At 30.6% G+C, this 56183-nt stretch carries 54 protein-coding genes, 1 tRNA gene and 1 other annotated feature; of the genes, 22 read left to right on the top strand and 33 right to left on the bottom strand.

Annotated elements, in window-relative coordinates:
- From PNO30_RS05250 to PNO30_RS05235, 4 genes are all read right to left on the bottom strand, one after another.
- Positions 1 to 3772, bottom strand: a 3772-nt coding sequence (locus PNO30_RS05250; RefSeq protein ID WP_271987411.1) for a DUF1542 domain-containing protein, incomplete at its 3' end; no start/stop codon positions are given.
- Positions 3773 to 4376: 604 nt separating this feature from the next.
- The gene (locus PNO30_RS05245; RefSeq protein ID WP_271987410.1) at positions 4377 to 5507 is read right to left on the bottom strand and encodes a nucleotidyltransferase family protein; all 1131 of its coding nucleotides are present in this window, start codon (positions 5505 to 5507) and stop codon (positions 4377 to 4379) included.
- A gap of 97 nt (positions 5508 to 5604) precedes the next feature.
- Positions 5605 to 6204: a sarcalumenin gene (locus PNO30_RS05240; protein ID WP_271965474.1), complete on the bottom strand. Its 600-nt coding sequence runs from the start codon at positions 6202 to 6204 to the stop codon at positions 5605 to 5607.
- A gap of 146 nt (positions 6205 to 6350) precedes the next feature.
- Positions 6351 to 6929 carry a hypothetical protein gene (locus tag PNO30_RS05235; protein WP_271987409.1) on the bottom strand — a complete coding sequence of 193 codons (579 nt, stop codon included), beginning with the start codon at positions 6927 to 6929 and terminating at the stop codon, positions 6351 to 6353.
- A 221-nt stretch (positions 6930 to 7150) separates the two neighbouring features.
- On the opposite strand from PNO30_RS05235, the gene PNO30_RS05230 reads away from it, so the two are divergent.
- From PNO30_RS05230 to PNO30_RS05220, 4 genes are read left to right on the top strand one after another with little or no spacing between them, the layout of a single operon-like run.
- Positions 7151 to 7345: a hypothetical protein gene (locus PNO30_RS05230; protein ID WP_271965472.1), complete on the top strand. Its 195-nt coding sequence runs from the start codon at positions 7151 to 7153 to the stop codon at positions 7343 to 7345.
- Between the two features lie 20 nt (positions 7346 to 7365).
- Positions 7366 to 7578: a DUF2922 domain-containing protein gene (locus PNO30_RS05225; RefSeq protein WP_271965470.1), complete on the top strand. Its 213-nt coding sequence runs from the start codon at positions 7366 to 7368 to the stop codon at positions 7576 to 7578.
- A 40-nt stretch (positions 7579 to 7618) separates the two neighbouring features.
- On the top strand, positions 7619 to 7780 hold the full coding sequence (locus PNO30_RS08985; protein ID WP_102169899.1) for a YvrJ family protein: 162 nt from the start codon (positions 7619 to 7621) through the stop codon (positions 7778 to 7780).
- Positions 7781 to 7803: 23 nt separating this feature from the next.
- On the top strand, positions 7804 to 8478 hold the full coding sequence (locus tag PNO30_RS05220; protein WP_271987407.1) for a CHAP domain-containing protein: 675 nt from the start codon (positions 7804 to 7806) through the stop codon (positions 8476 to 8478).
- Between the two features lie 159 nt (positions 8479 to 8637).
- Here the strand turns inward: PNO30_RS05220 and PNO30_RS05215 are convergent, their stop codons facing one another.
- Positions 8638 to 9813 carry a LysM peptidoglycan-binding domain-containing protein gene (locus PNO30_RS05215; RefSeq protein WP_271987406.1) on the bottom strand — a complete coding sequence of 392 codons (1176 nt, stop codon included), beginning with the start codon at positions 9811 to 9813 and terminating at the stop codon, positions 8638 to 8640.
- 339 nt (positions 9814 to 10152) lie between these two features.
- Here PNO30_RS05215 and PNO30_RS05210 point away from each other — a divergent pair, with 339 nt between their 5' ends.
- Positions 10153 to 10881, top strand: a complete 729-nt coding sequence (locus tag PNO30_RS05210; RefSeq protein WP_271987405.1) for a cytochrome c biogenesis CcdA family protein — start codon at positions 10153 to 10155, stop codon at positions 10879 to 10881.
- Positions 10882 to 10910: 29 nt separating this feature from the next.
- Positions 10911 to 11489, top strand: a complete 579-nt coding sequence (locus PNO30_RS05205) for a TlpA family protein disulfide reductase (protein WP_271965466.1) — start codon at positions 10911 to 10913, stop codon at positions 11487 to 11489.
- A gap of 113 nt (positions 11490 to 11602) precedes the next feature.
- Here the strand turns inward: PNO30_RS05205 and PNO30_RS05200 are convergent, their stop codons facing one another.
- The 4 genes from PNO30_RS05200 to manA all read right to left on the bottom strand — a co-directional run bounded on the left by PNO30_RS05200 (position 11603) and on the right by manA (position 16566).
- Entirely contained in the window at positions 11603 to 12415 is an 813-nt protein-coding gene (locus PNO30_RS05200) for an acetylxylan esterase (protein WP_271987404.1), read from the bottom strand.
- A 181-nt stretch (positions 12416 to 12596) separates the two neighbouring features.
- Positions 12597 to 14150 carry a sodium:solute symporter gene (locus PNO30_RS05195; RefSeq protein WP_271987403.1) on the bottom strand — a complete coding sequence of 518 codons (1554 nt, stop codon included), beginning with the start codon at positions 14148 to 14150 and terminating at the stop codon, positions 12597 to 12599.
- A 125-nt stretch (positions 14151 to 14275) separates the two neighbouring features.
- A complete protein-coding gene (locus PNO30_RS05190; protein ID WP_003147455.1) occupies positions 14276 to 15154 on the bottom strand; it encodes an N-acetylneuraminate lyase in 879 nt (292 codons plus the stop codon).
- A gap of 464 nt (positions 15155 to 15618) precedes the next feature.
- Positions 15619 to 16566 carry a mannose-6-phosphate isomerase, class I gene (manA, locus tag PNO30_RS05185; protein ID WP_271987401.1) on the bottom strand — a complete coding sequence of 316 codons (948 nt, stop codon included), beginning with the start codon at positions 16564 to 16566 and terminating at the stop codon, positions 15619 to 15621.
- Between the two features lie 197 nt (positions 16567 to 16763).
- Between manA and PNO30_RS05180 the strand changes: the two genes are divergently transcribed.
- From PNO30_RS05180 to PNO30_RS05160, 5 genes are all read left to right on the top strand, one after another.
- The gene (locus PNO30_RS05180; protein ID WP_271965461.1) at positions 16764 to 17627 is read left to right on the top strand and encodes an ROK family protein; all 864 of its coding nucleotides are present in this window, start codon (positions 16764 to 16766) and stop codon (positions 17625 to 17627) included.
- 117 nt (positions 17628 to 17744) lie between these two features.
- Positions 17745 to 17927, top strand: coding sequence for a hypothetical protein (locus PNO30_RS05175; protein WP_204641269.1), 183 nt, complete (start codon positions 17745 to 17747; stop codon positions 17925 to 17927).
- Positions 17920 to 18531, top strand: a complete 612-nt coding sequence (locus PNO30_RS05170) for a Fic/DOC family protein (RefSeq protein WP_204641270.1) — start codon at positions 17920 to 17922, stop codon at positions 18529 to 18531. Before PNO30_RS05175 ends, PNO30_RS05170 begins: the two co-directional genes overlap by 8 nt.
- A gap of 230 nt (positions 18532 to 18761) precedes the next feature.
- Entirely contained in the window at positions 18762 to 19466 is a 705-nt protein-coding gene (locus PNO30_RS05165) for a GntR family transcriptional regulator (protein WP_003147452.1), read from the top strand.
- A 19-nt stretch (positions 19467 to 19485) separates the two neighbouring features.
- Positions 19486 to 20184, top strand: a complete 699-nt coding sequence (locus PNO30_RS05160) for an N-acetylmannosamine-6-phosphate 2-epimerase (protein ID WP_271987398.1) — start codon at positions 19486 to 19488, stop codon at positions 20182 to 20184.
- A gap of 47 nt (positions 20185 to 20231) precedes the next feature.
- Here PNO30_RS05160 and PNO30_RS05155 read toward each other — a convergent pair whose 3' ends face one another.
- On the bottom strand, positions 20232 to 20522 hold the full coding sequence (locus tag PNO30_RS05155) for a PspC domain-containing protein (RefSeq protein WP_003147450.1): 291 nt from the start codon (positions 20520 to 20522) through the stop codon (positions 20232 to 20234).
- A 444-nt stretch (positions 20523 to 20966) separates the two neighbouring features.
- Here PNO30_RS05155 and PNO30_RS05150 point away from each other — a divergent pair, with 444 nt between their 5' ends.
- The 3 genes from PNO30_RS05150 to PNO30_RS05140 are packed head-to-tail and all read left to right on the top strand — an operon-like array spanning position 20967 to position 23425.
- Positions 20967 to 21683, top strand: coding sequence for an ABC transporter ATP-binding protein (locus PNO30_RS05150; protein WP_271987397.1), 717 nt, complete (start codon positions 20967 to 20969; stop codon positions 21681 to 21683).
- Between the two features lies 1 nt (position 21684).
- Positions 21685 to 22767 carry an ABC transporter permease gene (locus PNO30_RS05145; protein WP_271965456.1) on the top strand — a complete coding sequence of 361 codons (1083 nt, stop codon included), beginning with the start codon at positions 21685 to 21687 and terminating at the stop codon, positions 22765 to 22767.
- Positions 22768 to 22786: 19 nt separating this feature from the next.
- Positions 22787 to 23425 (top strand): TetR/AcrR family transcriptional regulator, encoded by a 639-nt coding sequence (locus tag PNO30_RS05140; protein ID WP_271987396.1) that lies wholly within the window; start codon positions 22787 to 22789, stop codon positions 23423 to 23425.
- Positions 23426 to 23620: 195 nt separating this feature from the next.
- Here the strand turns inward: PNO30_RS05140 and PNO30_RS05135 are convergent, their stop codons facing one another.
- The 5 genes from PNO30_RS05135 to PNO30_RS05115 all read right to left on the bottom strand — a co-directional run bounded on the left by PNO30_RS05135 (position 23621) and on the right by PNO30_RS05115 (position 29768).
- Positions 23621 to 25231 (bottom strand): ABC transporter ATP-binding protein, encoded by a 1611-nt coding sequence (locus PNO30_RS05135; RefSeq protein WP_271987395.1) that lies wholly within the window; start codon positions 25229 to 25231, stop codon positions 23621 to 23623.
- On the bottom strand, positions 25231 to 26952 hold the full coding sequence (locus PNO30_RS05130) for an ABC transporter ATP-binding protein/permease (protein WP_271987394.1): 1722 nt from the start codon (positions 26950 to 26952) through the stop codon (positions 25231 to 25233). The genes PNO30_RS05135 and PNO30_RS05130 overlap by 1 nt, the downstream gene beginning before the upstream one ends.
- 432 nt (positions 26953 to 27384) lie before the next feature.
- Positions 27385 to 27801, bottom strand: a complete 417-nt coding sequence (locus PNO30_RS05125) for a type II toxin-antitoxin system HicB family antitoxin (RefSeq protein ID WP_271987393.1) — start codon at positions 27799 to 27801, stop codon at positions 27385 to 27387.
- Between the two features lie 36 nt (positions 27802 to 27837).
- Positions 27838 to 28029 (bottom strand): type II toxin-antitoxin system HicA family toxin, encoded by a 192-nt coding sequence (locus PNO30_RS05120; protein ID WP_271987392.1) that lies wholly within the window; start codon positions 28027 to 28029, stop codon positions 27838 to 27840.
- Positions 28030 to 28196: 167 nt separating this feature from the next.
- The gene (locus PNO30_RS05115) at positions 28197 to 29768 is read right to left on the bottom strand and encodes an ATP-binding cassette domain-containing protein (protein ID WP_271987391.1); all 1572 of its coding nucleotides are present in this window, start codon (positions 29766 to 29768) and stop codon (positions 28197 to 28199) included.
- A 231-nt stretch (positions 29769 to 29999) separates the two neighbouring features.
- On the opposite strand from PNO30_RS05115, the gene PNO30_RS05110 reads away from it, so the two are divergent.
- Positions 30000 to 30875 (top strand): helix-turn-helix domain-containing protein, encoded by an 876-nt coding sequence (locus tag PNO30_RS05110; RefSeq protein WP_271965447.1) that lies wholly within the window; start codon positions 30000 to 30002, stop codon positions 30873 to 30875.
- A gap of 67 nt (positions 30876 to 30942) precedes the next feature.
- Here the strand turns inward: PNO30_RS05110 and PNO30_RS05105 are convergent, their stop codons facing one another.
- The 7 genes from PNO30_RS05105 to PNO30_RS05075 all read right to left on the bottom strand — a co-directional run bounded on the left by PNO30_RS05105 (position 30943) and on the right by PNO30_RS05075 (position 40179).
- Positions 30943 to 32955: an ABC transporter permease gene (locus tag PNO30_RS05105; protein ID WP_271965446.1), complete on the bottom strand. Its 2013-nt coding sequence runs from the start codon at positions 32953 to 32955 to the stop codon at positions 30943 to 30945.
- Between the two features lies 1 nt (position 32956).
- On the bottom strand, positions 32957 to 33709 hold the full coding sequence (locus tag PNO30_RS05100) for an ABC transporter ATP-binding protein (protein ID WP_003147441.1): 753 nt from the start codon (positions 33707 to 33709) through the stop codon (positions 32957 to 32959).
- Positions 33710 to 33925: 216 nt separating this feature from the next.
- Positions 33926 to 35533, bottom strand: coding sequence for an ATP-binding cassette domain-containing protein (locus PNO30_RS05095; protein ID WP_271965445.1), 1608 nt, complete (start codon positions 35531 to 35533; stop codon positions 33926 to 33928).
- Positions 35534 to 35897: 364 nt separating this feature from the next.
- Entirely contained in the window at positions 35898 to 36884 is a 987-nt protein-coding gene (locus PNO30_RS05090; RefSeq protein ID WP_271987390.1) for a sensor histidine kinase, read from the bottom strand.
- Positions 36884 to 37552 (bottom strand): response regulator transcription factor, encoded by a 669-nt coding sequence (locus PNO30_RS05085; protein ID WP_204641284.1) that lies wholly within the window; start codon positions 37550 to 37552, stop codon positions 36884 to 36886. The genes PNO30_RS05090 and PNO30_RS05085 overlap by 1 nt, the downstream gene beginning before the upstream one ends.
- Before the next feature lie 342 nt (positions 37553 to 37894).
- The gene (locus PNO30_RS05080; protein WP_271965442.1) at positions 37895 to 39172 is read right to left on the bottom strand and encodes an O-acetylhomoserine aminocarboxypropyltransferase/cysteine synthase family protein; all 1278 of its coding nucleotides are present in this window, start codon (positions 39170 to 39172) and stop codon (positions 37895 to 37897) included.
- A 79-nt stretch (positions 39173 to 39251) separates the two neighbouring features.
- Positions 39252 to 39489 (bottom strand) — a binding site (T-box leader).
- 423 nt (positions 39490 to 39912) lie between these two features.
- Complete coding sequence (locus tag PNO30_RS05075; RefSeq protein ID WP_271965441.1) at positions 39913 to 40179, bottom strand: PbsX family transcriptional regulator; 267 nt, start codon at positions 40177 to 40179, stop codon at positions 39913 to 39915.
- Positions 40180 to 40385: 206 nt separating this feature from the next.
- On the opposite strand from PNO30_RS05075, the gene PNO30_RS05070 reads away from it, so the two are divergent.
- Positions 40386 to 40667 carry a GNAT family N-acetyltransferase gene (locus tag PNO30_RS05070; protein WP_271965439.1) on the top strand — a complete coding sequence of 94 codons (282 nt, stop codon included), beginning with the start codon at positions 40386 to 40388 and terminating at the stop codon, positions 40665 to 40667.
- 140 nt (positions 40668 to 40807) lie between these two features.
- On the opposite strand, the gene PNO30_RS05065 is transcribed toward PNO30_RS05070, so the two are convergent.
- The 11 genes from PNO30_RS05065 to rpmH all read right to left on the bottom strand — a co-directional run bounded on the left by PNO30_RS05065 (position 40808) and on the right by rpmH (position 47694).
- Positions 40808 to 41440, bottom strand: a complete 633-nt coding sequence (locus tag PNO30_RS05065) for a DUF421 domain-containing protein (RefSeq protein ID WP_271965438.1) — start codon at positions 41438 to 41440, stop codon at positions 40808 to 40810.
- Complete coding sequence (locus tag PNO30_RS05060) at positions 41440 to 41901, bottom strand: DUF3290 family protein (protein ID WP_271965437.1); 462 nt, start codon at positions 41899 to 41901, stop codon at positions 41440 to 41442. Before PNO30_RS05060 ends, PNO30_RS05065 begins: the two co-directional genes overlap by 1 nt.
- A 69-nt stretch (positions 41902 to 41970) precedes the next feature.
- The gene (locus tag PNO30_RS05055) at positions 41971 to 42120 is read right to left on the bottom strand and encodes a hypothetical protein (protein ID WP_271987412.1); all 150 of its coding nucleotides are present in this window, start codon (positions 42118 to 42120) and stop codon (positions 41971 to 41973) included.
- A gap of 24 nt (positions 42121 to 42144) precedes the next feature.
- Positions 42145 to 42441, bottom strand: coding sequence for a hypothetical protein (locus tag PNO30_RS05050; protein ID WP_271987389.1), 297 nt, complete (start codon positions 42439 to 42441; stop codon positions 42145 to 42147).
- 8 nt (positions 42442 to 42449) lie between these two features.
- The gene (locus tag PNO30_RS05045) at positions 42450 to 42932 is read right to left on the bottom strand and encodes a hypothetical protein (protein ID WP_271965435.1); all 483 of its coding nucleotides are present in this window, start codon (positions 42930 to 42932) and stop codon (positions 42450 to 42452) included.
- Positions 42933 to 43279: 347 nt separating this feature from the next.
- Positions 43280 to 44044: an exodeoxyribonuclease III gene (locus PNO30_RS05040; protein WP_271987388.1), complete on the bottom strand. Its 765-nt coding sequence runs from the start codon at positions 44042 to 44044 to the stop codon at positions 43280 to 43282.
- A 39-nt stretch (positions 44045 to 44083) separates the two neighbouring features.
- Positions 44084 to 45466: a tRNA uridine-5-carboxymethylaminomethyl(34) synthesis GTPase MnmE gene (gene mnmE, locus PNO30_RS05035; RefSeq protein WP_271965433.1), complete on the bottom strand. Its 1383-nt coding sequence runs from the start codon at positions 45464 to 45466 to the stop codon at positions 44084 to 44086.
- A 368-nt stretch (positions 45467 to 45834) separates the two neighbouring features.
- Positions 45835 to 46209 carry a response regulator gene (locus tag PNO30_RS05030; RefSeq protein WP_271987387.1) on the bottom strand — a complete coding sequence of 125 codons (375 nt, stop codon included), beginning with the start codon at positions 46207 to 46209 and terminating at the stop codon, positions 45835 to 45837.
- Between the two features lie 8 nt (positions 46210 to 46217).
- On the bottom strand, positions 46218 to 47087 hold the full coding sequence (jag, locus tag PNO30_RS05025) for an RNA-binding cell elongation regulator Jag/EloR (RefSeq protein WP_271965430.1): 870 nt from the start codon (positions 47085 to 47087) through the stop codon (positions 46218 to 46220).
- Positions 47088 to 47089: 2 nt separating this feature from the next.
- On the bottom strand, positions 47090 to 47434 hold the full coding sequence (gene rnpA / locus PNO30_RS05020; protein ID WP_271987386.1) for a ribonuclease P protein component: 345 nt from the start codon (positions 47432 to 47434) through the stop codon (positions 47090 to 47092).
- Positions 47435 to 47559: 125 nt separating this feature from the next.
- Complete coding sequence (gene rpmH, locus PNO30_RS05015) at positions 47560 to 47694, bottom strand: 50S ribosomal protein L34 (RefSeq protein ID WP_003144116.1); 135 nt, start codon at positions 47692 to 47694, stop codon at positions 47560 to 47562.
- Positions 47695 to 48359: 665 nt separating this feature from the next.
- Between rpmH and dnaA the strand changes: the two genes are divergently transcribed.
- From dnaA to PNO30_RS04985, 6 genes are all read left to right on the top strand, one after another.
- Positions 48360 to 49844, top strand: a complete 1485-nt coding sequence (gene dnaA / locus PNO30_RS05010) for a chromosomal replication initiator protein DnaA (protein ID WP_204641296.1) — start codon at positions 48360 to 48362, stop codon at positions 49842 to 49844.
- A gap of 157 nt (positions 49845 to 50001) precedes the next feature.
- The gene (gene dnaN / locus PNO30_RS05005) at positions 50002 to 51141 is read left to right on the top strand and encodes a DNA polymerase III subunit beta (RefSeq protein ID WP_271965427.1); all 1140 of its coding nucleotides are present in this window, start codon (positions 50002 to 50004) and stop codon (positions 51139 to 51141) included.
- Positions 51142 to 51607: 466 nt separating this feature from the next.
- Positions 51608 to 52798 (top strand): CynX/NimT family MFS transporter, encoded by a 1191-nt coding sequence (locus PNO30_RS05000; RefSeq protein ID WP_271987385.1) that lies wholly within the window; start codon positions 51608 to 51610, stop codon positions 52796 to 52798.
- A 569-nt stretch (positions 52799 to 53367) separates the two neighbouring features.
- Entirely contained in the window at positions 53368 to 54321 is a 954-nt protein-coding gene (locus PNO30_RS04995) for an L-lactate dehydrogenase (RefSeq protein ID WP_271965425.1), read from the top strand.
- A 257-nt stretch (positions 54322 to 54578) separates the two neighbouring features.
- Positions 54579 to 55619: a LacI family DNA-binding transcriptional regulator gene (locus PNO30_RS04990; RefSeq protein ID WP_271987384.1), complete on the top strand. Its 1041-nt coding sequence runs from the start codon at positions 54579 to 54581 to the stop codon at positions 55617 to 55619.
- A gap of 348 nt (positions 55620 to 55967) precedes the next feature.
- Positions 55968 to 56041, top strand: a tRNA-Gly gene (locus PNO30_RS04985).
- Positions 56042 to 56183 lie beyond the last annotated feature (142 nt).

The following is a 56183-nucleotide window of genomic DNA, read 5'->3' as shown; positions in this document are numbered from 1 at the left end:
CTCCGTCATTTTTAGCTTGAGTTACTGCATCATTTGTTGTCACGTTATCTATCGCTTGTTTTGCTGCATCTGCTTTTGCTTTCGCATCAGCTTTCGCTGCAGTTTTCTCTTCATCTGTTAAGTCTGTACGGGCGTCAATTGCGTCGTTTTTAGCTTTAAGCGCATATTCTATTGCTTGCTTCGCTGCTGGTTTAGCTTGCGCTGTTGGATTTACATTGTTTACTGATGTTGCTCCATCAGCTTTAGCTTGTTCTACCGCTTCGTTTGTTGTCGCATTGTCGATTGCTGTTTTCGCTGCATCTGCTTTCGCTCTCGCATCTTCCTTAGCTTTTGCTTTCTCTTCCGCTGTTAAGTCGTTGTTTGCGTCGATTGTATCGTTCTTAGCCTTAAGTGCGTCTTCTATTGCTTGCTTCGCTGCTGGCTTAGCTTGCGCTGTTGGATTTACCGAATCCACTGATGTAGCTCCATCATTTTTAGCTTGAGTTACTGCATCATTTGTTGTTACATTATCGATTGCTGTTTTCGCTGCATCAGCTTTGGCTTTCGCGTCAGCTTTCGCTGCAGTTTTTTCTTCGTCTGTTAAGTCTGTACGTGCGTCTATCGCGTCATTTTTAGCTTTTAATGCATCATCTATTGCTTTCTTCGCTGCTGGCTTAGCTTGTGCTGTTGGATTTACTGAATCGACTGATGTTGCTCCGTTATTTTTAGCTTGAGTTACTGCATCGTTTGTTGTTGCTTTATCAATTGCTTGCTTCGCTGCATCGGCTTTGTCTTTTGCATCAGCTTTCGCCGCAGTTTTTTCTTCATCTGTTAAGTCTGCACGTGCATCGATTGCTGCTTCTTTTGCTTTTAACGCTTCATCAACTGCATTTTTTGCATCATTTTTCTTTTGACTTGCTTGTGGATTGACACTCTCCACATCAACAACACCTGATGTTTTAGCACTGTCTACAGTTGCATTTGTTGTCGCATTGTCGATTGCTGCTTTTGCTGCAGTTGCTCTTGCTTGTGCATCTGCTTTCGCTGCTTTTTTCTCTTCAGCTGTTAAGTCCGCACGAGCATCAAGTTGAGCTTCTTTCGCTTTAAGGGCTTCGTCGATTGCCTTTTTAGCCGCTGGTTTTGCCGTCGCTGTTGGTGTTACTGAACTTACACTCGTTGTTCCCGCCGTTTTAGCTGAGTCTACAGCTGCGTTTGTTGTTGCATTGTCGATTGCTGTTTTCGCTGCAGTGGATTTTGCCTGTGCATCTGCTTTTGCTGCATTCTTCTCTTCTGTCGTTAAATCATTATTCGCATCAATTGCCGCTTCTTTCTCTCTTAAAGCTGTGTCAATAGCTACTTTTGCTGTATCTTTCTTCATTGCTACAGGATTATCATTGCCAATCGCTATTGTTCCTGAGGTTTTCGCATTGTCTAATGCTGATTTTGTCGTTACCGAGTTATCGTTAATTGCTGTTAAAGCTTTCATCTTATCGGCATTAACTTTTTCGATTGCAGCCACTTTTTCTTCTGCAGTTGCGTTTGCATTTGAATTAATTTCCGCAATTTTATTGTCTGCAGCTGTATTAATTGCATCAATTGCAGGTTGTTTATTTAAACTTACATATTCTGATAAAGGTTTTGTGTCAGTTGAACCATCTTTATATGTCACAACAAGATTTCCACTAGCATCTTTTGTAATCGTAGAAATTCTTGTTGCCTGATTTTCTACAGCCTGCCCTCTCTTACTTGTAAGATTTGCATCATCATTAGTTTGAGAGTATTCGATTTTTACTTTTTCTTTAATTTTTTCAAATTCTTCTGCAGTTACATTCGTAGGGTCTACTACATTTACCTTACCTTCTGGTGCTTTAATATCATATTTTTTTGTTTGGTTTTTTACTACAAATTCAACATATCCCTCTATTTTTTGACGTTCAGCTGGATTAGTAGTTGCATTAATTCTTCCGTTGAAAGGTGCACTTTCTCCGTTGTTGTCGTCTTTTGCAACGATAATACTTGTCCATTTTTGACCATCTCTTAAGCTAGTAGTTCCAGTCATTTTAATCGTAGCAGTTTTCTTATTTTCAGAAACAGAACCTTCCCCACTAGTGACTGTACTATCAACGATATTCCCTACCGCTAAACCAAAACTAGTTGCATTATTGTAGTTTATATCACCAGGACCACGAAGTTTTAAGTCTTTAATCTTAGATTCATCTGTTGCAGTGAATGTTAGATCTGTTTCTTCTCCAGAATATATATAAATATTTCTATTCGCTTCGTTTGAATATGGCAGATTAACAGTCGGAGGAGTATTTTTTCTAACTATCTCTCCTACTGGTTTTGTCTTCGTAGAACCGTCTGTAAATGTAACAACGATATTATTCCCAACTATACTAACCGATTGGATAACATCCTCAGGATGTTCTACCAATGTTCCACGCTTATCAGCAAGCCTTGCATCTTCATTGTTTTGTGAATATTCTAATTGAATGCTATCTTTGATTTTCTTTAAATCTTCTGCTGTTGGATTTGTTAAACTACTTACAGAAATCTTTTCATCTGTAGGTTGAGATCTTAATGCATATTTTTTTGCTTGTGATTTTAACACTAAGTAGAAATACCCTGGATCCGTTATATCCGTACCTTTTTTAAGATTTTCTCTACCTTGATCATCTACTACTTGTATATAACGAGTACCAACATTTAATGTTTGGTTTTCTTGTTTTGTATACTGTGGCATATTTTTTAGTACATCATTTGGACGACCTGTAATGACGATTTTCGCAGGATTCTCCTTGCTAGCGTCTGAGGTAACTCCAGCTATTTCATCACGGTTTATTACTGTAGCAGTAAATCCAAACTGTATATCTAGCTGATCAGTAGTATCAGGAACATTAGCAAATTTATTTCTAGACCCTTGTTTTATCGTTGCATAACGAATCTTTCCTGTTTCAGAATACACTGGTATTTCTAAACGAAAATTTTCTTCGTTATATATATATATTTCTTTTTTTGAAGGAATCGAGAATGTGAAATCTACCTTTGGATCTTGATTAATAGCCGCACGGAATGCAGTATTCTTCGCTATCTCTTTTCCAGTACGTGGGTCTTTAGAACCTGTATTTTCAATTGAGTTAGTCTCTACTTTTTTCTCTGTATCTTCTACTTTTTTCCCTACAGTTTCATTCGAAGTTATAGACTTAACCGCTGGAGTTTCTTTTTTCTCGACTGGTTTGTTTCTCAATTTTGAGTTAACAGAAACCACTAATTTTTGATATGCTTTAGTTAATTCGTCTTGTGTTGTTGCACTTTCTAAAGTTGCTTTTGCCGAATTTAAGTCAACTATTAAATTAGCTACGCTCTCTTCTGTCTTATTTGCATACGCTCCACTTGAAATCTTTCCTTCAATTTCACTAATAAAGCTTGATAATTGTATTTTATCTAATGCTTTTGCAGGCTCTTTCTCGGCTTCTTTTTCAGTTTCCTTTACTCCTAATTTTGCCGCTACACCTGCCGCTACTTCCTCTTTTGTAGCTTCTTTTACAACTGGTTTAGCAACTACTTTTTCAGAGACAGCGCCACCTAATGTCGCATCCTCATTTTTTGAATTATCTGCTGTTGTGTTTTTTGAAACTTCTTCACCGGCTTGTGCCACTGCTCCAGCACCAAAAAAGATACTTGCACCTATCACTACTGATGCAGTACCTACTTTAAATTTTTTAATCGAGTAAGTTTCTACTTTTGTTCCTTCTTTTGTTTTCTTTAAATATTGGTTGTTTTTTCCTATCACCGATGCATCCCTCCTTAAAATTTTTTCTGCTTCGACTTAACTGACTTTTCCCTTTATTTAAAAGAATAATAAAGCATAGCCCAGTACGCACTACTATCCTATTTTATAATAATTATTCTATAACTAATATCTTATCAATTTCCAAAAATTTTTTCAAACTATAACCACTCATAAATAGTATAATATATATTAAATTATAAAATATATTTCCCGTTGTAAGAAAAACAAAATTATCCTTAACATTATTACTTTATATTCTTTATAAAAACCATCTTAAAAGAATCATAAAACCACATTTACTATAACTTCTTCATTTCTTATTTTTGTAACTTTTTTCTAGGAAATTCAACCTTTTCTTTACTTCTTACATACTTGTTTATATAAATCATATAATTCAAAAAATATTTCTCAATTATAGTTTTTCTAAAATAATCATTATTAATTCAATATAAAATATTATAATATAATCACATTAATTTTAGTTAAAGTTTATATGTAAACTAATGTTAATTTTTTGGAATTTACATAGATTAAACTTTAATTATCCATAACAAAAAAGGGATGACTTAACAAAATTAATTTTGTCAAGCCATCCCTTTAAAAATCAATCTATTATTTGTATATTTTCTCTAAAAATATCTTTCTTACTGAACAGCAATTCATATATTCTAGCTACTTTAATATCATGTTCAAAATTCATACTATTTTTACTATTCAGAAGTGGGTGAAGAATAATTTTACCCTCTCTATTAATTTCTCTAATAATCGCTGCTTTATTCTTTTTCACAGCTAGCACTCTAAAATTATTAGTAGAAAAATACTTTTTATAATCTTCTTTTGTAGTATTTGTTAGAATATGAAGTAAAGCCCTCTGAATTTTTTTATTGCTATACCTTTTTGTAGCTATTAAATTTACTAAATCACTATAATTCTCTACCTTAAGCGAAGCTTCATAAATTCTATTTTCTAATCCTTCACTAACATCATAAATCTTCTCTATTCCCACTTTACCTAGGGTTAAAATTTTGTATTTTAAATACGGAAATAACTCTGCTTCAGCTGCCATATTTTCTTTTCTCAAATCAGCAAACATTTCTTTTGAAAGATATTTTTCTATCTTTTCATCATTTATATTATTCCTTATAGCCGTCGCACTAAGATGCACTTGTTCAGAAACATCACCACTATTTAACCCTTGACCTTCTCTTTTTACAGGAATCAGTTTAATATCTAAATCCGCTTCTCTAATAGCTTTATAATAACTATACGCTAAACTAAAATTCGGATTATTATTTTCCAATCCAAATAATACACTATTGATTTTAGCATGATTAAGGCCAGTTTTTAATAATTTTTTATATTCTTCTCTATTTTTATTTTGCTGTTTTGTGTAAATTTCTTCAAACATACTTACATCTTCATTTTCAGTACCAAAGATTAAATGAGTTATCCCAGCACCAGACAATATCTCTATACTCTTTTTTGCAAAGTCGTCACCATATGCAACACTGCCTAGATAAGGTAGTGCAATAACCATATCACAACCACTTCTCACAGCCTCCTTAGCACGAGTATATCCGTCTACTATCGCAACTTCTCCCCTTTGAGTGAAAAATTCACTCATCACACAAATGACTTCTCCATTATTTTCATCAGCTATTTTTCTTGCACATTCTATTAAATATCTATGTCCACTATGCAATGGATTAAATTCTGCAACTATTCCAATTTTCATTTTTTCACCTCACTTTTTACTATCTTTGTGTAAATATAAAGATAGCGAGTTTTTCACTTAATACTTTAAAATACTAAGTAATTCCCTCGCTTTTTCACTATTCTTTATCTTTGTTTTTCTCAGTGTCCTCTGTTGGACTAGACACTATTTTCTCAACACTATTATCTTCAAATATATCTACAGTCCAACCTACCAAACTTCCATCTTTTGCAGTAACCTTACTTATAGAAAACTGTCTAGGTTTTTTATCTCCTTCTGTTAGTTTATTAACCTCTTGTTTCCCAAAATCTAAGGCTTCTTTTTGAGATTTAAAGACTTTACCCGTAGTTCCAACACCTTCTGAATCTGAAAGTTTTTTCCCGTTATAATCTTGGATCTTGGTGTTTCTTTGAGATTCATTACCACTGTTTCTTACTATATTTTTTTCTCTATTTTTTATGGTTTTATTATCATTATTATTAGATTCAGCATCTTTCGATTTAGAGTTTTCTTCTTTTTTCACCTCTGTAGATTGGTTATTACCTTCATTATATTTATTATCTTTTGTCTGTTCCACCTGTTCTTGTTTATTTTCACTTTGTGATGAATCCTTTTTCTGAACAGGTTCCTCCTTACCAAAATAACTGATTGTTAAAAAAATAATAATTGCAATAATACATGATAAAATGCTATATATCATAATCTTATTTTTTTTCATAATTTCCATATCCTCTTTTATACTTACCCTATATTATACCACTTATTATAATATTTTGCTAAAATAAACAGATATTTATTCTCTCTTTTTTACGCATAATAAAAGCACAGTCTTTAATATATTCCTAAAGACTGTGCTTTTAAATTCTAACCTTCTTTAATATTTACAACAAATTCACCTTTGTTATTTCTGTCTACAGTATAACTATAGTGTTTTTTATTTTCTTTTGCTAATCTAGCTATTTCATCATTAGCATATTTTTTAGCATCAGCTGAACTACCATATGTTCCTTGTGATGATGTATTACTAGAAGTTGAACTACTATTATTCTCTTTATTATCAGTGTTTACTTCTTCTTTCTTAGTAGTATTATTACTATTTGAAGCAGTATTGCTGTTGTTAGTTGGTCTATTACTTACAGATCCGTTATTGTCACTTGACTTGTTGCTTTCTGATTTAGGAGTACTTGAAGAAGATGAACTATTACCATCATTAGAATCTTTATTTTCTCTGTATTTCTCCTCATCACTTTTCTCTTTTGACTTAGATTTAGAATCCTCTTTATCTTTAGTTTTCGATGAAGATACATCTGTAGTATCATTATCCTTTTTCTTACTCGAACTATCTCCACCAGTGAAATAACTTATCCCTATGAACAGCGCACTACATAAGAATATAGCTAATACTATACCCCATAATACTTTCAACAATCTATTATCTTTCATTATATTCCCCTCCTTCGTTACTAATATATTATAATACTATTTCTAGTATATTTCCACTACTTTTTTATTATACTCTATTCAAATTAAATTGTACTTAAAACTTAAACTAAAACTAATATTTAGAAAATAAAATTATTTTTTGACAATTTATAGCTAGTTATTTCGGTAAGTATAATGTCAGAGGCCAAAGACAAATAACAAACAACAAAGGAGATTTCAAAATGAGTATATTAAAAAAAGTTTTACATTTAAACTATGGTGAAGAGAAAAACCAAAAACAAGTTATTAAAAGTTATAACTTTGAGGTTGCTCCAAACACTGAGGACAACATTTTAAAAGAGGTTGGGGAAGAATTAAAAAAACTTATCGATAAAAATATTGATACTATTACTACCAACACAAAAGAAGCACTATAATTTAGGAGGAAAAACACATTATGGAGAAAAAATTAAATATTTATTTCAATACAGAAAATAAAAAAACTTATCACATCGCTTTATCACATCCAAAAGAAAATTTAAGTAAAGCTACTGTTGAGGCTGTTGCTCAAAAAATTGTTGATACAAAAGTATTTAACAACGACAAACATACTCTAACAGGTTTTAAAAAAGCTACTTACGTTACACGTGAAGCAAGCGAACTTCAATAATAGAAGGGAGGGAGGTGCGGTTAATTCCGCACCTTTTTTTATGGATATATTAAATTTCATTAATACTGTAGGCTTTCCTATATTTGTTGCGGTATTCTTTTTATTAAAATTAGACAACACTCTACAAAACATAGGAAAAAATTTAAATGAACTTACTCGTATTATCGAAACAAAATTAAATCTAGATATTAATAACAAATAACACAAACAAGGGGAGTAAATATTATGACAAGTCAACAAACAATGGTAAATTGGGCTAAAGATAATGTATATAAATGGATTGACATGGATGGCATGTACGGAGCACAATGCGTCGATCTTACTATGGCCTACGTAAAAAACTTTGCAAACTTTCAAATATACGGCAACGCTATAGATTATCTAACTAACACTATACCTCCTAGTTGGAAAAGATATTATAAAGGGGATGCAGAAATAGCTCCTGGAGACATAGCAATCTGGCATTGGGGAGATTGGGATAAATATGGACATGTAGGAATAGTCATTGAGGTAAATGGTAGTACTATTACCTCTGTAGAACAAAATGTTGATGGTACTCCAGAACGTGGAGGTATCGCTCGTATCATGAGCCGTGATGATACTTATCTAGTTGGATTCATAAGACCTAGCTACGATTCTAGTGAAGAATGGACTAGAATCCCTGAAAATGGTTATTTCACCGTAGAAGTTCCTTCAATAAATGTTAGGGTTAAACCAAGTAAACTAGGGAAAATTGTTAATACATATTATAAGGGAGAACGAGTATACTATGATAGCTATGTAATAAAAGAAGGTTTTGTTTGGATTAGCTACATATCCTACTCAAAAGAGCGTCATTACTTAGCTACAGGAACTCATGATGGATCTAAAAGAACTAGTACCTGGGGAACTTTTGAATAATTATTTTTAAATTTATTTCTTACTTACAGATTTGAATAATTTAATCGGACTGATACTATCCATCGGTCCGATTTCTTAATGCATATATTTGAATAATCAGACTGTATAAAATAAAAAAGCGACTGGAAAATTCCAATCACTTTTCATTATATTTTCTAATTATTTAACGCGGATGTATACTGCTCCACCAGCTACGTTTGCAGAGTTAAGTACCGTTTGATTACCTAACCATCCACCGTGAACTGCTTGACCGTTACCAGCATAAACTGCGATGTGAGCCATTCCTAATCCACCATTTGCATAATAGATTAAATCTCCAGGTTGAGCTTGTGATGCTGGAACTACAGTCCCTAAACTCATGTATCCTATTGGCCAGTCGTGGAAGTTAATTCCTACTGCTTTAAGAGCGTTTGTTACTAGCATTGTACAGTCTTGATATCTACCTAATTGAGCTAATGCTGCTTGGTAAATTGCTGCTCCTTTGTTTGAAGAAGCCGCTTGAGTAGTTGCCGCTGCTGCTGGTGCTGCTGGTTTTGCTGCTACACTTGGTGCTGCTGTTGCTACTGTTGTTTCTTTCTTAACTTCTGCTTTTGGCGCTGCTGCTGGAGTTTCTTTCTTAACTTCTGCTTTTGGCGCTGCTGCTGGAGTTTCTTTTTTAACTTCTGCTTTTGGTGCCGCTGCTGGAGTTTCTTTTTTAACCTCTGCTTTTGGCGCTGCTGCTGGAGTTTCTTTTTTAACTTCTGTTTTTGGCGCTGCTGCTGGAGTTTCTTTTTTAACTTCTGCTTTTGGTGTAGCTACTGCTGTTACTGCTGGTTTAGCAGGTACAGTTTGAACTGGGTCTACTTTAGCTACTGTTTTTTCTGTAGTGTTTTCTACTACAGTTGCTTTAGCCACAGTGTTTTCAGCTTTAGCTACTGTTACTTCAGCTTTAGCTGCTGCGTTTTCACTTACTTTTAATACTGTTCCAACATAAATTAAGTTAGGATTGTCAATGTTGTTTAATTTAACAAGTTGATCTACTGAAACACCAAATCTATTAGAGATTTTTCCTAAAGTATCTCCTAATACTACTGTGTAGTAACCTTCTTCTTTAGCTTGAGCTACTTGAGCTACTGTTGTGTTGTAAGTTAATTTATCCCCAGGGAAAATTAATGAACTTGTTAAGTTGTTATCTTGCATAAGTTGATCAACAGTTGTTCCGTTGTTGATTGCGATATCCCAAAGAGTATCACCTTTTTTTACTGTATATGTATCTGCATCAGCGATTTGTGATAAACCAACACCTACTGTTGATACGATTGCCGTAGCGGCTACTAATTTTTGTAATTTACTCATCTATTCTAATCTCCTTAAAATTAAGTTCGAGTCAAGCGACTCATTTTCTACTAAGTTCTATTTAAATTTCTATTTTCTAATGTTTATGTCTAATTTCTAACGTCTAGATTTTCTTTCGAATCACTTCGATTGCTTTATAACTTCGACGTAATACCATTATATGTTGAATGTATCGTTTTTTCAATACTTGTAACAGTTTTGTAACAATAACGATAACTCTCTGTTACATTATATTATTATCGTAATATTAATTCTTTTATGAAGCAATTTAATTGCATTTGAAACGTTTTTATAATATAGTAAATCTGTAATTTTAAATTTTATTTTTAGGGAGGTTATATGACAGATTTTAATACAGCTAGTTCGGGCTTAAAGATGGGCCTTGTCTTTTTAGAAGGACTTTTATCTTTTCTTTCTCCTTGCGTAATACCTATATTGCCAATCTATATCGGTATTCTTGCCGGAAAAAAAGAAATGAATGAACACGGAGAACTAGTCTTTAATAAACGTAACACTATTACAAATACACTATCATTCGTTCTTGGTATTTGTTCAACTTTCTTCATCCTAGCTTTTGCAACTAGTTTTATCAGTATTTTCTTAAACGAAAACATTAAAACTTTACAAATTATTAGTGGTGTCTTAATTATTTTTATGGGACTATTACAACTAGGTGTCTTCAAAATAGGATTTTTAAAACAAGAATTTTCAATAAAAAATAAAGTTAAGAGAAAAGGAAATAAAACTACTCCTATTCTTGCTTTTCTAATGGGATTCACCTTTAGCTTTTCTTGGACTCCATGTATTGGACCAATCTTAGCTAGTGTTTTCTTATATGCATCTAGTCACACTGGAATAATGAGTGTTCTTCTAATTCTTGCTTATTGCTTAGGATTTATCTTACCATTCATCCTTGTAGCATTCTTCGCTTCAAAATTATTAGAACTATTCAAAAAACATACAAACATTCTAAAATACACACAAGTTATCTCAGGAATTATCCTTATTTTAATAGGTATTCTAATTCTAAGTGGATCATTTATCACTTTAACTAGATACTTTTCTTAAACTTGTAATTTGAATTGGAGGAAATTAATATGAAAAAATTGACAATACTTAGCGCAACTCTTCTTAGTAGTGCTCTTATTTTAAGTGCATGCTCAAGCTCTTCTGAAAAGAAAGAAGAGACAAATAAACAAACTTCTACATCTTCATCTAGTGAAACTAAAGCTACTCAAGCTTTTGATTTTACAGCAATGGATAAAGATGGAAAAACTGTAAAACTTAGTGATTTTAAAGGTAAAAAAGTCTATATTAACATGTGGGCAAGCTGGTGTGGACCTTGTATGAGAGAAATCCCAGAATTAGAAAAAGTTTATCAAAAATATAAAGATAATAAAGATATCGTCTTTCTATCAATGACTTCTCCTAATGATGCAGAATTTAAAAACCAAAGTCCTCAGGATAAAAGTAAAGATGTAATTCTTAAAAAAGCAAAAGAACTTGGTGCAACTTATCCTGTTCTTTTCGATGTTAACGACCGCTTCATCATAAACTACGCAATTCGTTCATTCCCTACTCACATTTTAATCAATAGTGATGGTACATTTGAAACTAGAATTGCTGGGGGCGTTACTGAAGAATCACTAACTAAAGAAATAGAAAAACTTAAATAATATAAATATCCGAATCTATTACGTTACAAACTATCTCAAGCCTAACCCTTGCGATTGTGTAACTATTAGATTCGGATTTTATTTTATATGTAGATCCATTATTAATTCATATCCTAGTTTATCATCCACCCTTCAATTAGTTTCTCATGAATATTTAAATCTTCATACTCAAAAACTGTAACTTTCTTTCGTTTAAATAAACTAGCTAACTTTTTATGAATAACAATATTTCGCTCATCATCTAAACTCGAATAACCAAAATAAATCTCCGCTTCAACATCCTCTGCATAATTTAACACATCAATTTTTTCTAACATCTCTAATAAGTAGTCCTCTTTTTCAGGATAATTACGATTATATTCTCGAATACCATCATAAACTCCTACATCAAGATTATTATCAAAAATAAATTTGAAATCTGTATTTTGCACATTAGAAATAAATAAATTTTGGACTTTTTTACCAACGGCAGCTGTGACAATACCGATAGCAGCCCCCTGACCTTTAGCAACAATCGTCACTTGCAAATCCGGAAACTCCCTCTTAAAAACATTCACTAAATCTATCCCATCTTGATAAGCATAATTATAATATAAATCATCCTCACTATTATTATTTAAAAATGGGAAATATATTGAAGCTGATTGCTTATTTTCACTTCTTCCTCTATCTCCCCTCACATGAAGCGAGCCACAACTATAACCTAAAACACAATATTTCATAAGATTTACCTCGCTACTCGGCACTTCCTCATAATCTGGAATTTCTAATATTATCCCTTTATTATTAGCTTTTTTCATAACAAGTTCGGTATGAATTTTTGAATTATCTATGGCATCAAATTCAATCGACAATAATTGCATCTCTGCATAATCTTTTAAAATACTAACCTTATAATTTAATTCTCGTTCTCTCTCTAATTTCATTCTCTCACCTTCCTGGCCCTATATTTCAATACAATTATACCTCAATAAAGTTTAGAAAAACAATATCCTAACTCACTATCTCAAGATTCCAATAAACCATCATAAAAAGAATAATCCTCGACTTTTATATCGAGGATTGTTCTTCGTAAGTTTGTTATATTATATTTAAGGTCTTTACTTATTATTTTGCTTCTTTTACGTATTCTTGATCTTTAGTATGAATAGTAAGTCCAGTGATATTTTTTGTAGATTTAAAGAAGAAACTACAGATATATCCGAATACTAATGCACTTAAGAATGAGAATCCTGAGAAGATAAATGGACTTTGTTTAGCATAAGTTGTATAGTCTTGGATATACCAACATACAACACCTGCTACTAATAATCCTAATAGTGCTCCTGCTCCGTTTGCACGTTTAGTAAAGATACCAAGTGCGAATGTACCAGCTAAAGGCACTCCTAGAAGTCCGATATATTTAAGGAATAAATCCCAAGTTTCTTTTTGGTTAGTGTTAACAAAGTATAATGCTGCAATTGTTCCAAGTACACCTGCTACAATAATGATAACACGAGCTAATAGAACGTCTTGTTTAGCATCTTTACTTAGTCCGAAGAAACGTTGTTTAATATCAACTGTGATACAAGCAGAAATTGAGTTTAAACTTGATGCGATAGTTGATTGAGCAGCTGCTAAGATAGCTGCGATAACTAATCCAGCGATACCAGCTGGTAATGCTGTTAAGATGAAGTAAGGTACTAAAGCTGTTGTGTTAGCTGCTTTACCTACTACTTCAGCGTTCATGAAGTCTGGTAATTTAGTTACAGCGTGGCTACCTTTGTAGAAGCTGTAAAGAACTGTTCCCATTCCATAGAAAATTGGAATAGAGATGAATGCTAATAATCCATTAGTCCAAAGTGATTTATTAGTTTCTTTAACTGATTCAGTAGTACTATAACGTTGAACTACGTCTTGAGAAGCTGTATATTGTTGTAAACTGTTAAATACTGATCCAATGAAGATGATTGGAATAGTAGATGCAGTTAATGACCAATTAAATTTCTCAGCAGTTACAATTTTACCATTTGCTAAAGCATCTTGAGTAATTTGTCCAAATCCACCTACGTGGTATGCTCCTAAGATGATTACTAAAACAGCTCCTCCAAGTAAAATGATACCTTGGATAACGTCTGTCCAGATAACTCCTTCTACCCCTCCTAAGAATGAGTAAACTACACAAAGTAATCCGATAACCGCACACACTAAGAATGGGTTAAGTGTCGATACTGATGTAATAGCAACTGTTGGTAAGTAAATAACGATAGCTACACGTCCAATATGGAATAGTGAGAATAACACACTTCCTACTACACGCACACTAGGATTAAAACGTTCTTCTAAATATTCATAGGCTGTCGTTACATTTAATTTTCTAAAGAATGGAACATAGTAGTGAATTAATATCGGAATAATCGCGATAATTGAAAAATTCCCTGCTGCATATGTCCAGTCACCGTTAAATGCTTTTTCCGGTGTCGCCATAAATGTAATGGCTGATAATGTTGTTGCATAAATTGAGAATCCTACTGCCCAAGATGGAATATTACCACCAGCTTTAAAGAATTCGTCCGTGCTTTCACCTGCTTTTTTAGTGAAATATACCCCTATACCTAGCATAGCTATTAGATAAACTGCTAAAACTATACTATTCAGTGTACCAAATCCTATTTTGTCCATGGTACTCTCCTCCTAATTTTTATTTACTTCTTATTTTGGGAGCGACCCAAAAAATCGTAATTTCAGAGAAATCGATTTTTCAAGTCAGTCCCTTATCCCTAATATACCCCTTATTTTTTTAAAAATTATAGGTTATAATCTTTAACTAATTTTTCAACTTCAGCTAATTTAGCTGGATCAAATGATTTCATAGGTTTTTTACAAGTTCCTGCATCGATTCCTTTAACTTTAAGAATTTCTTTAAGTGTTTGGTATAATCCTAATTCAAGAACTTTTTCAATTACGTCGTTTGCTTCATGTTGAAGTTCATAAGCTTCTGCAACTTTACCTTCTTTAGCAAGTCTGAAGATTTCTTGGCTTCTTTGTCCGTTAACATTGTATGTAGAACCAATAGCTCCATCTACTCCAGTAATAGCAGCTTGAACTAACATTTCATCAAATCCAGACCAAATAAGTTTGTTAGGGAAACGTTTTCTGAATCTTTCTAATTGATAGAAGTCTGCTGCAGTGTATTTAACACCGATAACTTTTTCATCTTCTAGTAATTCAGCAAATTGATCTAAACTAATTTTAACCCCTGTTAAGAATGGAATGTAGTAAAGAATCATGCTGTTATCTGTTGCATCGATGATTGTTTTATAGTAGTGTTTAATTTCGTTGAATGATAGAGGGTAGTAGAATGGAGTAACTGCTGATAATGAGTCATATCCTAATTCTGTAGCATATTTAGCTAATTCTACCGCTTCATTTAAATCTAAAGATCCAACTTGAGCTATAAGTTTAACTCTGTCACCAACTACTTCTTTTACAAATTTAAAAATTTGTTTCTTTTGAGCAGTGTTTAATAAGAAGTTCTCCCCACTACTTCCGTTAACATATAGACCATCAATTTTACTTACATTGATGTTATGTTCGATAACTTGTCTTAGCCCCTCTTCTTTAACCTCACCATTTTCGTCAAATGGAATAAGTAAAGCTGAATAAAGTCCTTTTAAATCTTTCATTGTTATAACCTCCGTTATTTGTTTTTATTATTTTAATTTTTGCATTTATTTAACACATTAAATTTTAACACACTTATATTGTAAAACGTTTTCTATCGTTTGTCAATAGAAAAAATTAAAATTATAATATTTTTTGAAACCCTTTTACCTATTAACCTTTAGGCTGTATACAATATAATTCAATCATTGTTACTGTTGAGTTGTTTTATACATTATTTATCTAGTATTTGTCTAGTCTTCCACCATCTATTTAATACATTAAACTTTTAAATACAAAAAAGGAGCTACTCAAAAATCATAATTTCAAAGAAATCGATTTATCGAGTCACTCCCGCTAAGTTTATTAGATATTAAAACTTTCTTTAAATATCAGTAAATTCCTGCGTCTATGCGCTCTTATATAATTTTTTTTAGGACTTTTGGATCAGTCACTTTAATTTAAGATTCATATTCTTTAGAACATTCTATCTATCATAGCTTCCGATTAGGAACATATTTCCTTCTAATGTATATGAAGAACAAGCTGTTGTTAGAATAAAGCTATCTCCTATTTTTACATCATAGCTAGTTCCATCAATTACTACTCTACCTTTACCTTCAAGAACTGTGAATAAATTCCCCGTAGTAGTTTTTTCTAGAGTAACCTGACCTTTAACATCTATCTTATAAACAGAAAAATACTTCTCATCTGCTAAATATGTTATAGTAGCTCCTTCTAATTTCTCTTCTTTAGGATTTGTCGTAGCTTTTTCGAAAGGAACTTTGGTTACATCTTTTGTTTTTTCTATATGCAGTTCACGAGCATTTCCCTCTTTATCAACACGATCATAATCGTAAACTCTATATGTTGTATCAGAGTTCTGTTGCACTTCATAAATTAAAATTCCTTCTCCAATCGCATGAAGAGTCCCCGCTGGAATATAGAAGAAATCCCCTGCTTTTACACTTTCCTCAATAAATAATTCATTCCATTGTTCCGTATCTATCTTACTATCAAACTCTTCTTTTGTTTTAGCAGTATGTCCATATACTAATTTCGCACCTTCTTTAGCATCTAACACATACCAACATTCAGTCTTACCTAGCTCTCCATTCTCATTTACTCGCGCATAGTCATCTTCAGGATGCACTTGAACCGACAAATTATCACTAGCATCTAAGATCTTAATCAATAATGGAAACTTATCATAAATTTTTTCTGTAAATAACGTAGGCTTTTTCTCGTAAGCCTCTTTTAGTGTCAATCCTGCTAGCTGTCCATTTATTATTTTTGAACTTCCATTATCATGAGCTGCAATCACCCATGCTTCTCCAATATTTCCTTGTGGAATAGAAAAATTAAAACTTTCTAAATTGCGTCCTCCCCATATTCTTTCACAAAATACAGGCTCTAAAAATATAATTTTATCCATTTTCTTCTCCTTATATTATATAACTACGATTTAATTATACACCAAGTAGACTACTTTATATAGCAGATGCCTTATATTTTTTTCAATAACTTATTTTCAAAAAACCGTTTTTATGGTAATATATCGTTGTAAAGAAATTTAAAAAAATTAACAAAAATCAAAGATTGATATGTCTTTATTTAGAAAGTAGGTATAATATGTATTTAGGAATTGATATTGGTGGGACAAGTATAAAATTTGCTGTGTTTGATGACAACTACAAAATCATTCACTACGAAACTTGCAAAACACCTGACAACGTAACTGTAAAAATTACTGATGAGATGTTCAGAATAGCAAGCAAAATCCGTGAAACTTACAACTTCTCTGCAGCAGGAATTTCTGCAGCAGGAGTTATCGATAATGTACACATGGAAGTAATCCGTGCCGCTCCAACTATTAAAAACTACCTTGGAACTAACTTCAAACGTGACTTTGGAGATAGACTAGGTATTCCAGTATATGCTGACAACGACGTTAACTGTGCTTTACTTGGTGAACAATGGCTTGGTGGAGCTAAAGGGCTAGATGAAGTATTCTGTATGGCTTTAGGAACTGGAATCGGTGGTGCTTACTACTTAAACAGCCTTCCTTTCGGGTCTAACTTCGGTGTAGGGGAAATCGGACAATCTGTTTATGATTTCGATACTAAAACTACATACGAACAACGTGCTTCTACTATCGCATTAGATAGAAAAATTAAAGCTGAGATGTACGAAGGCCTAAGCGTTATCGAATTCTTCGATCTTTGTAAACGCGAAGATACTAGCGCATTAAAAGTGCTAGACGAATGGTTATTTGAACTTGCTCGTGGTATTGTTAACTTACTATGTATCTTAGATCCAAAATACATCGTAATCGGTGGTGCCGTATCTGCTCAAGGTGATTACTTATTAAACAAACTTGAAGCTAAAGTACGTGAACTACACCCAATCGAAAATAACCAAACTAAATTCCTAGCAGCTGAATTAGGAAATGATGCAGCTCTATACGGAGCTATCAGCCCATTTGTAGAAAAATAAAATATTAAAACTTATCCCCTCTTTACCTAAAAAGTAAGGAGGGGCTTTATTTTTATTGTATTCCAATAGCTAATAATATATAATAAAAGTGAGAAACATTATTAAGGAGACATGATTATGAATTTAGACCTAAACGAAAATGAATTAACTATCATGGGAATCAAATTTGATAATATTAAAGATTTTAAAAGCGTCTGGTATGCCCTTAGTACAAACATCATTGAAGGATGGACACCGTCATCCAACGATGTTCTCGAATTAAAGAATAAACTTACTTCAATTTCAAAAAAACATGAGTAGAAATAAATACGAAGAATATACATATATAGATTATGATAATATCTATACCTATCCAGACACTAATATCCTTATAAACAAATTTAATGAAAAATCATTAGAATCGTTAAAAAAGAAAGAATACTCTCTAGTGGCTAACAAAATACTAGAATTATACCTTCAACCTATCTTAGTTCATTCTATATCTGATATTTATAAAATACATAAATTTTTATTCTCAGACATATATTGGTGGGCTGGACAATATAGAAAAGTTAACATTTCTAAAAATAATAAACCCTTTATCCCTATTCAATCTTTTCCCACAGCTGAGAACTATATTAATTATCTAATTTCAAATTATCATAGAAATGCTCATAGCAAAGAAGAAATTTCTAGTGAACTAGCTAATATTTTAGATAACCTTAATTACTTTCATCCGTTTAGAGAAGGAAATGGACGCACCCAAAGAGAGGTAATTCGTGTCTTGGCATTAATGAAGAATTACGAAGCTATAATCAATGTTGGAACAGATGATAATATATACAACCTCTATATGGACGGCACTGTATACAGCGATAAAACTAAATTAAAAATTCTATTTGACAATATCCTAAAAAAAATATAATAGGTTATTAAAACTTATCCCCTCTTTACCTAAAAAGTAAGGAGGGGCTTGTTTTTTCATCAATATCTCTCTAATTCTAATACTCCAACTTATGCAACCGTTTAAATTTTTTCTAATATTATTAAAATTTTTCTTTACAAAGTTCAGGATAAGTGATAATATAAGTTTAAGTTAACACATTAAATTTTAATAAGTCTATTTTTATATTAATTAATCAAGGAGGAGTCAACTTGAAAAAATACGAAAAGATTATAAATGACATCATTTTAAAAATACAGACTGGTATTTTTAAAGAAGGTGAACAACTCTATACAGAAAAAGAGATAAAAGAAATATATAATGTTAGTAGTACTACTGCCGTGCGTGTACTAAATGAATTAGAGTCTGCAGGTTATATTTTCAGAATTCAAGGTAAAGGAAGTTTTGTTAATAAAACATTAGTTAACAAAAAAGTTCTAGTTACAGAAAATAACAACTTCCACAAACACTTTAAAGAATCAGTATCTGAGCACTCTGAAGTTATCGAAGCTGAGATTATTCAAGATAAAGAACTTTGTTCTAAATTAAAATTAAAAAATCAAAAACTTCTAAAAGTAGCTCGTATAAAATATATCGGTAATATCGCATGGGCTCACCAAACTAACTATATTCCAATTAAATATTTACCTGACGTTAATATTAATGATATAGATAGTTTCAAAGAGCTTGCTACTATGATTAGAAAAAAATATCGTATAGATATTCACCAAGAAAAATCTAAAAAAATTATGAATGTTATAGTTGATACTCCTGAAGAAATTGCCAAGTTTATCGCAAAAGATGGTGAACCATGTTTTGAATTCGATAGGTACACTTACTTCGGTGACGGCAAAATTTTTGAATATGTAAAAATATATATAAATTATAAATACTACAGCTTAACCATTAAAGATTAAGCTCTGATTGGAGTTAACTATGGATAAAAAAGAAAGAATCTTAAACCAAATAAAAGGTGGCATTATCGTTTCTTGCCAAGCATTACCTGGAGAACCACTATATGTTGAAGAAGGTGGCATCATGAAACTTATGGCACTAGCTGCTAAAGAAGCTGGAGCCGTTGGTATTCGTGCACAAGGTGTTACAGATATAGTTCAAATTAAAGAAACAGTAGACTTACCTGTTATCGGAATTATCAAACAAAGTTATGAAGGTATGTCTCAATTCATCACAGCAACTATGAAAGAAGTAGACGCCCTTGTAGAAACAGGTTGTGAAATCATTGCCTTAGACTGTACTTTACGCCCTCGTTTCGATGGAACAACAATTAATGATTTTGTTGCAGAAATCAAAGCTAAATATCCTGATATTATTTTAATGGCTGATATCGCTACTTTCGAAGAAGGTGTAAATGCAGAAAAAATAGGTGTTGATTTTGTAGGAACTACCTTAAGTGGTTACACAGAAAATACAAAAGATAGACCAAATGAAGTAGATTTAGATCTTATCAAAAAATTATCTGAAACTATTTCTGTTCCAATCATAGCTGAAGGACGCATCCACTACCCTAATCAAGCTAAAGCAGCTTATGATGCAGGCGCATCCAGCGTAGTAGTAGGTGGAGCTATTACCCGTCCAAAAGAAATAGCAGCTAGATTTATCGATGCAGTGAAATAAACAAAAAGTTCTAATTGACACCAGATCAATTAGAACTTTTCTTTATATTACTTTTCCCAAGCACGTCCATCGATGTAGCTTGATTTTCTGTAGTTTTCTTTCATCGGTTTTACCGGCATTATTATCGATAACAGTATATATATCAATATCGGACTACCGAATGAGAAGATACTCGCTAATAAGAATAGCACTCGTAAAAAACTAGCACTTATTCCAAATCTTTCACTTAAACCACTACATACTCCAGAGACTATAGCTCCTTCATATGATTTATAAATTTTTTTATCTTCTAAAAAATTAAGAAATTTATTCCATATTTTATTTAATCCATCTATCATAATAAATTCCTCCTGACTTTATTGTTGATATTTTATTATTCTGACTTTATAAATATTATATCACACTTATGTGATATATATTAACTATTGTACTCAGGTGACTTTAAACTAAGTTTATATTACTAAGAAAATATCTCAAAAGTAATATTAACAGCGAAATATTTATCTAATTGTTTCCCATCCCCCTTTTTCAAATTTTTCAAATTTCCTTCTTGACAAGTGAGTAGTTACTTACTATAATATTAACTACAAAGTGAGTGTTTACTCACTAGAGATTTGAAATCTATTTACAATGGGATATTTCTTAACACCTACCTTGAACTATGCTTTAATAATCGCAGTCCTAAAACATCAGGTGAAGTAATATCTCCCAAATAATCTTATCTATATTTTTTTTAATCACAGAGTGAGTGTTTACTCACTTCGGAAAGGAAGATAATTCTTATGAAAAAACTAGTACAAATTACTTCATTATCAAAAAGCTTCGGGGATCAAAAAGTCCTTGATGACATTGATTTCAACCTAGAAAAAGGTGAAATTGTAGGTCTTATCGGCCCTTCTGGATCGGGAAAATCAACATTAATAAAAACAATGCTCGGTATGGAAAAAGCAGATAAAGGTGATGCCCTTATTTTTGATAGCAAAATGCCAAAAAGAGAAATTCTTTCTAATATTGGATATATGGCACAAAGCGATGCTCTTTATGAAATGCTTACCGGCTATGAAAATCTAGAATTTTTTGGAAAAATGAAAGGTGTTCCTTCAAAACAACTAAAAGAAGAAATAGCTTATGTAGCAAAAATAGTCGACTTAACCGAGCACTTAAAAAAATTAGTATCGAATTATTCAGGTGGGATGAAACGCAGACTTTCACTCGCTATTGCGCTAATCGGTAGCCCTGAATTACTTATACTCGATGAACCTACAGTCGGTATAGATCCTAGCCTTCGTCGTAGCATTTGGAAGGAATTATTTAAGCAGAAGGCTAACGGTGTTGGCATTCTAGTAACGACTCATGTAATGGACGAAGCAGAACTTACAGATAAAGTCGGACTTCTTCTTCGTGGAGATATTATAGACTTCGACACACCAAAAAATCTAAAAGAAAAAAATAATGTTACTACTATCGAAGAAGTATTCTTAAAAGTGGAGGAAAAATAACATGAGAATTTTAACTGTTTCAAATAGAGTATTTAAGGAATTTTTTAGAGATAAAAGAACTTTAGCAATGATGTTCGTTGCACCGATATTTATAATGTGGTTGATCAGCATAGTCTTTTCAGCAAACACAAATTCTGAAATTACTGTTGCTTCTGTAAACACTCCTCAAAGTGTAGTTTCTGTAATGAAAGATATTGACAACGTTCATCTAGAAGAATATCAATCAAAAGAAGCTGCTGAAGAGAAATTAAAAAATAACGAGATAGATACTGTAATTTCTTACGATAACAATATCTACACGGTGATTCACGCTAATATAGACTCTACAAAAACTGCACAAGCTCAACAAGTTTTAAAGAGTTCTATAAAAGTATCAGAAGTAAAAAAATTGATAGAAGTTGTAAAAAAAGTAAACCCTAAATTAGGTGCAAATAAACAAGAACCTGAAGTTAAAGAATATTATAACTATGGTAATGCAGATTCAACATTTTTCAATAAAGTTGCACCTACTTTAATCGGCTATATCCTATTCTTCTTCGTATTTCTAATCTCTGGAATGGCTCTACTAAAAGAGCGTACTAGCGGAACTCTAGATAGACTCTTAGCAACTCCGATAAAAAGAAGTGAAGTTGTATTAGGCTATGTACTATCATATAGCTCCTTAGCTGTAATTCAAACTATTATCGTCACTCTATCATCTATATATTTATTAAATATTGAAGTTGCTGGAAATCCGTTTTATGTTATAATAGTTAATGTATTACTAGCAATGGTTGCCTTAACATTAGGTTTACTAATCTCTACAATTGCAAAATCAGAATTTCAAATTATGCAGTTCGTTCCAGTAATAGTTATTCCACAAATGTTCTTTTCAGGAATAGTATCTGTTGAGAGTATGGGAAAAATCGCTGTCTATATTAGTAAAATCCTACCTGTTACGTATGCTAGTGACGGATTAAGCAAAATAATTTTAGAAGGTAAAAATCTTCTTGCGATTAAAAATGATATCATTGTTCTACTTGCACTTTGCATCCTTCTAATAATACTTAATATTCTAGGCTTAAAACGATATAGAAAAGTTTAAAAAACAATAGGAGACTCTTATGACTGAAAATATCTTACAATCTTACTTTAGCATATCTCATGACGAAACCTCCCCACCTGGTAAGAAAAAAACAATAGCAGCTGCGATTAATTTGTTCGCAAAACAAGGATATCATGGGACATCTACGCTGCAAATCGCTAAAGAAGCAGGCGTTAGTCAAGCAACAGTATTCAAATACTTTAAAACTAAAGAAGATTTATTATATTCAATAATAGTCCCTGTTATCCCTAAATTATTTTTAAATTTTCTAAAAAGAATTCAAAATACTAATTCACTTGAAAATTTAATAAGTTATGTTGTTGAAGATCGTATGGTTTTCCTAAAAGAAAATAAGAATACTGTAAAAATAGTATTCTCAGAGATATTAACAAACGAGAATTTAAAAGCACAACTTATCGATTCGTTAAAAGTAGTCTTTGCAGAAATAAACTTTAGAGATATATTACAAAAACATAAAGAAAATAATCCTGAAGTTAACGAGAACTTATCGCCAGCAGAAATCATTCGTTCATTCGCAGGACCTATCATGACCTACTCAGCTCAAAGATTTATTCTTTTTGAGGACACTCCATGCCCTACCGAGAAACATGATTTACAATTTATTAAACAACAAATTTATAAAAATTTAACAAAGTAGAAAAAAGAGGAGCTTACCCAAAAGCCCCTAAAACTTAACAAAGTTCATATGAGAACTCATAGACGCAGTGGTTTATTGATATCTAAATTCGCTTTTTAAAAGCTTTTTAGATATCTAATAAACTGTGCGGGGGTGACTCTAAAAAAATCGCGATTTCTCCGAAATCACGATTTTTGAGTCACTCCCTCTTTTTTTCTATTCACCTAATCTAATTATCTTATCACATATTGACAATGTTGATTTATTGTGTGAAATTATTATTGTTATCTTGTCTTTTTTACTTTCTTCTAAAGCTTTTAGCACTTCGATTTCACTGAAAATATCGATATTTGCTGTTGCTTCGTCAAGAATCAGAAGTTTACTATCATTGTAGAATGAACGTGCTACTGATAAACGTTGTTTTTGCCCTGAACTTATGTTCGAACTTCTCTCTCCAACGATTTCATTTTCGCGACGTTTTAAATTGTCTACAAAAGTTCTTAGATTAGTTTTTCTTAATGATGCATCCAACTCTTCTTTATCTAAATCTTTCTCGAAGAATGTGATGTTATCTTTAATTTTTGCATTGAATAAGTAACTATCTTGTAAAATTATCGAGCTATTTTCTCTAAAGTAACGATTATCTATGTCTCTAAGCTCAACGCCATCAATAGTAATATTACCTTCCATATTTTCATCTGAGATGAATTTCATAATAAGTTTCGCTATTGTAGATTTACCGCATCCACTAGGTCCACTTAATCCGATAATTTCGCCTTTTTTCACTTCGAAGCTTAGATTATCCACTACAGTATTATCAGCGTATCGATATGTTAAATTATCAACTTTAAGTTCATTAAAATCAACAACTACTCCACTATTTTCCGCTTCTTCCGGCGTATTCATAAGCTCTAAAAATCTCTTTCCACTAGCCATCGTCTGACTTAATGTTGAAGCAAGATTCCCCATGTATAAAATAGGAATAAACGATACGATAAACATCGCAACTAATGAAACAGTTACGAACTGACTATCAAGTGAAGATGCCACGTAGATAAATGCCAACACCCCGATATTGTAAGTTACAACATTTAGAGTATTTAAATCTACTAAGAATTTGTTTTTAAGATATGAACTTCTTGTCAGTTCTTCAGTTTCCAAATCGATATTACGTTTTGCTTCATCAATTTTTCCATATTGTAATGTTTCAAAAATTCCGTAAGCTTCTTCTGATGAATTGTTGTTTACTTGAGTTAGTTTACGACGATAATTTTCACCAACATCTTGCCCCACATTTCTAAAACTTAACGGATACACAAGTCCGATTACGATATAGACTATTAAAGCTACTAATGCTAGTTTCACGCTAAAGAATAGTAAGAAGATACTAACCACTAAACTTTGTACGATATAAATCATAAACGGTGTTATCGTGTGCGCGTAGAAAACTTCTAATAATTCAATATCAGTAGTAATCATCGTCATATAATCACCTGAAGTGTTTTTTGTAAAACTATCGACAGATATACGTTTGAATTTTTCTAAAACTTTAACACGTAAGACATGTAATACTTTGAATGCTACATAGTGATTTAAAAGTTGCTCAGTATAACTAAATAACCCTTTTAGTACAGCTAAAGCAAAAATCACGATAAATAAAATCGCAGCTATTGTTGTTATTTTCGTTAAAAAGAATAACGAAATGAAGTAGGTAAATACGACAAGCGTTAAGTGCCCTAAACTCCCGAATAGAGTCGCTCTAAGTAATGGACGTTTAAACTCTTGAGCAATAGCTAAAAGTTGTTTTAATTCTCTTAATGATGTCATTACTCTACCTCCTTAGCTAAAAATTTTGATTTCAGTTGTTGTTGATCTGTGAATAATTTTCTATACAGAGAATTTTCTACAATCAGTTCATCATGTGTTCCTTCTTCGATAATTTTCTTATCTTTTAGAACATAGATATTATCTGAATTTGTTATCGTCTCTAAATCGTGAGAAATAACTATAATAATTTTTCCTTCTTTTATTGAATCGAAGGCATTAAGCACGATTTCTTTACTGTAATCATCAATATTCGATACAGCTTCGTCAAGTATATACAAGTAAGAATCTTTTAGTATTGCTTTTGCTGCAAGTAATCTTTGTTTTTGACCTCCAGAAAGGTTCGCAGCACCTATCGCAAGCTCATAATCTAGACCTCCGTGTTCTTCTACGAAATCTCTAAGATTAACTTTTTCTAATGCATTGTACATTTCTTCTTCAGTTATATTTTTACGAACACTTAAATGCTCTCTTACAGTACCTTTAACTAAATAACTATCATTAGTAATAAGTGTCGTAATTTTAGCCATCTCTCTAGTAGGAATACTATCGATATTGAAGTTGTCATATTTTATACTTCCGCTATAGTTAGAATTTAAACCTAAGATTAGTTTGATAATAGTAGACTTACCACTTCCACTTTCTCCTACTAATGCTGTTTTCGTACCAGGCTTAAATATCATATTAATATTTTCTAAAGTCGTCTCCTCTCCATAAGAGAAGCTAACGTTGTTCAGAACAATATTTTTCCCTGCTTCCACCTCAATAGTTTCATCTTTTTCTTGTTCCGGATGATCAAGAAGTTTATAGATATTATCTAACTCAACATTCCCTTTCATCGAAATATGGAATAAGCCACCTAAAGCGCGCAACGGTTTGAAGCATTCTAAAGAAGCTACGATTACAAAAACAATAAGTTTCTGATCTTTCACCGCAAAAATAGCAATAATCGATAAAACAAAAATAGAAATATAAGTAATAGCGTCCATCACATTAATAGAATTAAGTTGGTGACGAAGTAACGCCATCGTTGATTTTCTATATTTTGCACTACGAGTATCAACATCACTCGCTACGTTATCTTCTTTACCATAAATTTTTGCCGTTGTGAAACCTGATAATCTATCATAGAATACCTCTGATAAACTTAAGAAATCGCTGAAATTCTTTTTATTAGCTTTTTTCGATTTCTTAATAATAATCATAATAGACACAGGAATAAGCGGATATAATAATAACATCGCTATAAATAGTAAGATGTGAATCTTCCCATAAATCACAAACGAGCTAAGTACTATAAATAATGTCGCAAACATCTGCGGTACAAACTTATTGAAATAAAACTCAATATTTACAATCGATGAAGAATTCATCACAAGAAGACTACCAGTATTTACCGCTTCTGTGTAATTTAGTGAAAGTTTTTCTACTTTGTTGTAAATCTCTTTCCTTAATGTATTTCTAACCTGTTTAGAAATTTTGTGACTGAAGTAATTATCCCCTGTTGTAGCTGCGTAATAAACTACTAAACCTACTACCGTTTTTAGAATAAATCCTAATACAGCACCGCTTCTACTCTCTTCACCCAGTGAATAAAATAGAAAATCTACGAAATTGTAGATAAAAAATAGCGAGCACCAAAAGGCAACAAGTTTAAGAATCGCTACGAGATATACTTCTTTTTTGATATTAAAGAGAGCCATCGCTCTACCATCTATCTTCATAATATCTCCTTATTTAATTTCAAATTTAGATTCATTTACATAAAATGAGTAAAAACATAATATCGGATTTAGGTTATTTTTTATAAAAATCCTACATTCACTCTTTTTATGAAAAAGGCTCTAGCTACCTTTATTGATATTTATTATCAATTACTATTATACTATATAGCTAAATTAAAAGATAGCTTTTAAGTTTATTGTTACGAAAATGTTCAAAAATACAAAGAATGTTCGGGAAACGAGGTTTTAGGTTCATTCCTTGATATTTATAATTTTCACCTTGTTGTTCTTTATAAGAGGACAAACGCTGAAAATCTTTTCTTAAATTGTTTTTCTTGAGCGAACACTTTCTTGACGCTTTTATCGTTGTGTGTCCATTATAAAAAGACAACAACTCGGCTTTATTATTTTTCTGAATTGCTGTCTTTATATTTACATACTAAATTCTTCTTTTAACGCTTCTTGTAATAATTGGCTTACGTTTATATTATTTCTTTTTGCTAACTCATTTAAATAACTTGGTATCGATACATTTCTTCTTACTGTTTTTACTTCTGATTTTCTTGAATATTCTAGCATATCAACACCAACTAAACTTACAAAACTAGCCTCTTTTATTGAGAACTCATCCTCTTCAATTTCTAAATCTTTTATATCTCTTGCTATCGGAAACTCTTTTCCATCAATATAATACTCATACAACCAAGCACCTAAATAATCACTAGCCATAAAAAATGCATCTTTTAAATTTTCTCCTTCAGTAGCACCAAAATCTAAATCAGGAAAAACCACTGTATATCCGTCATTCTCTATATTTTTATAAAATACAGCAGGATAGACTACATTCATAATAATACCTCCTATTATTAAAATAAGGAGCGGGAACTATTTCAATCCCTCCTGTTTCAAAATCCTATGTTCTAGACCTTTTCCTAAAGCACGATTATGAAACGGAACTTGTGTTACCCTACCAGTCTTGGGATTCCTAAACTTTCTATGCGAACCATCACCACTTTTTACATAAATGAAGCCATTCGCTTCTAAAAGCTTAATCATCTCTTTAGATGTCATTGGCATTGTATTGTCCTCCTTACCTTTATTATACACACTAATACACATTAATTCAAGAGAAAGGTACTGTCCTATTTTTATTCTTACATTTTTATTTTGTAAGAACGAAAGTCCATGTCTACACAACAAAAAAGAAGGTTTAAGATTTTTTAAAATCTTACCCTCTTTTTCTTCTAGCTACCTAATATTATTACTTTATCTGCTAAGTTTTCGATTTTTTCACTATTTCTATGAGTTATCATAATGACTGTAGATTCTTTATCTTTTAATATTATTTCCTCAATATCATCTGCCAACTTACTATCTAAATTAGCTGTACCTTCATCAATTATGAATACATCTTTTTTATGATATAAACTTCTCGCTAATCCTAATCTCTGCAGCTGTCCACCTGATAAAGCTAAGTTTTTATTGTCTAGTATTGTATTTTCTTTTTCTTCTAAATTATCAATAACATCAACTAACTTACAATTTTCCAGAACTTCTCTAAACAACTTGTCGTTATATTCTTTGTTTAAAATAATATTATCCTTGATCGATAAATTTAACAATTGCACTTTTTGATTCATCGTAGAAATTGCCGATTTAATATCAAATTGTTTTAATTCTCTATTATCCCATTCTACACTTCCTTCATAGTTCTTCAAATCACCATTTAAAATATTTATCAATGTTGATTTTCCACTACCACTTTTTCCTTTTATTAAATACTTCTTGTTTTTCTCAAAAGTTAAATTAGGAAATTCTACCGTTTTATCTGGATAGTTATATTTAACATTAGAAACTACAATCGCCTTATCTAATTTTTCTACTCTCGGTAAACTTTTCTCTTCTTTAAGTTCTGGGTACTTATTCAGTAACTCATTTGCAGAAGCGAAATTCGGATATAGTTCGATTACTTTTGTCAATCCTCCAAAGAATTCCCCTGTATAACCTGATATCGCAAATATCATCGCAAATTCAATATACCCTTTATATGCGAAATATCCCGCTATGAAAATCAATGCGATTTGGTTACCTGCATTTAATGTCACATTCAATCCTTGTAAAGTCATAATAGATTTTTTTCTATTAACTTTAGCATTTTTTATATTTTTTGAACCTACATTTACAATTCTATCTAATAAATTCAACGCAGAAAAGTTGTTTAGCATTTCTGAACTAGCCAGCGCATTCTCTAAATCCTTATTGAAATCTTCTGTAGCTTTTGAAATGTCTTTTGTCGTTGTTTTTATCGCCTTGTTGAAATACTTAGGTAGAACCATCATTAATAAAGACAATGCAAGTGAGATAATAAATAACGTAATATTCACCTTAAGTAATACAATTGTTGAGATAACAACTAAAGATATACTGTAAATCGCAAATAAACAATTAGCCGCATATTGCTCAAACTGCTGGATATCAGTAGTATTTAAAGCTATACATTCTGCTCCATTATTATGTTTTTCGTTATAGACTAACTTTTTCTTGAAATCCGCAATTGCTGTTTTTCTAAGCCTTGTAGAAAAATTTTGAATCAATTTTTCAACGTATATCGCTCTAAAATAACCCAACGTATTTAAAACAACATATATCAACATAACTGCAATAGTCGCCGACACCATAAATCTTAAATTTTTATCTACCGTCGCTTGGATAATCAAACTAAATCCATAAGACGTCGCAACCTGTGTTGCTGCGCATAATACTGTAATAATAAATACTAGTATGCTATATTTTTGTTTAAATAATAACTTAAGCATGATCTTCACCCCTAATACTATAGTTTAAAGCCTTTTTTTCATTCTGACTCTAAAAGTATATTTATTATATAAATTTTATCAGAGATAACAAAGATAGTCAACACTATATTTATATATTTTTAACACTATTGTGTTTTAATTATACTTATATATTTCTAGTTTATTGATTTACAAGTAGATTTATAGTATTATTATAGTAATATTTGATTAATTCTTAGGAGCGGATAAACTTTGAAACTTAAATTAGCTGACTTAATAAAAACCAAACGAAAATCACTAAATATGTCTCAAAAAAAATTAGCTGAAGGTATTTGTACTCAAACTATTATCAGTAGGTTAGAAAAAGGAGAAGTCACTCCTTCTATAGATATATTTTTCAAAATCATAAAAAAATTAAATATTCCAACTAGTGAAATAGAAGCATTATTTGATATCGATACTAAAGAATATCAACCTTCTAACTTCAAAGTTAATGAACTTATGGAATTACTTTATAAACGAGATTATAAGACACTAGATTTTGTTTTATCTTCCATTGATAAAAACACTCTTGATTCAGAAAATATTTTATATTTTGAATGGTTTCAAGCTATCACAACATATCATATAAATAATCAGCTGGAGCTTGCGATTAAAAATCTAAAGACATTGATAGCAAAAGTAGAAGTTGGTTGTATTTTATATTGTGATATATGTAATACTTTGGGGAATTTTTATTCAGAAAAAGAATTATTTGAAGATGCTCTTCTTTGGTATAAAAAAGTTTTACCATATATAAAAATTATTCAAAATACAAGTTCTGAACAACCATTCTATTATTCTATTGCGCGTATCTATGGAATCTTAACTAAATTTAACGATGCAACGTATTGGAACTCTATCGCTATTACTAAAGCTCTAGAAAATAAATCTTTTTATCTTCTAGGAGATAATTATTATTTACAAGCACGATTATTTGAAGAGCAAAAACTTATTGAAGATGCTATTAACTCTTGTAACAAAGCTATTAGTATATTCTCATTAGAAAATAATGAAACTATGAGATCTTTAACATTATCTTATCTTTCATATCTAAAAGAGAAAAATAGTAAAGAACCTCAACAATAATTCTCTTATTTTGGTGATATGTCTTAAAACAAAAAACTCCAGATTTTTCCTCTGGAGTTTTTTTCGTCTATTCTTTTATAATTCTATAGTAAATTTTTGATGTTATTGCATAAACTATTAGATAGAAGATTGCGAAGACTACGATTGTCACAGCAAGTGCTTGTAAGAATATGCTATTATCTGTTATTAAGAATAATCTTAAAATTTTCTCGATAAATGGATATGCTACTATAGTGTGTAATGTCGCTATAATTAGCGGTGAGAAGAAGATTAACAGTACTTGTGATCTTATTGATTGTTTAATCTGTTTATCTGTAATACCTACTTTTCTCATGATTTCAAAGTTTCCTTTATCTTCATATCCTTCTGAGATTTGTTTGTAGTACATGATTACCACTTGGCTTATTACGAAGATAAAGCTTATGAACACCCCGATGAATAGGAATGATGCGAATACTCCTCTGAATGTAAGTTTATTTTCTTCTTTACCTTCTATTTCTATACCACTTTGTTTTTCTAGTTTTTTAAAGCTTTCGATTACCTTAGCTTCTTTAGTTGTATCTTTGATATTGAAGGCAACGTAGTTTTGAAGTGTAGGAGTACCTGTTTGTATACTAATCCCTCTTTTTTCTAACTCTTTACTACTTAACTCTGTTAGTTTTGTAGCTAATTTAGTTATTTCTTTCTCATCTTTAACAACAGCATAATATGTATCCATAATATTTGCGGTATCCGAACCTATTGTTCCCGGAAACTCAGATAATTTTTCTTTAATTTTATAATCACTACCATTTAGAGAAATACTATTATGATTGTAGTTTCCTTTTTTGTCGATATGTAATAAAATTTCATTACTTTCTAATGTTTTATTTTTATTAGCGAACTTATTATAATCTTTTAATTGTAAAACAACTATCATTTTAACATTACTTAAGTCTACACCTACATTTGATTCAAAATTAAATTTATCTTCAACTAATCTTCCTACCATAGGTAATGAATTATATGATACTAGATCTTGTACTTCAGTTCCCGCTTCTTTAGCTGATAATTTTGCATTATTTTCGATTTCTTTTAGTTTTTCATTAGTAGAATTATAGCCTGCGACCATTAATTGTCTTGGGAATCTTTCATTATAAGATTTTTCCATACCTGCATATAATGCCGATGTTGATCCCATAGTTACAAGAACCATAGTAGATAATATACAGATATTCGCTAATCCTACTGCGTTTCTCTTCATTCTGTATAATAAACCAGAAACGCTGATGAAGTTTTTAGGTTTATAGTAGAAGTTTTTATTATTTTTCATAATTTTTAGTACTGTGATACTAACTGCCATAAATACTAGATACGTACCTATAATTACCGCAACTACAGCATAAAAGAATACTAATAATGCTTTTACAGGATTTTGTACCGTTTGTGCTGTGTAATATCCATAACCGATTAATGCTAACCCGATTATCGCTAGAATCCATCTAGATTTCGGTTCTTTTTCACCTTTATTCTCATCTTTTAATAAGGCTACAATTCTAAGTCTAGCAATTTTTATAACAGTATAAAGTAATAATAAGAAGAATATTCCTCCGAATAATAATACTGAGAATACTACAGCTATCGGCGTAATACTAAAGCCGAAAGTAACCGTTGCTGAGAATAATTTTAATAGTACTAACAGCATAAGTTTATCAAAAATTATTCCTAATCCAATTCCTAACACTATTGTAGTTACAGCGATAAATATTGTTTCTAACACTAGAATTTTCGCTATTTGTTTTTTCGTCATACCTAAAACAGAATACAATCCAAATTCTTTTACCCTACGTTTTACTAAAAAACTATAAGTGTAAAATAAGAATATTGTAGAAAAAATCGCTATTACAATTATTCCCAAACTTAATACCTGTTTTGTCGCATCAATTCCATTAGGAAGTTTGTTTAAATTATCCCCAAAAGCTAGAGATGAAAGTATGTAAAACGACATTATTGTAAAAATTGTTGATAACACATAAGGTACTATAAATCTTTTGTTTTTTACAAGGTTGTTTAAAGCAAATTTGCTATAAAAGAAGCTCATCTTACTCACCTGCCTGCATTAAAGTTAACGTATCATTAATTTTTTGGAACATCTCACTCGTAGTCGCATTTCCTTTTCTAAGTTCATGGAAGACTACCCCGTCTTTAATAAATAATACACGTTTAGCACGAGCTGCTGTTTTCACAGAGTGCGTAACCATAATTATTGTTTGTCCTGCATTATTAAGTTTTTCAAAAACTTCTAACAGTTGATCTGTTGATTTTGAATCTAGCGCTCCTGTCGGTTCATCCGCCAAAATCAGAGCCGGGTTCGTAATAATCGCACGAGCTACCGCTACCCTTTGACGTTGACCACCAGATACTTCATATGGAAACTTGTTGATTAATTTATCAATTCCTAAAGGTTTAGTTACTTTCTCTAATCTTTTTTCCATATCTTTATATTTTTTATTAGCCAGTACTAACGGTAATAAGATATTATCTTTTATAGAAAAATTATCAAGTAGATTGAAATCTTGGAAGACAAATCCTAGATTGTCACGTCGGAAATTCGCTAAGTCTTTATCTTTCAACTTGCTTAAATCTAAATTGTTTAAATTCACATTTCCTGATGTTGCCTTATCGAATGTTGCGATAATATTTAGTAAAGTAGTCTTACCGCTTCCACTCTCACCCATAATCGCTACATATTCACCATTATCTACTGCGAAATTTACATTTTTTAATGCTTCTGTACTTTGAGTACTTAATCTTGTCGTATAAACTTTTCTTACATTGTTGACTTCTAATAACATTTTTATCACTCCTGAATTCTTTTTATCTTATCTTCCTAGTTCGAACTTTTCTACAACTTCCTCGTTGTTTATATTTATATTCTACCTTACTTTTCTTACAGATTCTATCGATTTTCCTTACAAAAAAGCTCCCAACCTTACACTTTTGTAAGATTGGGATATTTATTACTTTTTATTTGATTTCAAAGGAGTGGTTCTACTTTATTTCCTGGGAAATTATAATCGTAATACATCTGTGAATCTTTGTTCTGAGTTGCTATCTAGTCTGTGCGTTATTAGAATTACCGTTAATTCTGGGTTAGTTAATAGAAGTTCTTCTATTTTCTCTGCATTATCCTTATCTAAATTAGAAGTTATCTCATCTAACAACACTACTTTTTTCTCCCTAATAATTCCACGAGCTAAGGCTATTCTTTGTTTTTGACCACCTGATAAATTCTTACCACCTTCTACAAGTTCAGTATCTAAGCCGTCCTCAAGACTTGTCAGAAACTCTCCTAGTCCTACACTTTCCAACACATCTTTAACTTTTTCATCAGCATAATCATCACCTAGCGTTATATTAAATCTTAGACTTTCTGTGAAAATATACGGTTCTTGCGGAATATATAGCATCTTATCATACAGGCTATGCTTATTAAGAACATCTAGTTCTTCTCCGTTAAATTTAATTGCACCTTCGTAATTTTCTATTCTTCCAGTCAATAATTTTAACAATGTAGATTTTCCACTACCACTTTCTCCGACAATAGCGTATTTACCATATTTATTAAATGCATACGTGATGTTTTTTAATACACTTTTCTCTTCATATTTATAAGAAACATCCTCTAATACTATAGTTTCAATTTCTTCATTTAATGATTTTTTGCTAGTATCTTGGTCATTAATTACCTTAGCCTCCTCTTTGAATTTCTCGAATTTCTCAAAGATCGGCACTACGATATTTAACTCTACCGTAATATTCATAATATTTCCTACTGAATTAAAAATCGTAGATGTTAGTGACTCTACGGTTAAAATAGAACCAAAGCCTACAATATTTTTTAGAGCCAGTATTCCTGTTAGTAATACTACACCAACTTGCCCTACTAAATTTCCTAAACCACCTAGAACTCCGGCTAATCCGACACTTTTTCTTAGAGACACAGATTCTTTTAATACTTCATTAGAAGAGTTTACTACGATTTTTTTCAGAATTCCTAGTTTATTGAAAGATAATAAACTATCGAATCCCTGTAAGTAATTTGTATTTTTACTTATTAAGTTTTCTAACGAGCCTGAGTATCTCTGAGCTTTATTCTGAATAGATTTTTGAGCAAGAGCTGGTAAAACTAATGTAAGAACACTCATTACTATAGAGAAAACGATAATCGACCAGTGGAATGCAAGCAGTCCGACTATAGCTAAAAGCGTCTCTATTATCGCTGTAATACTTTGATAAAAATTACCAAATCCTTTTTCCTCGACAATCATCAAATCATTACTAAGCCATGATATGTAATCTCCGCTATTTTTCTTATTAAAATTAGCATAGTTATTTTTAGAAATTGCATCAACGACATCATATCGAATGTCGGTTATCATTTTTTGTACTACATAGTTTTCATATGGAATTTTTATATAAAGAGAAACTAAATATAATAAAAACACTATACCTGCATAGGCTATATTATAGAAAAAGCCATCGGTATTCGACTTAATTAATTCGTTAAATCCATCCCCTATAAAATACGCAGCGACAACCTTACATGCTCCTCCAAAAATAATTAGTAAAAGCAACAAACTATTTTCTAAATATCTTTTCTTTAAATACTGCTTCATCTTTTCCCTCCTTATACCTTACTAATATTCTATCAAATAAAATTAACTTAAACAAGATAATTTTCAGATAATTTAATTTATTATTTAGAAAATAATTTTATTTATATTATAATATATATATCAAGTGGCTTTTTAGATATCTAATAAACCACTGCAGAAAGCAACTCGACAAAATCGTGTTTCTTCTAACTCACGATTTTTAAGTCACTCACATATATCAAGTAGCTTCTGTCGGGTTTATAACTAACTTACTTTAGGAGTTTATCAATTTATATCTAGTCTCACTTGTGAAATTAGAAAATCCCCTTAAAAGTTAAATTCATAATCTAACTCTCAAGAGGATTTCTTATTAACTTATTTATATTTAATCCCTTAAAGTATCTTCTTTCGGGAATGTGATTTCTATCCTAGTTCCTTCTCCTACTTTTGAAGAAATTTCAATATGATGCCCTAGTTTATCTAGAGTTTTTTTACATAAGTACAAACCTAGACCACTTGATTTTTTTTCGTATCTTCCATTAAAACCTGTAAAACCTTTTTCGAAAATTCGAGGTAGATCTTCTTCTTTAATACCCATACCGTTATCTTCTATAACCAGTTTATTTTCACAAGTTTCTATTATAATTTCTCCACCGGCGCTAGAGTACTTCACACTATTACCTAGTATTTGTTCGAAGGCGAAGCTCAACCATTTTTTATCACTAATTACCATTGTTTCATGTGAAACATAATTTAATTTTATCTTTTTATTAATGAAGATAGTCGCATATTTTTTTACACTATCTTTCACCACTTCATCGAGATTAATCTTAGTTATAACGTAATCTGATGATATGCTATCTAATCTTATATACGTCAGAACCATCTCAACATAACGTTCTATTTTAAACAATTCTTGCTGTAAGATTTTTCGATCTATTTCTTCATTGTCTAATAGAAAATTCATCGCAGCAATCGGCGTTTTTATCTGATGAACCCACATACTATAGTAATCAACCATGTCTGTATTTTTTTGTCGATTCTCCTGAGTTAGTTTTTCTAACTCTTCATATAATTTCTCTATAATTTTATGATAATAATCAATCCTAATATCCAAACTCTTCGGTAAATCTTCAAGATCGTTTAGAATATTTTTCTCTAGGAATATTAATTTTTTATAACTTTCTCTATAATTAACAAAATCTGAAAAGCTAGCTACAAGAGCTGCTAAAAAACAAAAACTTCCCGTATATATCAGAGCTTCTAGTGGCAAATTATATAAATAAAACATAATGAAAAATATAGCAATAAAAACTACGAATAAAATATAAACTTTTGTGTTTTTCTTTAAATAACTTTTTAATATTTCCATTAGACTATATATCCTTTACCTTTTTTAGTAGTAATAAATTCATCTATTCCTATACTTTTTAACTTAGAACGTAGTCTGTTTATATTCACCGACAAAGTATTTTCATCTATAAAGTTATCATTTTGCCATAAGGCGGTAATTATTTCTTCTCTTGTTACTATTTTTTCTCTATTTTCTAATAATACTGTAAGAATTTTACTTTCATTTTTTGTTAGTTCAACGAGATTATCTTGATATTTCACCTCATCACGGCTCATATCAAAAATTACATCCTTATAGACTACAAGATTCGAAGATCCACTAAAATTATAAACACGGCGGAGTAGAGCTTCTATTTTTGCCTTTAGGACGACTAACTTAAATGGTTTTTCTATAAAATCATCTGCACCGATATTCATAGCCATAACAATATTCATATCATCATTCGCAGATGAAATAAAAATTATCGGCACTTTCGACAACTTCCTAATCTCCTCACAGAAATAATAACCATCAAAGTAGGGGAGATTAATATCCATTAATACTAAATCCGGTGATTGTTCCACAAATTCCTTAACTACATTTTGAAAATCTACAACTTCATGCGTAGCGTATTGCCATTTTTGTAGATATCCAGCTATTGAATTTGAAATTATTTCATCATCTTCTACTATCATTACTTTATACATGTTTTCACCCCTTAGTTACTATTATTACTAAAATTATATCACAAACAACCTTCTTAAGATATATTCTATTAAAAAATATATCTTTCTCTATATTTCTTGAAAAATAAAAAGCAGAGATTGTCTAGGAAGGAGTTTAAATGAAATTTCCACGCTGCCTCGCTTCTATTTCGTGCTCCCAAACAACCTCTACTCAAAAAGAGAAAATTGTGGATTAAGATGTTATTTTAAATATATAGTATTAAAATAAATGGCTGTCAAGGGTGTTTAGTAATCTGTCTTAATCCACAAATTTTAATAAAATATTAATTATTTTAAATTATTGTTTCTCGTGAAACTTTTCTCTTAGATATTTTCTAATGCTAAACGTAAGTCTTCGATTAAGTCATCTGCATTTTCTAGACCGATTGATAGTCTGATTTGCGCAGGAGTAATTCCTGTGTATTGTAATTCTTCTGGACTTAATTGACCGTGTGTAGTTGAAGCAGGGTGGATTGCTAAACTTTTCGCATCTGCTACATTCGCTAAGTTAGAGAATATTTCTAAACTATCAATTACTTTACGCGCAGCTTCTTCTCCACCAACTACATCGAATGAGAAGATTGACCCACTACCTTTTGGTAAGTATTTCTTAGCTAATTCATAGTATTTATTTCCTTCTAATCCAGGATAGTTGATCGATTCTACTTTAGGGTGTTTTTCTAAGAAGTCTATTACTTTTTTAGTATTTTCTACATGGCGTTCTACTCTTAGAGATAATGTTTCTAATCCTTGTAATAATAAGAATGCATTGAATGGTGATAATGCTGCTCCTGTATCACGCAATAATTGTGTTCTTACATTCGTAATAAATGCTGCAGCACCAACATCTCTTGTGTAACTTAAGTTGTGGTAACTTGGATCTTCATCTACTAATTGAGGAAATTTTCCACTACCTTCCCAATCAAATTTACCACTGTCTACGATAACTCCACCGATTGATGTACCGTGTCCTCCGATGAATTTAGTCGCAGAATGAACGATAATATCTACACCGTGACTAAATGCATTGATTAAATATGGACTAGCAAATGTGTTATCAACTACTAATGGAATTTTGTGTTTATGAGCAATTTCAGCCCATTTTTCTAAATCAGCTACGTTTGCTAATGGATTTCCTAAAGTTTCTACAAATAGTGCTTTAGTTTTATCTGTAATAGCTTGTTCAATTTCTTCAAAGTTATCTGGATCTACAAAAGTTGCATCTACTCCATAACGAGGTAATGTAAGTTTTAACAGATTGTAAGTTCCTCCGTACACATTTTTAGAAGATACGATGTGATCTCCAGCGTGAGCTAATGTTAAGAATACATATGTAATTGCAGCCATTCCTGAAGCAACAGCTAATGCTCCAACACCGCCTTCTAAAGCGTTAATTCTTTCTTCGAAAACAGCCGTAGTAGGGTTTGTAATACGAGTATAAATATTCCCAGCTTTTCTTAATGCAAATGAATCTGCAGCATCTTGAGTATCATCAAATACAAAAGATGTTGTTTGATAAATTGGTACAGCTCTTGCTTTTGTGTCTCCAACTGTTTGTCCTGCGTGTAATTGTAATGTTTCAAAACTAAATTTTCTTGTCATTGGTTCCTCTTTTCTACGTTTTGATAAGTTCTGTGTGTTAGATAATAAAAAAACACCCCTACTACATATTTACATATGTAATAGAGGCGATCATCTTATTTCGCGTTACCACTCTAGTTTATACTAATCTTGCGATTAGTACCTTATTCAGTACATGTTTATACTGTGTCCTATATCGTACAACCTACGTGCTTACCTATTAGATAAACAAAACTCTAAGACCATTTTCAATTAATCATCACCTTGTTATTTCACACCATCCAATAACTCTCTGTTGTAGCTACATATTAATTTACTTATCTTTTCAACGTTTATGTATTAAATTAAACTAATTGTACACCCGTTTTGTATATTTGTCAATAACTTTTTTAAAAAAATTAAAACGTTTTATTTTCCTTCTATAAAATGTTAAACAAAAAATCTTATAGAAATATTTTAATTTATTTATTATTCAAAAAATAAAAATCTAGTGAAACTATTTATTTCAATTTAAGAAATTATCACTTCTTATTTTTTTGCGTGGAATTTTAAAAACAGGAAAAAGTCTACTAAAAAAATAAAGAAAAAAGGGTGGAAAAATCAAAAATAAAAAAATATCAAAATAACAATATAAAACGAAGAAAAGTAGGGGAATATAGAATAGAATAAAGTGAAATAATAACTGTGCGAGTAATAAAAAAAAGGAGAAAAGAGTAGAGAAACGTTGTTTTAACCGAATAGTTAAATATATTATTCCTACTTTAATACTTTCCTTCATTTCCTTTAATTTCTCCCCAGTCCAGTTCCTTGTGACGAATACCATTATCCTCCCAATTATCCTCCCAATTAGAGAATGTATTTAGTTGTTTTACTTCTGGAGCTAACACTATTGATTCTCCTTGTATAGAAATTAAGAACTTCTGATTATTTTCTAAAACCAACAAATCTATAATATTATCGGGTATTCTTGCTATAAAAGAATCTCCATAGTGTTCCAATTTTGTATTTCCTTTTACTTCTTTAATCATAAATAACACATCCTTTTCTCTAAAATACTATTTAATGAGTTTCTTGTAAAATACATACATTTTATCCCTTCTTCATAAACCTCTTCTCCTTTTTTTTACATTCTCTGCCTCTCCATTGATTCATTTACACATCTTTTCCTCTTTTTTTATGATATAATAACAGTAATAACACTCATATTATTATATGATTTTTCTAGGAGGTTTATATGGAATTTACTAAAACAAATAATGGTTTCGTTAAATATGATGAAAATGGTAGGGTTATTGCTGAAATTACTTATTCTAATACTAGCAATCCTAATGTAGTTGTTGCAGATCATACTTTTGTTGATTCATCTCTTCGAGGTCAAGGGGTAGCTGGGAAGTTATTAGACGCTCTTGTTAAAGATATGCAAGAACAAAATAAAAAAATTATCGCAACTTGCTCTTATGTCGTTAAAAAATTCCAAGAAGATTCTTCTTTCGATTTTATTAATGCTGAAAAATAGTTTTTTAAAAGCAGAAAATTGATTTTTTCAATTTCCTGCTTTTACTTTTTGTTATATTAATCGATATTATTATTTTCTTATTTAATTAATTTGTTATTGTCTTGTTAAAATTTTTAATTTCATTTAAAAAACAAATTATATTAGTATTCAATTATATGTAATTGTCCTTTGTCATACTCTGCTAAGAATATTTTAGATGTGTCTTCATATCCTAATTCCAATAAAGTTTCTTTTAACCATTCTTCTGTTTTATCCATCGATTCTAATGTACCATGTTGGATCGTTCCATCAGTAATTACCGGATATTTAGGATTTTCCTCACCTTGTTGTATTATAATTAGTTGTCCATTTTGTTCTAAAACCGCTCTTTTTACTTTTTGAATACTATAAACACCTTGTGTTCTTAATTTAAAAGCTATGTCTTGTGCTGTTAAACCAGCTTTTCTTGTTGCTTCTACATCTATTTTTCCTTTTTTTATTATTGTTGTAGGTTCTCCGTCTAGCATTTTTTTTAAGTATGAGTTATTTGTTTTTAACCACTTCAGACCTAATACCAAAATTATCCATATTAATAATATATTGAAGTATTGTAAAATAGAAATTGATGGACTATATATTACCCCTCCTAATATTCCCCCGAGTACATAGTTTTGAACTTGATCACTCGCTGAAGTTGGTGCTAAATTTCCTTTTCCTGATATATTAATTACTATTACAAGCGATAATAAACCTAAAGCTAGTTTTATTGCTATATCTATATATGAAAGTTGCATTATCTTTTCACCTCCACTTTTTCAACAATTGGTTCTACCAATTCTATTTTCTCTAGTAAATAATCACCCTTTTTTCCGTTACTTATTACTCTATAGTAGTTATCATCTATTTTTAAAAATGAATTTTCTATAGAGGCTTCACTATTTATATAGATATGTTTTTTGTCAATATTTAATTTTTCTGAAACTCCCTCAATAAATTCAATAGAGCTTTTATACTGATTAGCTGATATACTATTACTTTGATAATCACTTACTTGTATCCCGATTAATAAAAAGATACCTAATATCATTATGATAGCTAATTCTCTATACTTGCTATCTTGTCTATTTTTATAATACTTAAATAGTGATACTATTATTATTAATAGTAAGAATCCTCCTGTTACATATGTTATAGTATTACTCTGATCTATTTTATTCAATAAATATTCATAAGAATAAAATTTCAAACCTATCACTCCTTTTGTTTTACGTGAAACATTTATATTATTCTATTTTTAACTCATACGCTATTCTTTCTTTATCATCTAAAATATTTTTATAGATAATTTTATTATACCTCTTTTTTCGAATCCGAGGTTACTTAAAAATTTTTTCATTATTTTGTTGTCAAAATGCGTATCTATTCTCAAAAATTTTATATTTTGAGATTTAGCAAAAAAATGGATAGCCTCCATAAATTCACGCATAATCCCTTGATTTCAAAATTGTTTTGCTGTAGCTAATCGATGAATAGCTAAATAACTAGAATTTTCCGACCAAAAAGTAGGGTAGTTTTCATAATCTTCATCGAAAGTAGTAAGCATAGCTGTAGCAACTAGCTTACCTGATTTTTCGTATATATATGATATCCCTTCATTGATATCATTAATAATCATATCTCGACTAGGGGAACCATGTTGCCACTGATTTACACCTTGTTCTTTTAAAAACTCTCTACCTTCTTCTATTATCATCATTACAAATTCTAATTCATCTTTTTTTGTTTTTCTTAACATATTTTCACCTATGTTATTCTAATTAGTTTTTCTTGGTATCTATGCTCTTTATCGCGTAGGAGAGTCCTTATTACCTGCATAGTTTTTTCCATAGCATCTATAGCGGAGAATTCCCATATCATTGTCGCTTCCATAAGTAGCTCGAAGGCATCTTTAAATCCACCAGGTCTATCAGCACCTCTAGGATCACCTATGAATAACGCATTATTTAAAGATACTTCATCTATTATTACATTTTCAGGTGTATGCCCTACTAATTTATGAAGAATATCTGAAAAATATGGGTCTATTATATCTTTTTCCGCTAAATAATCAATATATTCTTCTTCTGTTTCAAAAATTGGTAACTGTATATCTCTTTCTACTAAATAATTTCGTCCGTATGTTTCTCTCACAATATCTATTTTCCCTAATTCATCGAATTTTATATAATCAATAGTATATTGTGAATCGCAATCATATACGTCTTCTATATAGAATTTTGGTCCCATAAATTACCTCTTTTCTAAAAATTAATAAGGGATGTAACTTAAAATTATAATTTATTCTTATTAAGTCGCCTCCGTTCATTTTTATTTAATATGGGAGTGACTCAAAAATCGTGATTTCTTAAGAAACAAGATTTTGTCGAGTCACTTCCCGCAGTGGTTTATAAGCTATCAAAAAGCTTTTATAAAACGAATTTAGATATCAATAAGCCATTGCATATATGAATTATAATATACACTTTTTAAAATTTAGGACTTTTTGGTCAATATCTATTTCAGCATCATTCTTAACTTTAAAGCCTAATAATTAAAAATATACGTCATGGTTTATCCATAACGCATATTATATTTTACAACAAATTGTCTTTTAATACAAGCTCAACAGGACAGTGATCACTACCAAATATTTCGTGATGGATTGCAGCACTTTCTAAGTATTCTTCTAAGTCACGACTTACCAAGAAATAATCAATTCTCCATCCTGCATTGTTTTTACGTGCATTAAAGCGATAACTCCACCAAGAGTATGCACCTGTTAAATCAAGATTATAATATCTAAATGTATCGATAAATCCTGCATCTAATAACTTCGTGAATTTTTCTCTTTCTTCTGGGGTGAATCCTGCATTTTTCGTGTTTGATTTTGGATTTTTTAAATCTATTTCTGTGTGAGCAACATTTAAATCTCCACAAACAACTACACCTTTAGTTTTATTTAATTCTAATAAATAATTTTTAAAGTCTTCTTCCCAACTCATACGGTATTCTAATCTCTTAAGTTCACTACCTGAGTTCGGCGTATATACAGTGATAAAGAAGAATTTATCATATTCTAGTGTAATTATACGACCTTCTGTATCGTGTTCTTCTATTCCTATTCCATATGTTACATTTATTGGCTCGTGTTTAGTATATATCGCAGTTCCTGAGTATCCTTTACGCTCAGCATAGTTGAAATAACTATAATATCCATCGAATTGTAAATCTAATTGGCCTGCTTGCATCTTCGTTTCTTGTAAACAAAAGAAATCCGCATCTAGTTGTTTAAAATCTTCTTCAAAATTTTTACCAACGATCGCTCTAAGACCATTGACGTTAAAACTTATACATTTCATTTCGTTCTCCTTTTTGTTTCATGTTTCATGTGAAACATTTTATTTTCCTAGACAGAATCTGCTGAATAATTCATTTATCAACTCATCACCAGAGTTTTCCCCGATAACTTCTCCTAATAGATTGAATGTATTTGTATAATCTATTAACACCATGTCTACTTCTAATCCTAATTCAGCAGCACCTATAGCATCATTTAAACTAGCTAAAGCACGTTGGATAAGGTTGATTTGACGTGTATTTGATAAATATGTCGCATCTTTTGGACGAGCAGCTCCACCGAAGAATAAGTCTCTGATATTTTTCTCTAGTTCATCTATTCCCTTATATGTTGTCATAGATGTTTTAATAATAGGGTGGTTGTACGCTAATTTTTCAACTTCTGCAATATCGATTTTTGTCTCTAAATCTAATTTATTTAATATTACAATAGTTGTTTTCCCTTCTGTTAGTTTTAATAACTCTTTATCATCTTCTGTTAGTTCTTCACTACTATTTAATAAGAATAATACTAAATCTGCTTTTTCTAAAGCTTCCTTACTTCGTTTAACACCTATTTGTTCTACGATATCGTCTGTTTCACGAATACCAGCTGTATCGATTAATTTAATAGGTACTCCTTTAATATTCACGTACTCTTCTAGTACGTCACGAGTTGTTCCTGCGATATCAGTTACGATAGCTTTATTTTCTTGCAGCAGGTTATTTAACAGTGAACTCTTACCAACATTAGGTCGCCCAATAATAGCTGTATTTATTCCTTCTTTAATTATTTTCCCTTGTTTTGATGTTTCTAATAGACTTTCTAAACTATTTCTAATACTTGTTGATTTTTCAAGAATAGTTTTTGTCGTTTCTATTTCTAAGTCATCGTATTCAGGGTAGTCGATATTTACCTCAACAACTGTTAGTATATCTAAAATTTCAGCTCGTAGACGTTTAATAAGCGTTGATAAACGCCCTTGCATTTGGTTGTTAGCTATTTGACTAGCCTCATCTGTTTTACTCTTAATAAAGTCGATTACAGCTTCTGCTTGTGTTAAATCGATACGACCATTTAAGAAGGCACGTTTTGTAAATTCACCTGGCTCAGCCATTCTAGCTCCATGTTCTAAGCAAAGTGCAAGTACTTTTTGAATCGTTACAATACCACCGTGACAGTTGATTTCTATAACGTCTTCTGTAGTATATGTACGAGGACCTACCATTTTCACAAGCATAATTTCTTCGATTTTTTCATTAGTAGCTGGATCAACTACATTTCCATAATTTATAGTGTGACTAGCTAGACTCTCTACAGTTTTTCCTTTTGGTAGTCTAACTATTTTTTCAGCAATGCTAAATGCTTCGTCACCACTAAGTCTAACAATACCTATAGCTCCTTCTCCTAGAGCTGTCGATATAGCGCAAATTGTTTCACTCATTGTTCAAACTCCTTTTAAATTTTTATATTAATAAAAAAATTCATATCTCATTTATTATACACTATTCCTTTGAATTTTTCTCTATATAAGACCGAGTTACATTTTAGACTCAATTTTTACATAACTGATTAAGGATTTAATCTAAGAGTTCTAAATTTTAATAGAACTTATTGATTCTGTGGTTTATTGATATCTAGATTCACTTTAAACAACTTTTTAGATATCTAATAACCTTAATGAAGTTAGCTTAACAAAATAGATTTTTCCGTAATCACAGTTTTTAAGTCACTATCAAAAAATAAGTAGCCTGGATAAATCTCCAAACTACTCATTCTTTATTATTTTATTGAAAAGTTGTTAATAAAATATTAATTTCCTTCGTTCATAAGTTCAATTTCTGAAATAGCAAATTCTAAGTCATCTAAATCATATTCTTTCGGTAGTACTCCACAAGCACCGTTTGCAAAGGCTTGTCTTTTATACACAGGTACGTGTCCAACACTACTGCAGATAAGCACCTTAGCACCAGGAAATTTCGTACAAATTTCTTTAGTTGCTTCTAATCCATCCATTATCGGCATACAAATATCCATTGTTACAAAATCTGGTTTTATTCTTCTATACATGCGCACAGCTTGTTCGCCATTTTCTGCAAAATAATATTCATATCCTGCACGACTAACAACTTCTGCTCCACGGCTTCTATAATAAGAACTATCATCAACTATTAATACTGTCTTCATTAGACCTCCTATTTAGCTGTAATAACTAAATATCTATGTGGCTCTTCACCACGTGATTCTGTTTCAACGTTTTTAATACCTGTTAGAGCATTGTGAATAATTTTTCTTTCGATGCTTGTCATAGGTTCTAATTCAACTGGTTTCCCGATTTTTTTAGATTTCTTAGCTAAGTTTAATGCTAGGTCTTCTAATGTTTTTTTACGGTTTTCTCTGTAGTCATCACAGTCAACTTCAATTCTGAAGTAATGTGAGCTGAATTTTTTAGCAAAGTTATTAACTAAAAACTGCAAACTATTTAAAGTTACACCACGTTTTCCGATAATTAGACTAGTGTTTTCTTCTGTTTTAATATTTAAAGTGAAATGACGATTCCCATCTTCTCTAAAATCAACAGTAGCATCCGGATATCCCATCGCAATAACGATATTTTGTAAGTAGCTTACGATACGGTCTTGATTTTTTACGATATAATCTTCTCTTTTAGCTTTTTTAACTGTCTCTTCAGCTGTTTCTGTTGCTTCAGTTTCAACAACAGTCTCTTCTTCAACTATTTCTATTTTTTCATCATGAGCTTCTTGTTCAGTTATTTCTTCAACTTTAACTTCTTTAATTTCTTCTGTAGTTTTTTCAACTTTTACAACTTGTTCTTCTTTTTTCTCTACTTCAATAACTTTAACAACAGCTTCTTCTTTATTATATTCTTCATCTAATGGAATTAATTTTACCTTTGCTTCTTTTTTGAATAATCCGAAGATACCTGTGCTACCACCTTCGATTACTTCAATTTTCACTGCATCTTCTGATAAGGCTAGGTCTTTTAATCCCTTTTTAATAGCCTCATCTACAGTAGCTCCAATATAATAATATTCTTTTTCCATTCTTAACTCCTCTTCACTTTCATAAGTTTTGATCTTTTTAAAACATGATCGATGCTGCTACCAAATTCTAAAAACGGCATTTCTTTAGCACCAGGTCTTGCAATTACTATTATATCATAGTTTTTTACATATTCTTTTCTTGTTTTAAAAGTTTCTCGTATATATCTTTTTATTTTATTACGTTCGAAGGCCTTTCCTAATTTTTTACTAACAGAAATTCCTAAACGCATATGGTCTAAATTATTTTTTTGATAATAAATAACAAACTGTCTATTCGCAAAAGATTGTTTTTTTCTTATTATATTATCGAAATCTTGACTTCTTTTTACTCTATATTCTTTTTTCATTTTAAAACCTTTCTTAACACTAATATTTTAACAGTTTATTTACTTTTTTACAACTATCTTTCATATTTTTTAGGACTGACTAATAAAAAAAGGGTACCACTTTCGTGATACCCTCAGTGCAAACATTAAGCTGAAAGAACTTTTCTTCCTTTAGCTCTACGTCTTGCTAATACATTTCTTCCGTTTTTAGTGCTCATTCTAGCTCTAAATCCGTGTACTTTTGAATGTTTTCTTTTATTTGGTTGATACGTACGTTTCATTTTGTCCTCCTCGAGTTTTCTTTTCTTTAACTTAGATAGATGTAATAACTGAATTAGTTTAACATATCTAAAATAATTTATCAAGCAAAAACCTCATTTTTTCAAAAAAAATATTTTCTTAAAGAAAAATATTCTAAATGGCAGTCATTTTATCTCTATTTATGAGTAATATTTCTTTTAGTATATTAATATAGATTCACAATAAAACACATAAAATTAATATAATTGTTAATAAATCCTTAAAAACTATAAAAAAATATTTAAGTATATGCCTGTTATACTTATTCACAGTTTATTAATAGTTATTCACAATTTTTTGTTAAAAACTTATATTTCTGAAATAAACAAATTATATATTTCACGAGTTTTTAACAGATTTTAAAAGTTATTAACAAATTAACAAGAAAAAGTTATTCACAGGTGTGAATTGTGTGTGAAAAACTCTTAATTTATATTTCTATCAGCTTTAATCTTTGTTAATAACTTATAAGAAACTCTTTAATATTTAATTATTTTTATTTAAATTTAACATATTCACAGCTTTTTCTTAGTTTTTTATTAACATAGTTAAAAACTTCTGTTAACAACTTGTTAATAACTATCGTTTTATTTTATTAACAGTTTATGCTATAATTATTTATATATTTTTTTAAGGAGGTATTTCATTGAGTAATTCTAATTTCTTATGGGAAATAATTCTTCGTGAACTAAAAAGCACTGTAGATCCTCATGTATTTGATACCTGGTTTTCTAGTGCTTCTATCGATAACGTCGATTTTATGAAGAAATCTATTGTTATTACTAGTAAAGAAGCCCTTATTTCTCAATTTATTCAAAGTGCTTATGATCAAAAATTAAAAGAAATACTAAAGAAAAATACTGGATTTGATTTCAATATAGAATATACTTCCCTTGATAACGATCTTCCTCTAATTACGCCTCATGTTGATGATGAAAAACCAGCAGCAGAAAACTTAATTAGACAGAATTTCCTTCAAGGTGACAAACCTTCTGGAGCTCAACATTTTTATCAAAAACAAACTTTCCCTCTAGAAGATTATAAAAAACCTGAACCTAATAAAAATATTATAGCGAGCAAAAAAAACCCTACGCTGAATAAAAACTATACATTTGAAAACTTTGTAGTAGGGGAAGGGAATGCTTTTACTCATAATATAGCTTGGAACGTAGCTGTTTCTCCTGGTGGAATATACAACCCTCTATTTATATACGGAGGTGTTGGACTAGGGAAAACTCACTTACTTCATGCTATTGGTAATGAAATGGAAGCTAATTTCCCTGATTTTAAAATAGAGTGTATATCTTCTGAAAAATTCTTAAATGAGTTTCTTGCTTCTATTAAACCAATGAAAGACAAGAACAATTATACTAATGCGGATGAAGACTTTAGAAGAAAATACCGTGATGTAGATGCTCTTTTAATCGATGATATTCAATTTTTATCAGGTAAAACAGAAACACAAAACGCATTTTTCCATACATTTAATGAACTACAAATGAATCAAAAACAAATCGTTCTTATAAGTGATCGCTCTCCATCTCAACTTAATGATTTGGAAGATAGATTGGTTACTAGATTCAGTCAGGGGATAACTGCAGATATTACACCACCTGACTTCGAAACTCGTATGGCGATTATTAAATTTAAATGCGAACAGTTCGATATTAAACTAGATGAAGAAACGCTTACTTATATTTCTAGTAACGTATCTTCTAATATAAGAGAGCTTGAAGGAGTTCTTAAGCGTATTAAATTTACGGCAACATCTAAACATGAACAACCTTCACTTAGTATTGCCGAGGAAATATTAAAAAGTGCTAAAACTTCACCTAGAAAAAATATCTCACCTGAGAACATTATTAATGTGTGTGCTGATTTCTATAAAATCAAGGTTGATGATATTCTTTCATCTTCTCGTAAAAAGGAAGTCGTTCAGGTTAGAAATATAGCTATTTATCTATGTAGGGAACTTACAACTTTATCATTCCCTTCAATAGGAGATTGCTTCAATAAAGATCATACTTCTATTCTTTATTCATTTAATAAAATTGCAAAACTTAGCAAAGATGAAAATCCTGAAATTTTTGAAGATATAGAAGTAATAAAAGAACGTTTAGGAAAAATTTAAAAGCCTGTTAAATTCTACTATAGATATTCAAAACTTTTTTAACAAGTTATTAACAAGTGAAAATTCAATATTTTTGAGCTATCTTTAGTTTTCCACAGTTTTTACAGGCCTTATTATTATTATTTTATTAAATATATATTATATATAAGGAGAAAAAATGAAATTTACTATAACTAAATCAAATTTTCTTGATGGCTTAAATCACGTATCAAGAGTAATAGCACCTAATTCTCTTTTTGAAATTTTAAAAGGTATTAAAATAGAATTAGAAAAAGATCAACTTATATTAAAAGCAAGTGATTCTTTAGTATCTGTTGAATATTCAATAAATAGTTATGAAGATGATAAAGAAATTATAACTATTGAAGAAGAAGGTCAAGTAGTTTTACCATCTCGTAATTTTATAGAAATTATTAGAAAAGCACCTACTGATTTAATAGAAATAGAAACAATAGAAAATAATATATTAGTTAAATCAGGAAAAAGTGAATTTAACGTAAAAGGATATGATGCAAATGATTATCCAGAATTCCCAGTTATTTCTAAAGAAAATAGTCTTAAATTAGAAGCTAATGTTTTTAATGATATTATTAAAGAAACAGTATTCTGTACAGCTCCTAATGATCAAAGACCTATTTTAGAAGGGGTAAACTTCTCATTAAGTAACAAAATTTTAACAGCTACAGCTACTGACTCATATCGTCTAAGTAGAAGACAAGTTACACTTAATGATGAAGATAGTAATAAAGAGTTTAATTTAATTATTCCTAGAAAAGCTTTAACTTATTTCCAAAGAATGATAGAAAATGGAAAAGATCAAGTAGAAATCTTCTATGAAAATAACAGAATAGTTCTTTATTACCAAAATGTAGTTTATACAGTATTATTAATTAGCGGAAACTATCCTAATACTAATAAACTTATTCCTACTGTTTTTGAATGTACATTTGTAGCAAACAGTAGAGAATTCTTTAATGCTGTAGATAGGGTTGCATTAATGAGTAGAGAAGATAAAGATGATATTATTAAATTAGTAGTTACTGATAATCTATTAGAAGTTTCTTCTCAATCTAAAGATTTAGGAAGTGCTGTAGAAGAATTAAAAGTTTCATCTACATTAGAAGATGATAAATTTGAAATTTCTGTATCTGGTAAATATTTAAAAGATGCGGTATCTGCTGTTGCTGCTGAAGAAATTATCGTTAAGTTTTCTGGGGAACTAACAGCATTTATCATTCAGCCAAGTGACTACCACAGAGAAATTATCGAATTGATTTTACCTGTAAGAACTTACTAATAAAGTATAAAAATTAAATTTAAACATAAAAATGTAGTTATTTATTAGATATTCAACGAGTTTTTTAGCAACTTGGTGGGTATCTAATAAACTGTGTAGGGGAGATTTTACATAATAAGGAAAAAGTACTGACACAAAAGTGCTAAATTTTAAAAAAGTTTATATGGGAGCTCATAAACAGAATGGGGCTGACCCAAAAGCCTTAAAATTTAACAAAGTTCATATGGGAACACATAGACGCAGTGGTTTATTGATATCTAAAGAGCTTTGTAAAAGCTCTTTAGATATCTAATAAACTGTGCGGGGGTGACTCGACAAAATCGATTTCTATGAAATCGCGATTTTTGAGTCACTCCCTTGCGGGGAGATTCGATAAAATTGATTTCTTAGAAATATCGACTTTTAAATTACTCCCTAACTCTTAATTGTAAAATCACTCCTTTTTCTATGTTAACAAGGAGGAACAATGACAAAAAAATCGAATAGTATATTAATTATACTCGGTGTTATCTTTTTAAGTCTTATATTAAGAACCCCTATAACATCAGTTGGGGCAATATTAGGGCCATTAAAATCTATATTAGAAATAAATAATACAGTGGCAGGATTTATTACAACAATCCCATTAATAGCTTTTGCAATTTTTAGTCCTATGGTAGCAAAACTTTCAAACAAAGCTGGATTAGAAAAAACATTATTATTAGCTGTTATAACAATAAGTATCGGATTAGCGTTAAGATTCTACATCAATACATATGTATTCTTTCTTACGACATTTATAATTGGAGTAGGAATAACGGTAGGTAACGTGTTATTACCGGGATTGGTAAAAAAATATTATCCAGAAAAACTAGGTCTTATGACAGGATTTTATGCAGTGGTTATGAATGTAGGGGCTGCAGTTGCAGCTGGTATTAGCTACCCAATCTTAAGTACAAATATCGGTGGAGAAAAATTCTCAACAGGTCTTGCTGTTAATATTTGGTTAGTTATAGCTGTAATTAATATTTTTGTATACACAGCAATGTCGAAAAATAGTAGTGTAAGTGAAGTGAAAGATAGTCATGAGAAAGTACATGGATACTTTAAACATTCAAAAATGTGGACTATTATGCTAAGTATGGGGCTGCAATCAGCACTATTTTATTGTAGTGTTTCTTGGTTTTCAGAAATAATGATTAGTAAAGGTTTCACACCAGAAACTGCAGGATTATTATTATCTATAAGCCAGTTCGCGCAATTTCCATCAACATTTATCGTTCCGATTTTAGCGGATAAACTACATAATAAACTAATTATTCCAGTAGTTATTACTATAGGATACTTAGTATCATTAGTAGGAATGCTATATACGAACGGAAATTTCGCAATAATGTTAATCTTTATTATTATCTTCGCCTTAGCTGGGGGAGGATCATTCTCTTACGTAATGTATCTATTCTCTGCTAAATCAAGAAATGAAAGAGAAGCGGCTGATATTTCAGGATTAGCTCAATCAGGAGGATATTTATTAGCTGCAGTATTTCCACCATTACTAGGATACATTAGAGATATTTCAGATTGGAATAAAGGATTATATGTATTAATTTTAACTGCTGCGGTATTATTAGTAACACTAGTACACTGTAGTTCAAAAGGAAATATAATAGAAAAATAACTTAAGAAAGAGGTTCAAGAATAATTTGAGCCTCTTTTTCTATGAAAATGAATAGATAAATGTAGAATACTAACAAGAAAAACATAAAGCTGTAATATTACAGTAGGAAGAAATAATAGTAAATAACTAATACACTTAAAAGAAACATAAATACAGAAAAATAAATATAAATAGTACAAGTAGAAAAATAAAGAAAATAAATAAAATTTTTTTAAAAAATTTAACCTTAAAAAATGTACTAATTATAATAAAATTAGAAAATTATCTTGTACTAAAAGTATATGCATAAACAAAGATAACAAAAGGAAAACGCTTTATTTTCAAAAGATAAAACACTATAAAAATTTCAAAAAATATATGAAAATTTGTTTAGATTAATAACAAGATAGCATAAATAAAGGCAATAAAAACACTTTCTTTTTTTCCAATAGTGTGATATAATTCTAAGGGAAATGAGATATGCGTACTTTAATAAGAGTTGTTATAGTATTTTATCCCATAAAAATAAAATAGTAAAAATAATTACTTAAAAAATATCTAAAACTATATATATTAATGGAGGTTTTCTTATGAAAGCGAAAAATAGAAAAGTTGTTTTAATAGGAGCAGGAATGGTAGGGATGAGCTTTGCTTATCAATTATATTCAAGTGGACTTTGTGAAGAACTTGGATTAATCGACTTCTTCGCTGAAAAAGCTGAAGGTGAAGCAATGGACCTTAACCACGGTGGAGCTTTAGTACCACCTATTAAAGTAACTTCAGGTGGATATGAACAATGTGCTGATGCAGACGTTATCGTAATCGCTGGAGGTCTTCCACAAAAACCAGGTGAAACTCGTCTTGACCTAGTTGACAAAAACATTAAAGTTGTTAAAGATATGTCAGACCAAATCGTTGCTTCTGGATTCGATGGAGTTATCGTTATTGCATCTAACCCAGTAGACGTATTAACTAACGCTTTACAAAAATTCACTGGATTCCCAAGAAACAGAATCGTTGGATCTGGTACAACTCTTGACTCTTCAAGATTCCGTTACATCTTAGGAGACAAATTAGGATTAGCACCAAGCAGTGTTCGTGGATATATCATTGGGGAACACGGAGACACTCAACTTGCTGCATGGAGTAACGTAAATGTTTACGGAAAACAATTCGACAGATTCTTAGAAACTTCTAAATACACTAAAGAAGACTTCGCTGATGTAGAAGAAAAAGTTATGCGTGCTGCATACGAAGTAATTAACCGTAAACGTGCTACTTATTACGCAATCGGACTTGCATTATTCACAATCGTTAAAGCTATCTTACGTGACGAAAACGTTGAGCTTGCAGTAAGTGGATACTGTGATGGACACTACGGAATCGACGGATTATATATCGGAACTCCAGCTATCGTTGGACGCGAAGGTGTTCGTGAAGTAGTAGAATTAGACTTAACTGAAGAAGAAACAGCTAAAATGCAACACTCTGCTAAAGTATTAAAAGAAACTTTAGAAAAAGCATACGCATCTTTAGAAGCATAATTTAAAGAAAATTATAGGAGAGTTAAATTCTAATCTTAAATTTTTAAGGAGAATTTAACTCTTCTTTTTTATATTATTTCAATAAAATGAATATTAATATTAAAGGGAAGTAAACGTTTTTTGAAAATAAAAAAATATAGAAAAAATTATTTTCAAATACTAGACTTATAGAAAAAAATTTGGTACAATATATACGGATGAAAAGGTTTTTAAAGTTATCAAAAAAATTTAAAGTAAAAAAGTAGAGGAGAAAAACTATGACAATAACGATATATGACGTAGCAAAAGAAGCAAAAGTATCGATGGCGACAGTTTCTAGGGTTGTTAATAATAATCCAAACGTAAAAGAAGATACAAGACTACGTGTACAAGAGGTTATCAAAAAATTAAGATATACACCTAACGCTGTTGCCAGAGGACTTGCTAGTAAAAAAACAACAACTATTGGTATAGTATTACCAGATATAGCAGACTTATCTTCAGCGGAAATAGTTAGTGGTATTGAATCAGTAGCTAATATGTATAAATATAACATTATTTTAGCAAACTCATGTGATGATAAAGAAATTGAAAAAAATATCTTCGCTTCATTTGTAAGTAAACAAGTAGATGGAATTATTTACCTAGGTCATTCACTATCAGACAGTTCAAAAAATTACTTACAAGATATTCAAATACCAGTAGTATTAGCAGGAAACCTAGGAACAGATTCTGATTTCTATGCAGTAAATATTGATTACGAAAAAGCAGCATACGATGTAACGAAAGAATTTTTAGCAAAAGGATCTAAAAATATTTCATTAGTAATAGATAAATATGAAAGCCAAAAAACTCAAAGACTGATAAAAGGATACAAAGATGCCCTTGCTTCAGAAAAAGTAGAGTTCAAACCACAAAACATAATTGATGGATATAGAACATATAAAGAAAGCAATAAACTGTATAAAGCATTAAGTAATATCGATTCGGAAGTAGTAATTACTATGTTTGATGAAGTAGCACTAGCTATAATGCAACAAGCACTAGATTTAGGTGTTAGTATTCCAGGTGATTTACAAATCCTTTCATTAGAAAATACAAAACTAATAAACATGACAAGACCGAAAATTTCTTCAGTATTCCAACCAATCTTTGATATCGGTGCAGTATCAATGCGTGTACTAACAAAAATAATTGATATTGAAAAAGCAAAACGTAAGGGTGAAGAAATAGATGAGGTAGAATTAGAAGAATTTAATGTAAAAGAAAATGAAATGAATCTACCTTATAGAATAGTTCATAGACAAACTACCAAATAAAAAAAAAACATATCTTATAGAAGAAAAAGTTTAGAAAGAGAAAAAATGAAATTTTCTAAACTTTTTTTTTATTTTCTATTGACATAATATAAAACTGATGATAGAATAATAAAAGTCTTCTGATAGAGAAGACGAACAATAAAACATTTCAAAATATTAAATGTTAAGAATTTTCAAAAAAACTCTTGACAAAAAATAAAAGAAATGATATTATTAATAAGTCTTAAAACGACAAGAAGTTCTCGAAAAAACTTTTTTAAAAAATTAAAAAAAGTTCTTGACAAAAACTTCTAAAAATGATAAAATAATTTAAGTGTTGAACAAACATTTAAAAAGAAATTAAATAATGCGGGTGTAGTTTAGTGGTAAAACCTCAGTCTTCCAAACTGATGTTGTGAGTTCGATTCTCATCACCCGCTCCATTATTTTGAACATTGAAAACTAAACGAATTAAGTCAACGTTAATTCCAAAAAGGACAGTTTTAAAAAGAAACTATAAAACTTTTTAATGAGCTAATCAAGCTAACAAATTTATTTGGAGAGTTTGATCCTGGCTCAGGACGA

Source organism: Gemella haemolysans, assembly GCF_028308085.1.
Taxonomy (GTDB): domain Bacteria; phylum Bacillota; class Bacilli; order Staphylococcales; family Gemellaceae; genus Gemella; species Gemella haemolysans_D.
This window is presented reverse-complemented; position numbering and strand designations above follow the sequence as displayed.

What these genes read in the sequence shown, in the direction of transcription:
- PNO30_RS05245 (WP_271987410.1), bottom strand. Translation starts at nt 5,507, where the DNA reads ATGAAAATTGGAATAGTTGCAGAATTTAATCCATTGCATAGTGGACAT.
- PNO30_RS05240 (WP_271965474.1), bottom strand. Translation starts at nt 6,204, where the DNA reads ATGAAAAAAAATAAGATTATGATATATAGCATTTTATCATGTATTATT.
- PNO30_RS05235 (WP_271987409.1), bottom strand. Translation starts at nt 6,929, where the DNA reads ATGAAAGATAATAGATTGTTGAAAGTATTATGGGGTATAGTATTAGCT.
- PNO30_RS05230 (WP_271965472.1), top strand. Translation starts at nt 7,151, where the DNA reads ATGAGTATATTAAAAAAAGTTTTACATTTAAACTATGGTGAAGAGAAA.
- PNO30_RS05225 (WP_271965470.1), top strand. Translation starts at nt 7,366, where the DNA reads ATGGAGAAAAAATTAAATATTTATTTCAATACAGAAAATAAAAAAACT.
- PNO30_RS08985 (WP_102169899.1), top strand. Translation starts at nt 7,619, where the DNA reads ATGGATATATTAAATTTCATTAATACTGTAGGCTTTCCTATATTTGTT.
- PNO30_RS05220 (WP_271987407.1), top strand. Translation starts at nt 7,804, where the DNA reads ATGACAAGTCAACAAACAATGGTAAATTGGGCTAAAGATAATGTATAT.
- PNO30_RS05215 (WP_271987406.1), bottom strand. Translation starts at nt 9,813, where the DNA reads ATGAGTAAATTACAAAAATTAGTAGCCGCTACGGCAATCGTATCAACA.
- PNO30_RS05210 (WP_271987405.1), top strand. Translation starts at nt 10,153, where the DNA reads ATGACAGATTTTAATACAGCTAGTTCGGGCTTAAAGATGGGCCTTGTC.
- PNO30_RS05205 (WP_271965466.1), top strand. Translation starts at nt 10,911, where the DNA reads ATGAAAAAATTGACAATACTTAGCGCAACTCTTCTTAGTAGTGCTCTT.
- PNO30_RS05200 (WP_271987404.1), bottom strand. Translation starts at nt 12,415, where the DNA reads ATGAAATTAGAGAGAGAACGAGAATTAAATTATAAGGTTAGTATTTTA.
- PNO30_RS05195 (WP_271987403.1), bottom strand. Translation starts at nt 14,150, where the DNA reads ATGGACAAAATAGGATTTGGTACACTGAATAGTATAGTTTTAGCAGTT.
- PNO30_RS05190 (WP_003147455.1), bottom strand. Translation starts at nt 15,154, where the DNA reads ATGAAAGATTTAAAAGGACTTTATTCAGCTTTACTTATTCCATTTGAC.
- manA (WP_271987401.1), bottom strand. Translation starts at nt 16,566, where the DNA reads ATGGATAAAATTATATTTTTAGAGCCTGTATTTTGTGAAAGAATATGG.
- PNO30_RS05180 (WP_271965461.1), top strand. Translation starts at nt 16,764, where the DNA reads ATGTATTTAGGAATTGATATTGGTGGGACAAGTATAAAATTTGCTGTG.
- PNO30_RS05175 (WP_204641269.1), top strand. Translation starts at nt 17,745, where the DNA reads ATGAATTTAGACCTAAACGAAAATGAATTAACTATCATGGGAATCAAA.
- PNO30_RS05170 (WP_204641270.1), top strand. Translation starts at nt 17,920, where the DNA reads ATGAGTAGAAATAAATACGAAGAATATACATATATAGATTATGATAAT.
- PNO30_RS05160 (WP_271987398.1), top strand. Translation starts at nt 19,486, where the DNA reads ATGGATAAAAAAGAAAGAATCTTAAACCAAATAAAAGGTGGCATTATC.
- PNO30_RS05155 (WP_003147450.1), bottom strand. Translation starts at nt 20,522, where the DNA reads ATGATAGATGGATTAAATAAAATATGGAATAAATTTCTTAATTTTTTA.
- PNO30_RS05150 (WP_271987397.1), top strand. Translation starts at nt 20,967, where the DNA reads ATGAAAAAACTAGTACAAATTACTTCATTATCAAAAAGCTTCGGGGAT.
- PNO30_RS05145 (WP_271965456.1), top strand. Translation starts at nt 21,685, where the DNA reads ATGAGAATTTTAACTGTTTCAAATAGAGTATTTAAGGAATTTTTTAGA.
- PNO30_RS05140 (WP_271987396.1), top strand. Translation starts at nt 22,787, where the DNA reads ATGACTGAAAATATCTTACAATCTTACTTTAGCATATCTCATGACGAA.
- PNO30_RS05135 (WP_271987395.1), bottom strand. Translation starts at nt 25,231, where the DNA reads ATGACATCATTAAGAGAATTAAAACAACTTTTAGCTATTGCTCAAGAG.
- PNO30_RS05130 (WP_271987394.1), bottom strand. Translation starts at nt 26,952, where the DNA reads ATGAAGATAGATGGTAGAGCGATGGCTCTCTTTAATATCAAAAAAGAA.
- PNO30_RS05125 (WP_271987393.1), bottom strand. Translation starts at nt 27,801, where the DNA reads ATGAATGTAGTCTATCCTGCTGTATTTTATAAAAATATAGAGAATGAC.
- PNO30_RS05120 (WP_271987392.1), bottom strand. Translation starts at nt 28,029, where the DNA reads ATGCCAATGACATCTAAAGAGATGATTAAGCTTTTAGAAGCGAATGGC.
- PNO30_RS05115 (WP_271987391.1), bottom strand. Translation starts at nt 29,768, where the DNA reads ATGCTTAAGTTATTATTTAAACAAAAATATAGCATACTAGTATTTATT.
- PNO30_RS05105 (WP_271965446.1), bottom strand. Translation starts at nt 32,955, where the DNA reads ATGAGCTTCTTTTATAGCAAATTTGCTTTAAACAACCTTGTAAAAAAC.
- PNO30_RS05100 (WP_003147441.1), bottom strand. Translation starts at nt 33,709, where the DNA reads ATGTTATTAGAAGTCAACAATGTAAGAAAAGTTTATACGACAAGATTA.
- PNO30_RS05095 (WP_271965445.1), bottom strand. Translation starts at nt 35,533, where the DNA reads ATGAAGCAGTATTTAAAGAAAAGATATTTAGAAAATAGTTTGTTGCTT.
- PNO30_RS05090 (WP_271987390.1), bottom strand. Translation starts at nt 36,884, where the DNA reads ATGGAAATATTAAAAAGTTATTTAAAGAAAAACACAAAAGTTTATATT.
- PNO30_RS05085 (WP_204641284.1), bottom strand. Translation starts at nt 37,552, where the DNA reads ATGTATAAAGTAATGATAGTAGAAGATGATGAAATAATTTCAAATTCA.
- PNO30_RS05080 (WP_271965442.1), bottom strand. Translation starts at nt 39,172, where the DNA reads ATGACAAGAAAATTTAGTTTTGAAACATTACAATTACACGCAGGACAA.
- PNO30_RS05075 (WP_271965441.1), bottom strand. Translation starts at nt 40,179, where the DNA reads ATGATTAAAGAAGTAAAAGGAAATACAAAATTGGAACACTATGGAGAT.
- PNO30_RS05070 (WP_271965439.1), top strand. Translation starts at nt 40,386, where the DNA reads ATGGAATTTACTAAAACAAATAATGGTTTCGTTAAATATGATGAAAAT.
- PNO30_RS05065 (WP_271965438.1), bottom strand. Translation starts at nt 41,440, where the DNA reads ATGCAACTTTCATATATAGATATAGCAATAAAACTAGCTTTAGGTTTA.
- PNO30_RS05055 (WP_271987412.1), bottom strand. Translation starts at nt 42,120, where the DNA reads ATGGAGGCTATCCATTTTTTTGCTAAATCTCAAAATATAAAATTTTTG.
- PNO30_RS05050 (WP_271987389.1), bottom strand. Translation starts at nt 42,441, where the DNA reads ATGTTAAGAAAAACAAAAAAAGATGAATTAGAATTTGTAATGATGATA.
- PNO30_RS05045 (WP_271965435.1), bottom strand. Translation starts at nt 42,932, where the DNA reads ATGGGACCAAAATTCTATATAGAAGACGTATATGATTGCGATTCACAA.
- PNO30_RS05040 (WP_271987388.1), bottom strand. Translation starts at nt 44,044, where the DNA reads ATGAAATGTATAAGTTTTAACGTCAATGGTCTTAGAGCGATCGTTGGT.
- mnmE (WP_271965433.1), bottom strand. Translation starts at nt 45,466, where the DNA reads ATGAGTGAAACAATTTGCGCTATATCGACAGCTCTAGGAGAAGGAGCT.
- PNO30_RS05030 (WP_271987387.1), bottom strand. Translation starts at nt 46,209, where the DNA reads ATGAAGACAGTATTAATAGTTGATGATAGTTCTTATTATAGAAGCCGT.
- jag (WP_271965430.1), bottom strand. Translation starts at nt 47,087, where the DNA reads ATGGAAAAAGAATATTATTATATTGGAGCTACTGTAGATGAGGCTATT.
- rnpA (WP_271987386.1), bottom strand. Translation starts at nt 47,434, where the DNA reads ATGAAAAAAGAATATAGAGTAAAAAGAAGTCAAGATTTCGATAATATA.
- rpmH (WP_003144116.1), bottom strand. Translation starts at nt 47,694, where the DNA reads ATGAAACGTACGTATCAACCAAATAAAAGAAAACATTCAAAAGTACAC.
- dnaN (WP_271965427.1), top strand. Translation starts at nt 50,002, where the DNA reads ATGAAATTTACTATAACTAAATCAAATTTTCTTGATGGCTTAAATCAC.
- PNO30_RS05000 (WP_271987385.1), top strand. Translation starts at nt 51,608, where the DNA reads ATGACAAAAAAATCGAATAGTATATTAATTATACTCGGTGTTATCTTT.
- PNO30_RS04995 (WP_271965425.1), top strand. Translation starts at nt 53,368, where the DNA reads ATGAAAGCGAAAAATAGAAAAGTTGTTTTAATAGGAGCAGGAATGGTA.
- PNO30_RS04990 (WP_271987384.1), top strand. Translation starts at nt 54,579, where the DNA reads ATGACAATAACGATATATGACGTAGCAAAAGAAGCAAAAGTATCGATG.